This window comes from Endozoicomonas sp. Z74, from assembly GCF_057680865.1.
The window spans coordinates 115,343-159,443 of the sequence record NZ_JBLYZI010000001.1 but is presented as its reverse complement, the minus strand read 5'-3'; the positions used below and the strand labels follow the sequence as shown (position 1 = coordinate 159,443).

The 44,101-nt window shown below is 52.2% G+C and carries 36 protein-coding genes and 1 pseudogene (1 of these 37 only partly in view); 12 read left to right on the top strand and 25 right to left on the bottom strand.

The window, feature by feature from the left end:
• Positions 1 to 163 precede the first annotated feature (163 nt).
• The gene (locus tag ACNRUY_RS00600; RefSeq protein WP_488109691.1) at positions 164 to 592 is read left to right on the top strand and encodes a hypothetical protein; all 429 of its coding nucleotides are present in this window, start codon (positions 164 to 166) and stop codon (positions 590 to 592) included.
• Between the two features lie 63 nt (positions 593 to 655).
• Here the strand turns inward: ACNRUY_RS00600 and arcC are convergent, their stop codons facing one another.
• The 12 genes from arcC to ACNRUY_RS00540 all read right to left on the bottom strand — a co-directional run bounded on the left by arcC (position 656) and on the right by ACNRUY_RS00540 (position 20,485).
• On the bottom strand, positions 656 to 1,594 hold the full coding sequence (gene arcC, locus ACNRUY_RS00595; RefSeq protein WP_488109690.1) for a carbamate kinase: 939 nt from the start codon (positions 1,592 to 1,594) through the stop codon (positions 656 to 658).
• Positions 1,595 to 1,748: 154 nt separating this feature from the next.
• Positions 1,749 to 3,068: a guanine deaminase gene (guaD, locus tag ACNRUY_RS00590; RefSeq protein WP_488109689.1), complete on the bottom strand. Its 1,320-nt coding sequence runs from the start codon at positions 3,066 to 3,068 to the stop codon at positions 1,749 to 1,751.
• Between the two features lie 99 nt (positions 3,069 to 3,167).
• Complete coding sequence (locus ACNRUY_RS00585) at positions 3,168 to 4,163, bottom strand: dihydroorotate dehydrogenase-like protein (RefSeq protein WP_488109688.1); 996 nt, start codon at positions 4,161 to 4,163, stop codon at positions 3,168 to 3,170.
• Positions 4,164 to 4,287: 124 nt separating this feature from the next.
• On the bottom strand, positions 4,288 to 7,962 hold the full coding sequence (nifJ, locus tag ACNRUY_RS00580) for a pyruvate:ferredoxin (flavodoxin) oxidoreductase (protein WP_488109687.1): 3,675 nt from the start codon (positions 7,960 to 7,962) through the stop codon (positions 4,288 to 4,290).
• On the bottom strand, positions 7,962 to 9,578 hold the full coding sequence (locus tag ACNRUY_RS00575; protein ID WP_488109686.1) for an NAD(P)-binding protein: 1,617 nt from the start codon (positions 9,576 to 9,578) through the stop codon (positions 7,962 to 7,964). Before ACNRUY_RS00575 ends, nifJ begins: the two co-directional genes overlap by 1 nt.
• A 102-nt stretch (positions 9,579 to 9,680) precedes the next feature.
• Positions 9,681 to 11,003 (bottom strand): uracil-xanthine permease family protein, encoded by a 1,323-nt coding sequence (locus ACNRUY_RS00570; protein WP_488109685.1) that lies wholly within the window; start codon positions 11,001 to 11,003, stop codon positions 9,681 to 9,683.
• 74 nt (positions 11,004 to 11,077) lie between these two features.
• The gene (locus tag ACNRUY_RS00565; RefSeq protein ID WP_488109684.1) at positions 11,078 to 12,409 is read right to left on the bottom strand and encodes a uracil-xanthine permease family protein; all 1,332 of its coding nucleotides are present in this window, start codon (positions 12,407 to 12,409) and stop codon (positions 11,078 to 11,080) included.
• Between the two features lie 116 nt (positions 12,410 to 12,525).
• Positions 12,526 to 15,408 carry a molybdopterin-dependent oxidoreductase Mo/Fe-S-binding subunit gene (locus tag ACNRUY_RS00560; RefSeq protein WP_488109683.1) on the bottom strand — a complete coding sequence of 961 codons (2,883 nt, stop codon included), beginning with the start codon at positions 15,406 to 15,408 and terminating at the stop codon, positions 12,526 to 12,528.
• Between the two features lie 2 nt (positions 15,409 to 15,410).
• On the bottom strand, positions 15,411 to 16,205 hold the full coding sequence (locus ACNRUY_RS00555) for an FAD binding domain-containing protein (RefSeq protein ID WP_488109682.1): 795 nt from the start codon (positions 16,203 to 16,205) through the stop codon (positions 15,411 to 15,413).
• 69 nt (positions 16,206 to 16,274) lie between these two features.
• Entirely contained in the window at positions 16,275 to 17,633 is a 1,359-nt protein-coding gene (locus ACNRUY_RS00550; protein WP_488109681.1) for an NCS2 family permease, read from the bottom strand.
• Between the two features lie 79 nt (positions 17,634 to 17,712).
• Complete coding sequence (gene ssnA / locus ACNRUY_RS00545) at positions 17,713 to 19,050, bottom strand: putative aminohydrolase SsnA (RefSeq protein ID WP_488109680.1); 1,338 nt, start codon at positions 19,048 to 19,050, stop codon at positions 17,713 to 17,715.
• 511 nt (positions 19,051 to 19,561) lie between these two features.
• Positions 19,562 to 20,485 (bottom strand): LysR family transcriptional regulator, encoded by a 924-nt coding sequence (locus ACNRUY_RS00540; protein ID WP_488109679.1) that lies wholly within the window; start codon positions 20,483 to 20,485, stop codon positions 19,562 to 19,564.
• 105 nt (positions 20,486 to 20,590) lie between these two features.
• On the opposite strand from ACNRUY_RS00540, the gene ACNRUY_RS00535 reads away from it, so the two are divergent.
• The 5 genes from ACNRUY_RS00535 (at position 20,591) to ACNRUY_RS00515 (ending at position 24,656) form a co-directional block, all read left to right on the top strand.
• Positions 20,591 to 21,520 carry a DUF1177 domain-containing protein gene (locus ACNRUY_RS00535; RefSeq protein ID WP_488109678.1) on the top strand — a complete coding sequence of 310 codons (930 nt, stop codon included), beginning with the start codon at positions 20,591 to 20,593 and terminating at the stop codon, positions 21,518 to 21,520.
• A gap of 33 nt (positions 21,521 to 21,553) precedes the next feature.
• Positions 21,554 to 22,273, top strand: a complete 720-nt coding sequence (locus ACNRUY_RS00530) for an AroM family protein (RefSeq protein WP_488109677.1) — start codon at positions 21,554 to 21,556, stop codon at positions 22,271 to 22,273.
• A 1-nt stretch (position 22,274) separates the two neighbouring features.
• The gene (locus tag ACNRUY_RS00525; protein ID WP_488109676.1) at positions 22,275 to 23,888 is read left to right on the top strand and encodes an OPT/YSL family transporter; all 1,614 of its coding nucleotides are present in this window, start codon (positions 22,275 to 22,277) and stop codon (positions 23,886 to 23,888) included.
• Between the two features lie 74 nt (positions 23,889 to 23,962).
• The gene (locus tag ACNRUY_RS00520; RefSeq protein WP_488109675.1) at positions 23,963 to 24,166 is read left to right on the top strand and encodes a hypothetical protein; all 204 of its coding nucleotides are present in this window, start codon (positions 23,963 to 23,965) and stop codon (positions 24,164 to 24,166) included.
• Positions 24,167 to 24,269: 103 nt separating this feature from the next.
• Positions 24,270 to 24,656 carry a hypothetical protein gene (locus ACNRUY_RS00515; protein ID WP_488109674.1) on the top strand — a complete coding sequence of 129 codons (387 nt, stop codon included), beginning with the start codon at positions 24,270 to 24,272 and terminating at the stop codon, positions 24,654 to 24,656.
• A gap of 290 nt (positions 24,657 to 24,946) precedes the next feature.
• Here ACNRUY_RS00515 and ACNRUY_RS00510 read toward each other — a convergent pair whose 3' ends face one another.
• On the bottom strand, positions 24,947 to 25,321 hold the full coding sequence (locus ACNRUY_RS00510; RefSeq protein WP_488109673.1) for a type II toxin-antitoxin system PemK/MazF family toxin: 375 nt from the start codon (positions 25,319 to 25,321) through the stop codon (positions 24,947 to 24,949).
• Positions 25,321 to 25,524, bottom strand: coding sequence for a hypothetical protein (locus tag ACNRUY_RS00505; protein WP_488109672.1), 204 nt, complete (start codon positions 25,522 to 25,524; stop codon positions 25,321 to 25,323). Before ACNRUY_RS00505 ends, ACNRUY_RS00510 begins: the two co-directional genes overlap by 1 nt.
• Positions 25,525 to 25,707: 183 nt before the next feature.
• Here ACNRUY_RS00505 and ACNRUY_RS00500 point away from each other — a divergent pair, with 183 nt between their 5' ends.
• Positions 25,708 to 26,085, top strand: a complete 378-nt coding sequence (locus tag ACNRUY_RS00500; RefSeq protein WP_488109671.1) for a hypothetical protein — start codon at positions 25,708 to 25,710, stop codon at positions 26,083 to 26,085.
• A 61-nt stretch (positions 26,086 to 26,146) separates the two neighbouring features.
• On the opposite strand, the gene ACNRUY_RS00495 is transcribed toward ACNRUY_RS00500, so the two are convergent.
• The 10 genes and pseudogenes from ACNRUY_RS00495 to ACNRUY_RS00450 form a co-directional block, all read right to left on the bottom strand.
• A complete protein-coding gene (locus ACNRUY_RS00495) occupies positions 26,147 to 26,464 on the bottom strand; it encodes a type II toxin-antitoxin system RelE/ParE family toxin (RefSeq protein ID WP_488109670.1) in 318 nt (105 codons plus the stop codon).
• Complete coding sequence (locus tag ACNRUY_RS00490) at positions 26,454 to 26,699, bottom strand: CopG family ribbon-helix-helix protein (protein ID WP_488109669.1); 246 nt, start codon at positions 26,697 to 26,699, stop codon at positions 26,454 to 26,456. The genes ACNRUY_RS00495 and ACNRUY_RS00490 overlap by 11 nt, the downstream gene beginning before the upstream one ends.
• Before the next feature lie 226 nt (positions 26,700 to 26,925).
• Positions 26,926 to 27,267, bottom strand: a complete 342-nt coding sequence (locus ACNRUY_RS00485) for a hypothetical protein (protein ID WP_488109668.1) — start codon at positions 27,265 to 27,267, stop codon at positions 26,926 to 26,928.
• A 106-nt stretch (positions 27,268 to 27,373) separates the two neighbouring features.
• Positions 27,374 to 28,984 carry a hypothetical protein gene (locus tag ACNRUY_RS00480; RefSeq protein ID WP_488109667.1) on the bottom strand — a complete coding sequence of 537 codons (1,611 nt, stop codon included), beginning with the start codon at positions 28,982 to 28,984 and terminating at the stop codon, positions 27,374 to 27,376.
• A gap of 215 nt (positions 28,985 to 29,199) precedes the next feature.
• Positions 29,200 to 29,535 carry a hypothetical protein gene (locus ACNRUY_RS00475; RefSeq protein ID WP_488109666.1) on the bottom strand — a complete coding sequence of 112 codons (336 nt, stop codon included), beginning with the start codon at positions 29,533 to 29,535 and terminating at the stop codon, positions 29,200 to 29,202.
• Positions 29,536 to 29,663: 128 nt separating this feature from the next.
• Positions 29,664 to 29,890 (bottom strand): annotated as a pseudogene (locus ACNRUY_RS00470) (IS4 family transposase); the annotation flags it as partial.
• A gap of 67 nt (positions 29,891 to 29,957) precedes the next feature.
• Positions 29,958 to 30,467 (bottom strand): hypothetical protein, encoded by a 510-nt coding sequence (locus ACNRUY_RS00465; protein WP_488109665.1) that lies wholly within the window; start codon positions 30,465 to 30,467, stop codon positions 29,958 to 29,960.
• A gap of 125 nt (positions 30,468 to 30,592) precedes the next feature.
• Complete coding sequence (gene ygfK / locus ACNRUY_RS00460; protein ID WP_488109664.1) at positions 30,593 to 33,703, bottom strand: putative selenate reductase subunit YgfK; 3,111 nt, start codon at positions 33,701 to 33,703, stop codon at positions 30,593 to 30,595.
• A 427-nt stretch (positions 33,704 to 34,130) separates the two neighbouring features.
• Positions 34,131 to 35,963: a sigma 54-interacting transcriptional regulator gene (locus ACNRUY_RS00455; RefSeq protein ID WP_488109663.1), complete on the bottom strand. Its 1,833-nt coding sequence runs from the start codon at positions 35,961 to 35,963 to the stop codon at positions 34,131 to 34,133.
• Between the two features lie 605 nt (positions 35,964 to 36,568).
• Complete coding sequence (locus tag ACNRUY_RS00450) at positions 36,569 to 37,252, bottom strand: NTP transferase domain-containing protein (protein ID WP_488109662.1); 684 nt, start codon at positions 37,250 to 37,252, stop codon at positions 36,569 to 36,571.
• 96 nt (positions 37,253 to 37,348) lie between these two features.
• Here ACNRUY_RS00450 and yqeC point away from each other — a divergent pair, with 96 nt between their 5' ends.
• Together yqeC and yqeB are read left to right on the top strand one after the other, a co-directional pair.
• Positions 37,349 to 38,197 carry a selenium cofactor biosynthesis protein YqeC gene (gene yqeC, locus ACNRUY_RS00445; protein ID WP_488109661.1) on the top strand — a complete coding sequence of 283 codons (849 nt, stop codon included), beginning with the start codon at positions 37,349 to 37,351 and terminating at the stop codon, positions 38,195 to 38,197.
• A gap of 77 nt (positions 38,198 to 38,274) precedes the next feature.
• Positions 38,275 to 39,882: a selenium-dependent molybdenum cofactor biosynthesis protein YqeB gene (yqeB, locus tag ACNRUY_RS00440; RefSeq protein ID WP_488109660.1), complete on the top strand. Its 1,608-nt coding sequence runs from the start codon at positions 38,275 to 38,277 to the stop codon at positions 39,880 to 39,882.
• 139 nt (positions 39,883 to 40,021) lie between these two features.
• Here the strand turns inward: yqeB and ACNRUY_RS00435 are convergent, their stop codons facing one another.
• Positions 40,022 to 40,258 (bottom strand): hypothetical protein, encoded by a 237-nt coding sequence (locus ACNRUY_RS00435; RefSeq protein WP_488109659.1) that lies wholly within the window; start codon positions 40,256 to 40,258, stop codon positions 40,022 to 40,024.
• Between the two features lie 393 nt (positions 40,259 to 40,651).
• On the opposite strand from ACNRUY_RS00435, the gene ygeW reads away from it, so the two are divergent.
• The 3 genes from ygeW to ACNRUY_RS00420 form a co-directional block, all read left to right on the top strand.
• Positions 40,652 to 41,842: a knotted carbamoyltransferase YgeW gene (ygeW, locus tag ACNRUY_RS00430; RefSeq protein WP_488109658.1), complete on the top strand. Its 1,191-nt coding sequence runs from the start codon at positions 40,652 to 40,654 to the stop codon at positions 41,840 to 41,842.
• 85 nt (positions 41,843 to 41,927) lie between these two features.
• Positions 41,928 to 43,121, top strand: coding sequence for a diaminopropionate ammonia-lyase (gene dpaL, locus ACNRUY_RS00425; protein WP_488109657.1), 1,194 nt, complete (start codon positions 41,928 to 41,930; stop codon positions 43,119 to 43,121).
• 74 nt (positions 43,122 to 43,195) lie between these two features.
• Positions 43,196 to 44,101 carry the 5' portion of a YgeY family selenium metabolism-linked hydrolase gene (locus tag ACNRUY_RS00420; RefSeq protein WP_488109656.1) on the top strand. It continues 318 nt past the right edge of the window, so 906 of the gene's 1,224 nt are visible here — the first part of the coding sequence; it begins with the start codon at positions 43,196 to 43,198; its stop codon lies off the right edge, out of view.

The following is a 44,101-nucleotide window of genomic DNA, read 5'->3' as shown; positions in this document are numbered from 1 at the left end:
GTGGTTAAACCCTGCCACTTTCAAGTAAGTTTTTGGTGGATTATCCACCAAAAATTGCAGGGGCTAGGCTGCTTTTGCGATCCCAAAAGATGAATTTATCAAATAGCTGGGGTTGTTCGCACCTTCCTTAGTGAACCAATATAAGAACTCCCTTGGAGTTTCTATGCTGAACGAAGCATTATACGAGTGCCTGGTGGATGTGGGCGCTAATGAAGAAAAGGCTAAACGGGCCGCTTCCGAAAATGATAAGTTGAAGCAGCTGTGCCAGGATGTGATGGATCTGCGCAAAGGCCAGGCAGAGATGTATCGTCAGACCGCTCAGATGAATGAACGGCTGATCGATATTGAAGCCCTGGCGCGGGTTCTGCTTCAGCGTCAGGAGAAAACCGATAAGGAGATTGTTGGAATCAAACAGGATATCTCTGACTTGAAACAGGAAGTTACTGAAACCAAACAGGCGGTCTCCGGTTTGAAACAGGAAGTCACTGGAATCAAACAGGACATCTCCGATTTGAAACAGGAAGTCACTGGTATCAAGGGAGAGGTTTCTGAAATAAAAGGAATGCTGCAAATACTGCTGGACCGGGGTTAATCCCGGTCCTTTCGAACAGCGATGAAACAGTGGCTTCCCATGAAGGGAAGGTATTTGGGAACACTACTCGTAATAGGCGATTCCACCTTCCACATCCTGGCGGATAACCGTGCCAGAGTCTGATGTCAGTATTTCAGCAGCCTGCTCCAGTGAGCCGATAGCAGCCATTTTGCCCCCGTTACGGACAAACTGAACCACCGCTTCGACCTTCGGCCCCATGGAACCGGAGGCAAAGTCGTATTTATCCATGGCTTCAGGGGTTGCATTGCGGATGTTTCTGGAATCCGGGTGGCCAAAACGGGTCGCTACTGCTGGCACGTCGGTGAGAATCAAAAAGGCATCCGCTTCAATGCCTTCGGCCAGCAGTCGGGAAGAGCGGTCTTTATCAATCACCGCTTCTACGTTCTCCAACTGGCCCTCAGGGGTGCGGGTGACCGGCACACCGCCGCCGCCACCGCAAATCACGGTTATGTCATCGGCAGAAATCAGGTGCTTCAGGGAAGGCAACTCCAGAATCTCTTCAGGCATGGGGGACGGCACCACCCGACGGAAGTATTCACCATCGGCCTTGATCACCCAGTCCTGATGGACTTTCAGCAACTCATCGGCCTGCTCGCGGGTGTACACCGGCCCAACAAATTTATCCGGGCTGGAAAATGCCGGGTCGGCCTTATTGACCACGGTCTGGGTCGATACCGTACAGATTTTATGACCTGGCATCTGGTTGCGCAGCTCCTGCTCAAACATAAAGCCGATCATTCCCTGAGTCTGGGCACCCAGTGCATCCAGAGGATAAGGTTCCACCGCTTTATAGGCATCATTCATTAACGCCAGTAATCCCACCTGGGGACCATTGCCGTGTGTCAGAATAACCTGGTGGTGTTTGGCGATCCGGGCAATGGATTCTGCCGCTTTGCGGATATTTCTGCGCTGGGTTTCACATTCAAGGGGTTCTCCACGTTGCAGGATTGCGTTTCCACCCAGGGCAATGACAATTCTCATGACGATATTCCAGTAAAAGTCGTTTTAAATAATGAATAATCTCTTTAATAAACATGCCTTCAGAAGTGCCCGTCTGAACATTCGGTACTGCAACGAAAGCGAAAGGTTAAACACAACCGGCAAAACCCGGAATTAAACAATCAACAGATCCCTTCTATCGGGTACAGGAATAAACCAGACGTCCATCAACGTATGTCCGGTAAATATTCCGGTCATCCCCGAGCGTCATTAAGACAAACAGTTTTTCATCCAGTGTTTTCGAATTATCCCACCGCAACTGCTGCACCTGGGTAGCCACCGGATCCAAAACCACAAAATCCGCTTCCTTGCCAATATCAAAGTTGCCAATACAGTGATCCAGATAGAGGGAATGCGCTCCCCCAAGAGTTGCCCGGTAGAACCCTTCAATGGCCGGCAGTTTTGCCTTCTGCAACTGAACTACCTTGTAGGCTTCATTCAGGGTTTCAAACGTATTTAAAGAAGTTCCGGCCCCGACATCCGTACCCATCCCAACCCGTACACCGTTGTCAGCAGCTCTGCGGTAATCAAACAGACCACTGCCCAGATACATATTGGAGGTAGGGCAGAAGGCCACCGAAGACCCGGTTTCCTCCATCACCTGCCACTCCTGGTCAGTCAGGTGCACACAGTGGGCATATACCGAACGTTCACCGGTCAGACGATAGTGGTTGTATACATCCAGGTAACCATCATGATCCGGATAGAGGGATTTAACCCATTCAACCTCATTCAGGTTTTCCGACAGATGTGTCTGGACATAGGCATCCGGAAATTCTTCCCACAGCTCCATGGCCTTTTCCAGCTGTTCCGGGCTGGAGGTGGGGGCAAACCGGGGGGTAATGGCATAGAGCAGTCGATTGCGCTTGTGCCACTTCTGCAACAGTCGCCGGGAGTCCCGATAACTGCTTTCCGGGGTATCCAGCAGCCCTTCCGGGGCATTGCGGTCCATCATGACCTTGCCGGCAATCACCCGCATATGGCGGCGGTCACACTCTTCAAACAGCGCATCCACAGACTCCGGATGGACGCTGCATAACACCATGGCAGTGGTCGTGCCGTTTTTCAGCAGCTCCTTGACAAACAGGCCCGCCATTTCATCCGCATAGCGTTTATCCCCGTACTTCATTTCCGTTGGGAAGATGTAAGTGTTCAACCACTCCAGCAGCTGCTCCCCATAGGCTCCGATGATCTCCATCTGTGGGAAGTGGATATGGGTATCCACAAAGCCCGGTACCACCAGTTTCCCCCGGTAATCACAAATGCGCAGCCCTTCCGGGAGCATATCCCTGCCCTGCTCCCAGGGACCCGACCAGGCCACTTTGCCCTGATCAATAATCAGCAGGCCATCGCTGATGTAACGCAGGTTTTCCTCAAGCGCCTTCGGGTCACTGACCACCTGCTGAATATCCAGCAGTGTCCCCCGCACAGCTTTTACGGTATTGGAAAATCTCATAATGGTCTGCTCCTGCAGTTATCATTTAGTTCGTTCCGGTTTTCGCCTGGCTCCCCCGCCCCTTCGAGGGAACTTTTAATCGTTATAAATAAGCCTCAATCAGTCGTTTTTCGCGCCATCAACAGTTCGAATGTAATTGGCCCGTTCAAACGCTTCGGGGTTCGCTACCGACTTCTGGCTCATCAGCCCCCGCATTTCCTCAAGGGAACCGAAATCCCGCTGCTTCAGCCAGACTTCCAGCCCCTTTCTCAGGACCGAAACATAGTCCGCACCATTGCTGATCAGGGCTGAAGCCAGCATCACGGTGTCAGCCCCGGCCAGCAGATACTTGATGATATCTTCATGGTCATAGGCACCGGACGTCGCCGCCAGAGACGCTTTCACCTGGCCGTGCAGCACACTCACCCAGCGCAGGGGAATCCCGATATCTCCCGCTTTACTGATAGGCCATGAAGGCTCCACCATCATGGTCTTGAGGTTAAAGTCCGGCTGCAGCATGCGGTTGAACATAACCAGCCCATCGACGCCTATTTCATCGAACTGCCGGGCCATGTGCCCAAAAGCACTGAAGAACGGATCCACCTTCAGGGCCACAGGAATAGTGACACTGTTTTTTACCCGCCGGGCCACGTCCAGATAGAGCGCTTCCACTTCCCGCCCGGAAATATCCAGGGAGGGCGGGTTGTAGTAGATATGCAGCTCAATGGCGTCAGCCCCTGCCTGTTCAATCTGCCGGGCATAGTCCACCCAGCCCCCTTCCGAGCAACCGTTCAGGCTGGCAATCACCGGTATATCCACAGAGGCTTTTACCTGACGGATCGTGTCCAGATAGGTCTGGGCGCCACGCTCCAGCGTCAGGCCAGCGGGCAGAAACGTAGACGCCTCGGCAAAGGAGTCATTGCGGGACAGGGCGATCAGCTCTTCCTCTTCCTGCTCCCGGCGAATCTGCTCTTCAAACAGTGAGGGCAGCACCACTGCGCCGATACCAGCCGCTTCCAGGCGCTGAATACTGCTGCCGGTTGACGTTAATGGGCTGGCGGCCGCAATCAGCGGGTTTTTCAGGCTCAGCCCCATGTATCGGGTGGTTAAATCCATGGTCGTTATCCTCACCGGGAGCACCGCAGTGCTCCCCTCTCAGTATCTTTAAAAATGCAGCCACTGGACTTCTGTACGTGTTTTCATGTTGAGGGCCGGGGCTGCATTTTCAGCTCAGGGCTGCTTAATGAACCGCCGACGCCTTTTCCGGTACAAAGTCCATGGCGTTGTGCGTGGCCATTTCTTCGTAAACCCCCCATTTCCGCTCAATCACCTGCTGTGCCTCATCCAGGATCTGTTCCGCTTCCTCGGGGCAGGCAATCTTCAGTGCCCGGTAACGGACTTCTCCACGGATGTAGTCTCTCAGGGACACACTGGGCCTCAGGGAATCGAGCATAAAGGGGTTGTCCCGCTGATCGGATCTGGCCGGGTTATAGCGGAACAGGGGCCAGTGTCCAGAATGGACTGCCAGGCGCTGCTGTTCCATGCCGTGGGTCATGTTTATGCCATGGGCAATGCAATGAGAGTAGGCAATCACAATGGACGGCCCGGGCCAGGCCTGTGCTTCGCGAATCGCCTGAAGCGCCTGCTGGGGGTTGGCCCCCATGGCGATCCTGGCCACATAGACATTGCCATAGGCGATGGCCTGAAGGGCCACATCTTTTTTCGCTGACCGCTTGCCCGCAGCTGCAAACTTCGCCACTGCCCCCAGTGGAGTCGATTTGGAAGCCTGGCCACCGGTATTGGAATACACTTCCGTATCCATCACCAGCACATTGACATTGCGGCCACTGGCCAGTACATGATCCAGTCCTCCTGAACCGATGTCGTACGCCCAGCCATCACCGCCGACAATCCAGACGACCCTGTCCAGCAGACGATCGAGAATCACCCGCAGGTTATCTGCTTCCAGGGTATGGATACCAGACAGTTTCTCACGTACCTGTTCCAGTCGTTCGCGCTGCCGGTGAATCTCCGTATCATTGGTCTGGGCAGCCTCAAGGATACCGTCCACCAGCTCACTGCCCAGCTGCTCCCGGAACGACTCCAGCTGCAGCCTGGCCTGCCCGGCCTGGTGGTCACTGGAAAGCCGGAAGCCAAAACCAAACTCGGCGTTGTCTTCAAACAGGGAGTTCGCCCAGGCGGGTCCCCGACCTTCTGCATTCCGGGCCCAGGGGGTGGTGGGCAGGTTACCACCATAGATGGAGGAGCAACCAGTGGCATTGGCCACCAGCAGACGGTCACCGGATAACTGGGAAAGCAACTTGAGATAAGGCGTTTCCCCACAACCGCTGCAGGCACCGGAAAACTCAAACAGCGGCTCAAGAAACTGAACACCACGGACGGTGGAGAAATCCACCTGACGCCGGTCGTTCACTGGCAGGGATTCAAAGAAGGTCAGGTTCTGCTTTTCGGTTTCCAACAGCAATGGCTGCTTGCTTTCCATATTCAGGGCACGGTAACCGCTCTTTTTGGGATGACGCACAGGACAGGCTTCCACGCAGAGGCCACAGCCCGTGCAATCTTCCGGATACACCTGCAGTGTATACCGGGTTTCCGGAAAGCCCCGGGCACTGATGGGGGCACTGCGGAACGACTCCGGCGCGCCATCCAGACTGGCTTCATTATAGAACCGGGCCCGGATCGCGGCGTGGGGGCAAACTATGCTGCAGTTGCCGCATTGTATGCACTGGCTCTCATCCCACAGGGGAATCTGCAGGGCAATATTCCGCTTTTCCCAGCGGGTGGTGCCACTGGGCCAGGTGCCATCCACCGGGATCTGGCTCACCGGTATCAGATCCCCCTCACCACTGATCATTCTGGCGGTGACGTCCCTGACAAATCCGGGAGCACCTTCTGCAACCACTGAGGGTGCCTCACCGTCCATCACCCTGGATGCATCCGCTTCAGTTTCACCCGGAACCACCACCGGATGCAGGTGTTCCAGGGCATGATCCACCGCCCGGAAATTTCGCTCTACGACATCCGCACCTTTGCGGCGGTAGGTCTTTTCAATCGCGCCCTTGATCCTCTCAATGGCCTCATCCCGGGGCAGAACCCCGGAAAGCGCAAAGAAACAGGTCTGCATAATGGTATTGGTCCGATTACCCATACCCACAGCCTGGGCAACCGAAGACGCATCAATCACATGAACCTGGAGTTTTTTCTCCTGTATCTGCCTCTGAACACGTCCGGGCAGGTGTGACCAGACAGCATCCGGGCCATAGGGACTGTTCAGAAGAAAGACACCGCCCGCTTCAATATTGCCCAACACATCGGTTCGTTCCAGGAAATTGAACTGGTGACAGGCGACAAAACTGGCCGATTGAATCAAGTAAGGCGCTTCGATGGGCTGCTGACCGAAACGCAGGTGCGATACCGTCTGGGATCCGGACTTTTTGGAGTCATAGACAAAATAGGCCTGGGCATTCAGCTCAGGGTCGCTGCCAATGATCTTCACCGAGTTCTTGTTCGCTCCCACCGTGCCATCCGCACCCAGGCCATAGAAGACAGCCCGGACGCTCTGTGGGTCCTCAATCACAAAGGAGTCGTCGTACTTCAGGCTGGAGTGGGTGACATCGTCGTGAATACCCACCGTAAAATGATTCTTTGGCTGCTCCTTCAACAGCTCATCGAAAACAGCCCTGACCATACCGGGAGTAAACTCTTTACTGGACAGCCCGTAGCGACCACCAATCACTCTTGGCATCCGCTTCACCTGATCATTCAGGTAGCCTTCCGTCAGTACGGTCACCACATCCTGGTAGAGAGGCTCGCCAGTGGCCCCAGGCTCCTTGGTCCGGTCAAGCACGGCAATCCCGGTAACAGACCCGGGCAGCGTCTGGAGAAAATGCTCTGCACAGAAGGGGCGATAAAGCCGAACCTGAATCATCGCCACCAGATCCTCTTCCGGAAGCGACCGGTTCAGGGCGTCAACGGTCATTCTGACGGTTTCGGCACCGGACCCCATCACCACGATGACCCGCCTGGCGTTATCGGGGCCATACCAGCTGAAGGGGCGATAATGGCGCCCGGTCAGAGCAGCAAACTTCTCCATGGCGGCTGCCACTGCAGCCGGTGTCGCGTCATAGAATGAGTTACAGCTTTCCCGGGCCTGGAAATAAACGTCCGGGTTCTGGGCTGTTCCACGGATCACCGGTTGTTCCGGGTTCAATGCACGACGACGGTGTTCCTGTACCAGCCGGTCATCAATCATGGCCCGGATGACCGAGTCCGGCAGCAGGGAAATTTTGTTGATCTCATGGGAGGTCCGGAAACCATCAAAAAAATGGATAAACGGTATCCGTGACTCCAGGGTGGCCGCCTGGGCAATCAGCGCCAGATCATGGGCTTCCTGAACCGAGCTGGCGGACAGCATGGCAAACCCGGTGCTTCTTGCCGCCATCACATCCTGATGGTCCCCGAAAATAGAGAGCCCCTGGGTGGCCAGGGAACGGGCCGCCACATAGAACACCGCAGGCGTCAGTTCACCGGCAATTTTGTACATATTGGGCAACATCAGCAGCAGGCCCTGGGAAGCCGTAAACGTCGTGGTGAGCGCTCCGGTCTGCAGGGAACCATGAACCGCCCCGGCAGCGCCTGCTTCACTTTGCATCTGGGCCACATGGGGCTTGCCACCCCACAGATTCACTTTGCCTTCAGCAGCCCACTGTTCCGCCAGCTCCGCCATGGTAGACGACGGTGTAATCGGATAGATAGCGCAGACTTCGTTGGTGCGGTAGGCCACATAGGCAGCCGCTTCATTACCGTCTATTGTGACACGGGAGACATGGGCGGGCTTTTCAGCGCTAACCTTCTCAGTAGATAGATGGCCGTTATCTTTGTTATGTTCAGTCATTAGCGCACCTCCTGCATTTCAATGGCATGGCAGGGACACTGCCGGTAACAGGCCATACAGCCAGTACAAAGGTCATAATTGATCTGGTAACCCAGCCCTTTGCCCAGCTTGGTAATGGCACCTTCAGGACAGGCACCGAAACAGCCATCGCACTCAAAACAGTTCCCGCAGGAAAAACAGCGGCTGGCCTCAAAACGCACCTGGGCTTCAGTAAGCCCACTGACCACTTCACTGAAATCGTTGCGCTGCTCTGGGCTCAGGGCGTCATGGTGCTGACGGTCCGCCTGGGTGCGATACCAGAGATTGAGTTCCCCGGGGTCCAGTAATGGCCATTTCCGGGGAGCACGCTTTTCCCCTCTCAGCCAGGCATCCATATGCCGGGCCGCCCTTTTACCATGCCCCACAGCGATGGTGGCAGTGCGGTCGGAAGGCACCATGTCACCTCCGGCAAAAACACCTTCACAACCGGTCATCATCCGCTCATCAATGCAGAGCGCCCCCCACTTATCCAGCTCCATGCCGGGTACCTTCTGCAGCACGGCCCGCTCAACATCCTGCCCCAGCGCCAGAATCAGTGAATCCACCTCCAGAGTCTCAAACCGGCCCGTGGGCTTTGGACGCCCATCGTCGCCAATCTCCATGATTTCCACCTGGAACTCAGAACCCTCGATATTCTGGATGGTCCGGAGCCAGTGAATGTTCACCCCTTCCGCTTCAGCCTCATCGGCTTCGAAGGTATGGGCAGGCATATGGTCCCGGTCACGGCGATAGATGATCATGGCTTCATCCACGCCCATTCTTTTGGCGGTCCGGGCAGCATCCATCGCCGTATTGCCTCCACCGTAGACTGCTACACGCCGTCCCAGTAAAGGCTTCTCCCCCATACCGGTCTCTCTCAGGAAGCTCACCGCATCCAGTACCTTGCCGGCATCCCTGGCGGGAATATCCACCTGTTTGCCAATGTGGGCACCAATGGCCAGATACACCGCATCAAACTGCCCCGCCTCTCTCTCTGCCAGCAGGTCATTCACCCGGTGATTCAGGGTCAGGGTGATCCCCATGGATTCAATGCGCCGGATTTCCGCGGCCAGTACGTCCCGGGGCAAGCGGTAAGCAGGAATACCAAACTGCATCATGCCACCGGCAACCGGCGCCGCATCGCGGATTTCCACCTGATGCCCCAGCAGCCTCAGGTGATAAGCGGCCGTCAGGCCCGATGGTCCAGCCCCCACCACCAGAATTCTTTTTCCGGTGTCGGCTTTCGGCAGCGGCATTGGCCAGTCCTGCTCAATGGCCCGGTCCCCCAGAAACCGCTCGATGGAGTGAATACTAACACCGTCGTCCACCTGCACCCGACTGCATCCTCCCTCACAGGGGTGATAGCAGATCCGGCCATGGGTTGCCGGTAAGGGGTTGTTGGCCATAAACCGCAACCAGGCTTCCTGAAAACGACCCGCCTGGACCAGTGCCAGTGCCCCCTGGATATCATTCCCCGCCGGACAGGTGTGATTACACGGCGGCAACGAGTTCTGGTAAACCGGCTTTCGGGTCACCACCGGTCCTGTCCCCTGAACGGGTCGGGTACCGGGTGGTTGAGTCATATCCAGGCTATTCATGGCTACTCCTATTCTGGCCAGTGGCTGTCACAGTTTCATCAGCCTTCGGCCATCCCGTCCTGCCAGGGCATCACCCCATCCAGGACTGATTACAACTGAAAATTACGGAGCCCCCTGAAGCTGCTGCTCCACTTGCGGCTCCGGTTGCTTCTCTCTGAAAATCTGATTAAGGACCACGGCGGTCAATCCACCGGTGGTGATGCCTGACTCCATGGTCATGCGGAGGAACTCCGGCAAGGTATCGAGCATTTCCGGCCGAACCGTCACGGTCACTCCGGCAGTAACGCTGACTGCAACAATGACCGCATTGCGTTCATCCAGTCCCACCCGCGCCAGAATCCGGATACCGGCCGAGATAATCATGCCGAACATCAGCACCCCTGCCCCACCCAGCACCGGTGAGGGAATGGTGACAATCAGGGCAGACAGTTTCGGAAACAGCCCCACCCCGATCAGCAGGGCTCCGGTCAACGCCACTACAAAACGACTGGCGACGCCGGTTATGGCGACAATGCCCACATTCTGGCTGAAGGAGGCCATGGGCAGAGCACCGAAAAATGCAGAAAATGAGCTGCCCAGGCCATCACAGAGCAACCCACGGGCCAGCCGGGGGCCGGTCATTTCCGTTTTTCCCACCTCGCTCAGGGCCAGGAAGTCGCCGGTGGACTCCATCAGCACCACCAGATAGGCAATGCTCATCCCGACAATGCCGGTCACGGGAAACGTCAGGTCAAACGGCATAAACGCGGGCAGTGACACCCAGCTCGCCTCACGCACCTGGGTGAAGTCCACCATTCCCGCAGCAACAGAACCGAGATAACCAAGAATAATGCCAATCACAATGGAACCTGCTTTCACCAGCCCGGTTCCCTTACGATTCACCACCACGACCACCGCGGCCACCAGCAGCCCGGTGACCAGATGGGAAACCTCTGCATACTGCTCACTGCCGGGCCGTCCTCCAGCAAACCAGTCCGCTCCCACGGGAACCAGAGAAACACCGATCATCAAAATGACAATGCCCGACACCAGTGGTGGAAACAGACTGCGCACCTGCTTCATACAGAAACTGCCCAATATCACCACCAGGGAACCCACCAGCGCCGAGCCAAGTACCCCTGACATACCGTACTCACGGGCGATGGACATGGAGACCGCAACAAACGCAAAACTGGTGCCCATCACACATGGCAGCCGGATACCGACCGGCCCGAGCCCCATACACTGAATAATGGTGATCACCCCCGAGCAGAGCAGCGTGGCACTGATCAGGTGGACAATCATGCCCCCCTCAAGTCCTGCATAGTTCCCGACAATCAATGGCACAGCGACAATACCGCCAAAAGCGGCCAGCAGGTGCTGAGTTGCCAGGATCATTGAGGTACCCAGCGGCGGCTTCTCTTCAACGGCGTAGAATGACTTCATGGTGGCTCCCCCTGCCCTTTCTAAACCTTTTCAATGTTCTTCAGTGAGTGGTTCATCGGCGACACCCTGCATTGTCAAGACGCAGGCTCTGCCCCGGTTAAATTCGATGTCTCTGGTTCCGGCTCTGGTTCCGCTTTAAACAGTTGGTTCAGCAGCACTGCCGTCAGGGCGCCGGTGGTAATCCCTGATGAAAAGCTCACCTGAAAGAAAGAAGGCAGATAGCTGAGAATGTCCGGCCGGGTCGTGACCGCAAGGCCGGCGGTAATACTGACGGCAATAATGACGCTGTTGCGTTCGTTCAGATCCACCCGGGAGAGCATTTTGACCCCGGCGGAAATGATCATGCCGAACATAATGATGCTGGCTCCCCCCAGCACCGGTTGGGGAACGGTCACAATCAGAGCTGCCAGTTTCGGAAACAGCCCGGCCAGCATCAGCAGAACACCGGTCAAAGCCACCACAAAACGACTGGCGACGCCGGTAATGGCTACAATGCCCACGTTCTGGCTGAAAGAAGAAAAAGGGGTAGTGCCGAACAGAGCCGCCAGGGCACTGCCCAGCCCATCACAGAGAATGCCCCGGGACAGTCGTTTACCAGTCAGCTCACAGTGGCTGACTTCACTCAGGGCCAGAAAATCACCGGTGGATTCCATAATAGTAACCAGGTATGCCACTCCCATGCTGATCACACCTGTGATGGGAAACGTCAATTCAACAGGAAGCAGCGTAGGAAGACGCAGCACTGGAGCAGTGGCAATGGGGCTGAAATCCACCTGCCCCAGAAATGTGCTGAGCAGATAACCCATTGACATGCCAATCACAATGGCACCGCTTTTAAACAGCCCGGAACCTTTCCGGTTAAGGGCGATCACCACAATCGCCACCAGAATGCCAACCATCAGATGGGTCAGACGACCATAGTGCTCGCTGCCGGGCAGCCCGCCGGCAAACCAGTCAGTGCCCACTGGCACCAGGGAGACACCAATCATCAGAATGACGGTGCCAGACACCACAGGGGGAAACAGTTTGCGAACATGCCCCATAAACTGACTGCCGATGATCATCACCAGTGAGCCTCCCAGGGCAGAACCGAGAATGCCGGACAGTCCGTACTGCTGGCCGATGGCAATGGAGACCGCCACAAAGGTAAAGCTGGTCCCCATGACACAGGGCATCCGGATGCCCGCTGGCCCCAGCCCCAGGCACTGGACGATGGTGATCAGGCCTGAAACCAACAGTGCTGCGCTGACGATGCTGACCATTGTGCCCTCACCAAGACCAAGCACTCCGCCAACCACGAGTGGTACGGCAATGATGGCGCCAAAAGCGGCCAGCATGTGCTGCAGGGCCAGGATCAATGAGGTTCCAAAGGGTGGACGGTCTTCAACAGCATAAAACGATTTCACAGCAGCTCCCTTCCCGGGGGGAAACCCTCCAGGCTGATGGTTTGGCAGTGGATTCAGTTATTTCTGTGCTTCCCCTTCTCCCCGTCAGATAGAGGAGAAGGAGAAGCGATTGCGCTTTACAAAACGCCTTCTTTCAACGCGCGGAGCATTTTCTCCGGAGTGATATGCCAGTCCCTGACCCAGACACCAGTGGCGTCGTGTATGGCTGAGGCAATGGCTGGTGCCGCGGCATTGACGCTGATTTCAGAGACAGACTTGGCTCCGAAAGGTCCAACCGGGTCATCGCTGGGTACCAGGAAGGCCTTGAAGTCTTCCGGAAGGTCACCCACCATCGGCGCACCATAATCCGCAAAGTTAGCGTTCACTACCCGACCCTGGTCGTCATACTCGACGGCTTCCTGAAGGGTGTGCCCGATGGCTCGCATGCTGGCGCCGTATATCTGCCCCAGTGCCAGCTCCGGATTGATGGGCGTTCCACAATCCAGCAGGGCGTGGAATTTGCGCAGACTGACCTTGCCGGTGCGGGTATCCACGGCCACTTCCGCAAAGTTCGCCCCGTAAGGGAAAGCAAACTCACTGGTGATAAAGCTGCCCTGCCCCATCAGCTGGCCACAGCCAGTGCCACTTTCGGCATAGTGGGCAATTTCACCAAAGCCAATGCTCTTCTTGCTGCCTTTCACCTGGCCGGGATACTCAAGCGTCAATTCTGCTTCCGGTTCTTCCAGCAGGTGAGCCGCAGTCTTCAGAATCTTGCTGCGAAGATCTTCAGCGGCCAGTTTGGCGGCATTACCGGAGAAGCAGGTGCCACTGGATGCGTAGGCTCCCTTGTCAAACAGACAATGATCGGTATCGCCGGACACCACATGAATATCATCCAGCTCCGTGCAGAGCACTTCAGCGGCCAGCTTGGCAACCACCGTATCCAGCCCGGTACCGATATCCGCACCACCGGAGTGAACAATCAACGTGCCATCGGATGCCAGCTTGATCCAGGCGTTGGCCTGGTCAATGTCCGGAATACCGGACTTCTGTTGCATGGTGGCAATGCCGCGGCCAATTTTGATATGAGGATTATCCTGCTCTTCCTTGGGCGTTCCCCAACCGAAGCTGGCGGCACCCTCTTCCAGAACCCGACCCAGGGCACAACTGTGGGCCACAGGCACTGAAGTGGGCAATTTACCTTCACCCACCTTGCCCAGCAGTTCGAGACGCTGACCTTCATGCACCCGGTTTTTCTCGATCATTTCCAGATGGTCAATCCCCAGGGCATCGGCCATTTCAGCCACGATCATCTGTACGGCAAAGTTGCCTTTCGGGCCGCCGTACCCCTGGTAAGCCCCGGTGGGAACGATGTTGGAATAGTAGGTATCCACCTTGAACCGCACATTAGGGCAGGGATACAGAGGCAGGGAGATGGCCGGAGCATTACAGGGCACGGTAAGGGAATGGTTGCCGTAAGGACCGGTATTGAAACGGAAGTTCACGTCAAAGGCGGTAATGGTGCCGTCTTTCTTCGCCCCCATTTTGATGTCAATCTCAGCCACATGACGGGTGGAAGTAGCAATGAACTCTTCTTCCCGGGTATGGCGGAACAATACCGGACGGCCCGTGGCGTGGGTGGCAAAGGCACAGACTTCCTCAACCAGAATGTCCTGCTTGGAGCCGAAGCCCCCTCCCAACCGTTCCTTGATCACATGCACTTTGTGCTGTTTGATCCCCAGCACAATGGCAATCTTGCGGCGGACATGCCAGGGCACCTGAGTGGCCGCACGCACCACAATGCGATCGCCTTCCATGTAGGTGTAGCAGAGGTGTTGCTCCGGCGGTAACTGCTGAGCCTGGCGGGACTGGTAACTCCGCTCAAGCACCACATCCGCTTCTGCAAATCCCTTATCAATGTCGCCTATTTCACCATGGCCCCGGGCAGCAATGTTTTTCCGGGGATCACCACCAAATGGGAAGTTAAAGTGAATCCGGCCGTCACGGGGGTCAGCGGTTTTATTCTGCTCTTCCAGGTCCTCCGGTGCACCAACTCCATAGGAAATCACACCGTTATGGACAATCGGTGCATCCTCCGCCATGGCCTCTGCAATAGAGAGCACCGGCTTAAGCACCTCATACTCAACCTTGATCGTCTTCAGGGCTGCTTCGGCCTGGGCTTCAGTCTCAGCCACTACCGCCGCTACACGATCCCCATAGTGACGCAGCTTCTGACCGAACATACGACGGTCCAGAGGGGAAGGTTCCGGTGCGGTCTGGCCACCAGGTGTGTAATAGACATCCGGGCAATTGCGATGGTCAAACACCGCCACAACACCGGGCATGGCTTCCGCTTCAGTGGTGTCAATGGAGGTGATATAGGCATGGGCATGGGGGCTGCGCAGCATCTTCAGGATGCAGGCCTCCGGAGCCACAAAATCCTCCACAAAGCAAGGTTCTGCCTTAATGGAACGGGTGGCATCCACTTTACCACCGGGCTTGCCCACCTGGCGGTTATCACCGGCAAAGGAAGGAATACTCTGGGCGATATACGCTTCATCGGCGATGCGCTGACGGGCAATCTCCACCGCATCAAACACCTGCTGATAAGCGCTCTCCCTCAGGAAGATGGACGACAATACATCTGTAATTTCAGTCCGGGAGGGGTTGGGGCTTCGTTTCAACAGATCGGTCATCAGCAGAGCCAGTGCCGGATCGTTATAACCGGACTGGATTACACCCGCATCAATCAGGGCAGACTGCACAGGGCTGAGCTTGCCGTATTCATTCAGTGACTCCGGAGTCATGACTTCCCGGCCTTCCAGCTGGGCAGCGATCAACAGGGAGGCATTGACTGAGCAGCCATCCAGAAGAATAGAGTCCGATCCCGCAAACCCGTAACCGTCATCGCTGTTACGGACGGAACGCATTCCCAGGCGCTTGAGCAGCACCTGAACATTTTCTCCGGCTTCGGCCTGAACCCGGGTCAATTTCCCATTGAGATGAAAAACAATTTCCATGATCAAAGACCCCGACCTTTAAACTCTTCTACCAGCTGTCCAACCAGGACACCGCTGATATGACGCTTGTATTCAGAACTGCCCAGCACATCCGATTCCGGGAAAACGGCATTAACAACCGCCTGCTCAACAGACTCACGACTCATGTCTTCGGATTCCTGACCGAGCTGGACCTCAACATCATGCAGTCGCACCGGCTTTTCCGCGACCCCGGCCAGGGCAATACCAAACTGCCGCTTGCCTTCGCTGACGGTCACCGCCAGTGCAGCATTGACAATGGGCAGACTGGCACTGCTTTTCGTCACTTTGACGGTATGGCAGAAAGCCAGGTTCTCTGGAACGATCACCCGGGTAATCAGCCCTTCCGGTGCCTGCTGCCAGGCCTCCACGGTCATCAGGCCACCTTCGGCCAGTTCCACCTGAGCGTCCATGGCCAGCAGCGCTGGTACTACCTGGCACGCCTTGAGGTTGGCAGCGATTTCGCCTCCCAGGGTGATCTGGTTCCGCTGGTTCCTGCTGAAGATCAGGGCTGCGGCCTCTTTCAGGCCTTCAGGAAGCTCCTGATGATCAACCACCTGCTGAAGCGTGGTCATCGCTCCCATTTCCCAGCCCCGGGACGTTTTGCTGATTCCCCGCAGGTCCAGACCGGCCAGACTGATGGCAATCTCACACTCCGTTCGGGAAGGGGCTGCGTTAATCCGGGCACCGTTAGCCATATAAACTGCCTGGCTACCGTGCTGCTCTTTTAATGCCAGGGCCTCATGAATGGTCTCTGGTCTCAGTAATTCCCTGATCATGGTGTACTCTGCCTGTCATCCAAATCCATAAAAAACACGACAGCCCGGCAATAGCCGGGCTGATTCACATCAAATTCCAAAAAAGACAAATTTCAGTGCAAACATAATGGCCAGCACCCAGACACTGATACTGACCTCCTTAACCCTGCCCGCCATCAACTTGATGATGGGATAGGCGATAAAGCCCAGAGCAATACCGTTGGCAATGGAAAAGCTCAGGGGCATCATAATGGTGGTAATCAATACCGGACCCGCTTCGGTCAGGTCTGACCAGTCCATTGAACTCAGGCTACCGGTCATCAGCACAGCGACGTACAACAGTGCACCAGCGGTGGCATAACCCGGAACCATCCCGGCCAGAGGCGACAGAAACAGGGTTACCAGGAACAGCAGGCCAATAAACACGGCGGTCAGACCGGTGCGACCTCCAACAGCAACCCCTGAGGCACTTTCTACATAAGTGGTCACAGTGGGGGCACCAACAACCGCACCTATCCATGAAGCGCTACCGTCAGTGATCATGGCCCTGCTCATGTTTTCCATTTTGCCGTTTTCATCGGCCAGGCCTGCCTTGTCACCCACGGCGATCAATGTGCCCGTGGTATCAAAAAGGTTGACGAACATGAAGGCGACAATGACACCGATCATATCGGGCGTCAGTGCCCCCATGATGTCGAGCTTGCCAAAAATAGGCGCAATGCTGGGAGGAGTGGATATCACACCGGTGAACTGGACCTGCCCGGTCACCAGAGCGATGAGTGTAATGGCAGCAATGGACACCAGAACCGCTGATTTCATCTTCCGGTAGCTCAACGCCAGAATCAGGAACAAGGAAAGGCTGGCCATCACCTGGGAGAAACCGGTGATATCACCCAGGCCAACAATGGTGCCGGGATTGGCCACAACAATGCCGGAGGTTTTCAGACCAATCAGGGCCAGGAACAGACCGATACCTGCCGTAATACCAATGCGAAGCCCTTTGGGAATACTGTCAATAATCCACTCACGGACCTTGAACAGACTGAGCAGCATAAACCCGATACCGCCCCAGAACACGGCCCCCATGGCCTGCTCCCATGGATACCCCATTCCCATTACTACTGCATAGGCAAAAAAGGCGTTGAGTCCCATGCCCGGAGCCAGCCCAACGGGCCAATTGGCATAGAGTCCCATGATGATGCAGCTCAGGGCGGATATAAGACAGGTGGCAACAAACAGGGCGCCTCGGTCCATGCCGGCAGCCGAGAGCATTTCAGGAATAACAAACACCACATAACACATGGTGATGAAGGTGGTGCAACCGGCCAGTGCCTCCATTTTTACCGTGGTGCCGTGCTGCTTCAGATGGAATATCCGTTCCAGCAGAGAGTCCCCCCCGGACTCTCTGTTATTGTCCTGGCGCGAAAGGTCAACATCGGTATTTAGCATGATTTCCCCCGTATTCCGGTGTGGTGATGCCGCTCTTAATGAGCTAAAGGACATCACCCCGGCGTTATGATGAATAGGCTCAGTCAAGCTCGTCCATTTGCTTCCATAAACGCGCTGAAGCCTTCCGGGCTTCGTCGTATATACCTTCCACCTCAAAGGGGAACTGCCTGTCTTCCAGCACCACATCACCGTTCACGATGACGGTTCTGACCCCACTGCTGTTCATGCCAAAGGCCATATGACCAGGGAGGTTTTCAGCCTGCAGAGGGGTCGGGCTGTTGTAGTCATAGACGACCAGATCTGCCTGATAACCAGGCTCCAGCCGACCAAAACGACCTCCAAAATTTCTTTCCAGAAGGCGGTTACCGTTATTGAGGAATTTCACAAAGCTATCAGGCCAGAGAGGCCCACCGGCATCACGATGCTTGAAGAAGGCAAACTTGAGCTCTTCAAACATGTCGCTGCCAATACCATCCGTTCCCAGCGCCACATTTTTAAACGACGTCAGTTTCTCGTTGTAGCCGACATTGTTGTTCATGTTGGAACGTGGGTTATGGACCAGGAAAGCGTCTTTCTCATTAAACAGCTTAATATCGTCATCGGTGAGATAAATGCCGTGGCCCAGCAGGGTTTTTTCATTGATCAACCCAAAACTGTCCAAACGCTGAACCAGCTCCTGGCCATACTGGTGACGGCTCCAGGACGCATCGTATTTATCTTCCGCCACATGGATATGCAGCCCACGGCCCGTTTCCTTAACCGCCTCGGACAACAAACCCAGTCCATCATTGGAAACGGTGAAAGGCGCATGAGCACCAATGTGCGCCTCCACCAGATACGGCTCATCCCCCTGAGAACGGGCACTGTCAATCAACCGGGCAAACTCAATGTTTTCTTCAACACCGGCTTCTATTTCCCGGATGCCGTCATTGCGGTCTGTGGTTTCGAAACAGGTCATCCCCCTGAGGCCGGCTTTCAGGAAAGCTTTGCGAAGGGTGTTGAGAGAGCCTTTGATATAGGAGGGGGAAGCGTGGTGATCAATAACAGAAGTGCAACCGGCCTTGATGGCCTCAAGGGAACAGATCAGACCACTGTAGTAGAGAATTTCCTCATCAATGGCCCGGTCCAGACGCCACCAGAGGTTCTTGAGCGTACTGACAAAGTCCGGGCAGGGTTTGATCTCTGCCATCACCCCCCGGGAAAGTCCTGAGTAAAAGTGATTGTGACTGCAGACGATCCCGGGCATCACCAGACGACCAGCAGCGTCGATTGTGCGGGTCACCTTGGTCGGATCGACTCTATCATGAAGAGCAGTGCCCACTTCAACAATCTGTTGACCGTCAATAAGAATATCAACCCCAGCCTTTATAGAAGCAGGCTCAAACTGGACAGCCGTGGCATTTTTTATCAGCAGCATGATGCGTTTTCCCTTTACTTCATTGCAGAAGATTAAGCGTGGCCCATCTGTTTATGAAAAACGTTCAGGGCACCTGCTTTTTGACAGTTCAGGATTCCACAATACCTGTCATCCGGAACCAACTTCTCTCAGATACCATCAAGAACGCATAATCCAGGCCAGACTCCGGAAAAAATAAGAAATCCAACGCCGTTTAATGAAAAAAATTGATTCAGGACAATTAACGCTCACTTTATTGAAAATAGTTTTTCCTAATCGAATTCAGTAAAAATGACACAGATCAATTCAACCATCTGAAACAAGAAGATCTCTCAGATCATTAACATTGCAAACGATAATGATTCCCAGGACTGGTTTACAGAGGATCTTTTTTCATAATTATTGATGACAGTTTATCAATTTGATGGATCAGACTGATAACTTATTCACGCTGTCCGATTACTGAAAAATACCCTGATCTGTTATCTATTTTACGCTGCAAACGATTTCAACCAGGACAGTTTTAATTCCATCACTGGTTAAGAGTGATATTGCTTCCCTGCTCTGTCAGAACCGTAAAAATCGTATTCAAAAATTTCTCTGTGGCCGAAGACAAGGGCCTTCCCGCCAGTGTCAGTATACCGATCTGTCGAAACAGTCCGGGATTATTCAGCGGCAGTAATCTCACATTGGGGTATTTCATCATCATGGCCACAGAGGCGGGCAGAACACTGACACCGATGCCGCTGGCTACCATTCCCAGAATCGTGCTTTGAAAAGACGCCTCATAGACCGGCTTCAGTTTTGCCCCATGGGACTCAAACGCTTTTTCCGACAGTTCGCGAATACTGGTAGAGGCGTCCATGGCGATAAAAGGAAGCTCCAGAATGTCTTCCCAGTTAATGCTGTTCCGGGAAGCAATGCCCATCTCCCTGGGCAACGCCACCATGATGTTGTCTTTATACAGGGGCCGGAATGAATACCCGTCCATCTGCTGTGGCTCATTACAGATGCCAAACTGGACTTCCCCCAGGCTGACCTGTTCCGCCACTTCCGAAGAAGATGCCTCATTAAACTCAACCCTCACCTGCGGGCAGTGGGATTTATGTCTTCGGATGCTTTCCGGAACCAGGCTCGCACATACGGTCAGCAATGCTGAAAAATGGACTGTGCCACCCAGGCCCGCTTCCAGCTGCCTCAATTCCTGCTCCGTTTCCGTTACCTGATTAATCAGGGAATGGGCGGTTCGCCTGAAAACCTTTCCAGCCTCAGTTAACACCAGCTGTCGTGTTGTTCGCTCAAAAAGCACCACTCCCAACATCTCTTCCAGCAGTTTGATCTGGTTACTCAGAGAAGGCTGGGTAATATGAAGTCTTTTCGCAGCCAGGGTAAAACTGCCCGCATCGTCCAGGGTTATAAATGCCTCAAGCTGGCGAATATGAAGATTTATAGTCATGGCACTATCAATTTATAAAAAAGTAAAATTATGCCAATAAATATTTTTTTTGTAAGGTGACCGTCAATAAAAAACTTTTGGAAAACAGGACAGGTAATTCATAAAATGTTGATGCAGGTTATTGAAACCTTTGAATTGATGGATAATGCCGGCGTTAATGGAAAAATCATTGCCGACTATTTAAACAGCAACAGTGCAGAAAACATTGAAGTAGAAACCATCAGTACTGAAAAAGGCTCTACAGATTTTATCAAGATCACCCTTCCAGGCTCCGAGGGCAAATCCTCCGGCGGCAGCGCTCCCACCCTGGGTATTACCGGCCGCCTCGGTGGCCTGGGCGCGCGCCCTCAGCTTAACGGCTTTGTCTCCGACGGGGATGGAGCACTGGCAGCCATTGCCATTGCCGCCAAACTGGCCCGCATGACGGCCAGAGGCGACCAGTTAAAAGGCGATGTTATTGTAACCACCCATATCTGTCCTGATGCTCCCACCCGGGATCACAAACCCGTACCTTTCATGGACTCTCCAGTGGCCATAGAAACCATGAATGCCATGGAAGTCTGTGACGAAATGGACGGTGTTCTCTCCATTGATACCACCAAAGGCAACCAGGTGATCAATACCTGTGGTTTTGCCATATCACCAACGGTCAAGCAGGGCTACATTCTTAAGACCGCTACCGATGTTCTGGATATTATGGCCCGTACCACCGGCAAGCTGCCCCAGGTGTTTCCACTATCCCAGCAGGACATCACCCCTTACGGTAATGGCCTCTATCACCTTAACAGCATCCTCCAGCCTGCTGTGGCGACCGGTGCTCCTGTCATCGGTATCGCCATCACCACCGAAGTGCCAGTAGCCGGGTGTGCCACAGGTGCCACCCGGGAAGTGGATGTTGAGTCCGCTTCCCGTTTTGCTATTGAGGTGGCCAAGAGCTTCACCAATGGCGAGTGCCAGTTCTATGATCCGGCCGAATTTGCTCACCTGCTTGAGCTTTACGGTCCCATGGAACACTTCCAGAAAAAAAGGGCCTGACTGGCCGCTTTATGTTGAATCAGGGTGACCGATATGCAGACAGGACCCTCACTGGGAGTAGTGACCATCGGGCAGGCACCACGGGCGGACTTTGCCATGGAGTTTGCCCGCCTGGAAGAGCGGGGCATTTCTGTTATCCAGAGAGGCGCCCTGGACGGTCTGTCTCTGGCAGACATTGAACAACTCTATCCGCTGGATAAAACACAGCCAATCCTGGTGTCCCGAATGGTGAATGGTCAACAGGTGTCCATTAATGAACACCTGGTCATGCCTCTGGTTACGGCAACAGTGAATGAGCTGGCCGACTCAGGCATACAGACCATTCTGGTGCTGTGTACAGGAAACATTCCTGCCTTGCAGCACCCGGGAAAAGGTCGTGTGCTGACACCACGGCAACTCCTGGTGCCAATGATCATAACAAAGGTCGGTAGTCGTTCATTAGGGCTGCTCAGCCCTGACCCGGTCCAGTGCCAACAGAGCCGCTCTCGATGGGAGCAGGCGGGCTTGCATATTGGGGCTACTTTTTTCGCCTCACCTTACGCCGATAGGCAGCAGATCCGGAAAACAGCCCGGCTGATCACCGAAAGCACTTGTGATTACATCCTGCTGGACTGCATGGGCTATGACCCTGCCATGCAACAGCTGCTGACGGATGTGACGGATAAAACCGTCCTGTTGCCTCGCACAATGGTTCTGGACGCTACGGCAGCGGTTATCGACATCGAACACAAAGCCTGTATCGATAAGGGATAATATGAATACCTCCATAACAAGCAAGGCAGATCCCCAGGCCAGTAAGGACACGGCCATCCCACATCCAAAATTTTTTCACCCGGCCCGCATGATTATCAACGTCATGGTCTGTGTATTGGGAGCGATTATTGGCCTGGAACTCCAGACCCGCCTTGGTACCACCCCCAATACCTCAATCATTGGCGCGCTCATTGCCATTATTTTTTCCTACCTGCCTTTCAAGCTGTTCCGGGCCTACCGGGATCTGAACAACCAGACCCTGTTGCAGACCTGTATATCCGGCTCAACCTTCTCGGCAGCCAACGGCATTCTGATGCCCCTGGCCATCCCTTTTCTGATGGGCAAACCGGAAATGATTCCTCCCATGTTGCTCGGAGCCTCTCTGGCTGTCATCACCGATGCCTCTATTTTGTATTTCTCCTTTGATTCAAAGATCTTTCCTGCCAAGGGCACCTGGCCTGCCGGTGTGGCCACGGCAGAAGCCCTTAAAGCGGCTGCCGACAAGGGAAAAAGTGCCCTTATGCTGGTTGCCGGTATGGTAGGGGGAATGACCGGAAAGGCTCTGGGCTATGCCACCGACTTGCTGGGTATTTCCTGGGTAGCCAATGTCTTTGCCATTTCCGCCCTGGCCGTCGGTTTCCTGACCCGGGGCTACAGCCAGTCAATCACTGGCGTAGACATCAATGCCGTCTACTTTCCCCATGGCGTGATGATCGGCGCCGGTCTGGTGGCCCTGATACAGATCACCCGGCTGATCATGAACCAGCGGAAGAAACCTGAGGAAGAGCAGCCCGTCAGCCGAAGCAACCTGGAAATGAAGCGCGTGCTGATATCCGGGTTCTCCGCCTATCTGGCAATTGCACTGATTCTGGCAGTCACTACCGGCATTTATACCGGTATGACCGCCGGCCAGCTGATCCTCTGGATCGTTTTTGCCGGTCTGGCCGCCATTGTCTCGGAACTGGTGGTGGGCATCGCCGCCATGTATTCAGGCTGGTTTCCCAGCTTTGCCACGGCCCTGATTTTCCTGATGCTGGGCATGCTGATGGGCTTCCCACCGGAAGCCCTGGCCATTCTGGTGGGATTCACTGTGGCCACCGGCCCTGCCTTTTCGGATATGGCCTATGACCTTAAGTCCGGCTGGATCATCCGTGGTGAGGGAAAAGACCCGGTTCTGGAAAAGGCAGGAAGACGACAGCAGTATTTTGCTGAGATGTTCAGCTTCTGTGTTGCCATTGCCACAGTAGCCCTTGTTTATCGCTTCTATTTTGATCAGGGGCTGATGCCCCCGGTTGCCAAAGTCTATATCGCCACCATTGAAGCAGGCACCAGCAGCGAGGTAGCCCTCTGGTTGCTGAAATGGGCCGTGGTTGGCGCCCTTATTCAGTGGGTCGGTGGTGAATCGAAGCAGCTCGGGATTCTGTTTGCCACCGGCCTGCTGATCAATAACCCCATGGCAGGGATTGCGATCTTCATCGGCCTCCTGATCCGCTGGGCTGTCACAGTCTGTTATGGCGATGAGGGCAAGAAGAAACTCTACGTCATCGGGGCCGGATTTATAGCTGGCTCGGCCCTCTACAGCTTCTTTTCTTCCACCTTGAAGCTGGGTAAATGAGCCGCGTTACTTAATTAACATCGCCACCAACCCCATTAATGGCAGCCGTCCGAAGGGACCGCTGCCGAACTTGTTTGAACCCAGTCACCATTTACCAGTATGTCTCAGGTTCTACAGGCGCCAATCTCCAGGAGCGTAATGCCTGCAAGCGCCTGCTCAGCGGCATTAAGGACTCCGACCTGGTGGTTATGTTCTGCCAGAATCTGGCGGAAACCCGGATGTCCGGCGGTGGCCAGATTGCTGCAATTCTGGATGCCCTGAAACAGAGCCATTCCTGATTAAAAGCGCGATTAATGGACATTTTCACTCTATATCCATTGATTCTCTTGCCTCCTGAGCAAAGTGGCATACAGTTAAGCGACTCACATAAAGGAGATCCAGATGGTCAACGAGAAAATGGTCAACCTGCTGGTTGAACTCGGAGCAGACCGACAACGCGCCGAAGCCGCCTGTGATGAAAGTGAACTACTCAAGGAGATCAGGCAGGAAGTAAAACAACTTCGCCAGGGACAATTTGAAATCCTGCGTGGCCAGGGGCAACTCAACGAACGGGTCTGTGCCCTCGAAGCCGATATGGACACCCTGAAATCGGACGTAGGTACCCTGAAATCGGACGTAGGTACCCTGAAATCCGACGTGGGTACCCTGAAAGCAGATATGATTGAGGTCAAAGCTGAGGTAGGCCAGACCAGAAAAGACATGGAGACACTCAAGGAAAGCGACCAGGAAATTCTGAATCTTCTGAAAAGCCTCATGGCCGAACGGTGAAGTCCTTCTGAACTAAATCATTTTCGGCAGTGACTGGATTTGTAAAAAGCAACCAACGGTCGGTCTGGCCAAAGCCCTGAGAGGCTCAGGGACTTTGGACAAGTTGAGACTTATTCGTAAAAATCAGCTGTTTTTAGAAGCTGATCATTATAATTGAAAATATCATCTATTGACTCAATTGGGTGTCGGGTTTCTTTCTTGTTCTCATCAATAATGCCAATATATTTCTGCTTCGCATTGAAGTGAAGGCGGCACATCAGTTGGTGTATGGAATGCGAGTTAAACCCTGATTAATGACTTTCCTGTTCAAGCCATTGTTCAAGAACCTTATCGGCGCCAATCAACGGGATTAATTTAAAAATCACTTCCTCAAAAACGCCTTTTTCCGCTGTTGCAACAAACTTTGCCTTTCGGTCTTTCCAGGACAGGGTTTGTATCAAGCTGGATGCAACCACCGATGGATGATCCAGATTATTCACTGTAATTTCAGTTGCAGCCCCCCTGATACTGGTACTGATCGGACAGCAGATCAGCAACCCTGTTTTCTGGTTATACACTTTACTGGAAAGCACAAGAGCAGGGCGGTACTTGCCAATTTCTTTACCTTTAGTGGGTTCAAAATCAAGCCAGATAATATCGTTTCTTTCAGGCACATATGTTGGCATTACTCACCTTGCTCCCGATCAGATGGTATAGCGAGTTCGTCAGCGTGAGCTGTTTCTGGATTCAAATCAGTCAGTAACTCATCTTCGGTATAGGGCAGTTTTAATTTACGTTTAGTTGGCTGAATCCGCTTGACCAACAAGCCATCTTCAGAGATATCTATAACCACTTTGGTTCCATCGGTGAAGTTGGTCATCTTTGCCATAGGGCCCGATAGTCTGAGAGCAAGGCTATTGCCCCACTTTTTGATTTCAGATTCTATTCTCATAGCTTTTGTATCTACATTGTTTATACATTAATAGAGTATATACGATGTAGATACAACATCAAGAAATCCAGACTATGTCTTTTCATACTCTCCATACCCGCCATTTATCAACTGGAAACAGTGACGACCTGGAACTCCGGCCACACGACTCTCCAGATGGTGCTGACGGCCATGATCACTGGAGGCGCGGTGGCCTCAGTGTTTGGTGCAAGGTTGTTTGGTGGGGGAGGCTCTGTGCTGGTGATTGCCCTGCTGCTGGTGACCCGGCCGGAGTATTTCAGCTTCCTTTACCAGATGGATGCCAGCCTGGCTTCAGCCCAGAATGCATTCTGGCTGTTCCAGTCCATACTACTGGTAACCGGCCTGTTAATGCTCCTGCTAGCAGTCAGAAGTCGTATTAAACCGATACCATGGATGCCCCTGTGTGCCACACTTCTGCTGGCTGCAGAATTGTCAGGCCGGATTGCTTTTTACAATCTATGGGTGGTTCCGATGTAATGGCCTGATGGACAGAGTCACTGGTACGAAAGATGGACAGTGATCTCTGGGAAGTGCGTTGTCATTTGCCAGGAAGCAGGATTAGCCGAATTCTGTTTTCTGGGAGGTTTTCGAGAGCAATGAACACTCTGAGAATTTCTATTCGTTGTAATTTTGGCCTGACCCGATAAGGCACAAGGTAGCAGGTATCCGTCACCACCAGCTCCCGGATTCCGGCAACTCTGCCAGGCTGCCCCAGGGCGGGATAACTGGCAAGCTGTATAACAGACTGGTTGATGTTTTTTACGACATGACAGGCCGCCTGAGGGTTTCCCCTGGCAATGTAATCCGCTTCGTTTACCAGGTTTTCCAGGGCCCTTTTCAGCCATTTAATTTCCACTGTCTACGCCCCAGCGGGAAAATACGTCATTCACCTCCTGGTTACTAGCAAATTCCTCATCGTCAGCCTCTTTAACGGCTTGCTTTAATTCTTCAACCTGCCACTCATTCAACTCAACAAACTCCCGAATGGCTTCCGCCGCCAGAAATGACTTGGAACGCTGTGTCGTCTCAGACAGTTTGTCCAGCCGCTCTTTCAGACCCTGCTCCAACCTGACCGTCATGGTTGTGCTCATGGACTTATACCCAATGTGTTGTTATGTACACAACGTAGCACAACCTGAAAACCCTCACCAACGCTGCCGAGGCAATTGGCAGGCGGGTGGAGCTCAGGCTTGTTTAAACAGAGGCTATTGATTAACCTCTTCAGGAAAAAATCGGACTGCTTCACTCAGATCATCAGCTCACATTTTTTTGAGTTTGCACGAAGGATACCCCGCGCCTTGGGGCGGAGTGATTCATTTAACCTTCCTTTATTAACGTGATTTGATCAAAATAATGGCAGTTAGCATTTGACTCACGATGATCATAAAGGCGAACTGGCGTAGCTGTAATGTATGCCGTCATTAAAACAGAGGCAAATACTTTACCAGCAGGACTATTTAAACGCATATCATATGAAACTTTATAAGACTTACCATTTGCAATCACTTCTATCAAATTTGGATCATCACGACCATTACCAATATCAACGTTACCTAAATTCAACGTTTCAATTATAACCGTCTCAGAACATAAAGCCATGCTGGAACTACTCATTGATAGACCAAACACAATAGCAAAAATAGCAAAAATACTCTTCATAGGTACCACCCACCTCACAGGTATATACTACTTATTTTTTAGAAAAATAACTTATCTTAATTAAAGTTGAATCATTACATTCCACCTTTAATATTTATTTCCTGGCTCATGGGACAGCTATTGAGTTAAGCGCTCCAGCCATTACAGCTATCTCTCGCTCTCCAATGTAGCTCGATAATACTTCTATAGCAAAAAGGCCTTTATCCCTATACCCTTCATCTAATTCGGCAGCAAGTATTGAAGGGAACGTTAAATCATATAGGTAATCGCTCGCCCCTCCAATATCGACATAACCGAGTTGAAATATATCGTAATTTGGCACTTGCTCATAATTAGATTCTATATAGTCATACCCATAATCCATAAATGCAACATCATAATGAGCTGCGCCGTTATTTAAGCCCGCAATTATCGAATACCCTGTTTGTTTTTTTAAACTATTTTTATGTGTAAAGCTCAGTTTCTCCTTATAGTAAGGAACAATTTTGGGGTAAATACTTTCTTGATCAAAGTTGATTCTATAATATGTAGTGTGAGCAGTCCCGGCAGTATCATTATACTCCGTCTCATAAATAAGTGATCGAGTGTAAAAATAATTCGGGATAGGATCTTTAATTCCAACGGGGGGGTTACAAGAAGTTGAACAGTCAACATCCATGTAATAGGTGGTTATTCTATATACTATTGAGGAGTGACCTACGTAATCTAATTTATATGCTCCTAAAGGATTATCAAATTGATCGTAGTCATAGTTCACATTGTCAAACGGATCACGTCCGGCAACAACATTATCATACATTCGTGCGTGCAATTTAGTACCATTAAGTGCATATTTATTCATTACTCGCGGTCTATATAAATCATCCCACTCTGTTATAACTATTACCCACTTTGGTGACATATAGCCCTTAATTCTTTTTTCCATTGAGTAATGCTTAGAAAGATACTCATCACTTATATCATCAAGAAGGTCTGCCCCCTGCTGGTATAATACAATGGCCTTTGGCACTTTCTTAAATCCAGACTCTTCACCCATATATCTATTTTCATAGTCATAATATTGACTTCCAATAATTCGAGCTTCTTGATCATCTGGTGTATTTTTCCATAACATGTGAGCAGCGCTCATCGAATTATCTTCATTGTACAGGATTCTGTAATTCGCAACATCGTCAATAGAACTCCCGCCTAAACTGTACGAGCTAGTTTGTACAGTGGCATTCTTTAGTAGCTCCCTTGTTGAAACTGTAAAACTTTTGATAAAGTTTTTGATATTTTTATGATCTCCACTGGAATCTATGGTAATCTTATCTCCTTGTAAATCAGTCTTATCATAGATTTCAGCAATACTACCTTTACTTAAATAGACTGATGAAGTGTTTAGCAAACCCACTCTATCTATATTTTTTATATACCTAGATTCATCAACGCAAATAGGCGTTCCCTGAAAATCTGAATACTCATAAATACAAGCAAAACGGTCATACATTCTTCTTTTCACTTTAATAAAACGTATCTGATTATGTTTTGACCCAAACCATTTAACATCATGCATTACTCTCTGACCGTAACCACTTGAATCTTCAGTGGTATACATTTTGATAAAAAATTCACCTTTGAACTTGATGGATCTTACAAAAAAATCCTCATCAAAATTAAAGCTCCCAGATCTGTTAAAACAAGCGTGTTTACCTGTAAAATTTTCCCCATCATACACGCAGACCGCATCCTTGTAGTGGTCTATCCCCGCCCCATACGAGAAGCTTGAAAACATCCCCCCCCAAAAAACAAAAAAACAAAAAAACAAAAAAACAAAAAAACAAAAATTTCATATTCAAAAGAATCCACAATAAATTTAATTATTAAATAATGATTGCGAATATAGCTGAATCAGCTCAACCAATAAGCAACTACCAAGGCTTCTTATTTGTTTCACTTTCTAACTAAAGTCACTTGATCAAAAGTTTTGCAATTCCTACCGTAATGATCATAAAGAGTTACATCCGCTCCAACGATATATGCTGACGTGAGAACTGAAGAAAAAACTCTTCCTGCATCATCATTTAAATTTATCTTTACGTCAGCTGAACTTATAGAATGACCTTCTATAGTTACTGCTATTGCATTTCCATCATCATGACCATTGGTTAAATTATGAACTTGCCCAAAATCAAGCCGATCAATCTTACCAGAAATGCTGCAAGCTGCATTAGCACTACTCATAAACACACTTAATACGGAGAAAACAATAATGGCTCTTTTTTTCATATTTACATCCTTATTTCATTTAATTACTTTTTATTAAATAGATACGGACAAGAGCATACATTATGAGGCAAAGACTGAAAATTGATTTAAATCAATAGAGTGATTCCTTCAGAGATTGCCTCAAACCCCTATGTACGGGACAAAACATGAAGCAGCTGTAAAAAATCAATCTGGTCATTTTTTCCCCCACGATTCTTCAGCACCCGCCGTAAGATATCCAAGTCCAGTCTGAATAGGCTTTTCGCAGGCCTTCCATGCTTGGTCAAGGGAAGCATTCTGGCCCCTCCATATTTCCAGTGCCCAACACGACCAAACACCAGGCAAAGGCCAGAGCAAGAATGCCCATCAGCTTATCTGTAGTAACAAAGCTGTCAGTTACGCTTTCAGCTGTGGAGTAGAGAGTAATCTGCCCATCAACCTAATTACCTATCGACAGCTTGTTCTTCACAAACGATATCGTTTGCCCGGCTGTGGATGACCTGCAGTGCGTGCTCTAAGTCCTCTGTATTGTTTGCAATGTCATTGGCCCACTGTGCAAAACCATCATCGTCACTTGCCAACAACGCCTGTAAAATCAGGCTTGCCTCCTCTTGGTGGGTCTCATACAGACGCTCGATAAGGTTAGAAAGTTGTGGATTCTCTGCTCTGATTGCAGCTAACTCATATTCGAGGCAACCGCACTCTTCCTCATTGCAATTCGGACAAAGGTCATCTTCCTTACAGATACAGTTCTGCTCATGGCACTCCGGACAGCTGGGATGCTCCTCATCTCCGGGCTCTGTAGAAGAAAAAGAAAAAACCCCTTCACCATAAAGGATGGCTGAAAGAAAAAAAGCATAAATGAAAAGCGAAAACCAGACAGACTTAAACCTTGCGTTTAAGAAGAGACACGCTCTCCCAGCGTTCTCTGTTTCAATTATTTTTGCACGCATCAATCCCGGAACCTGTATTCTCCCCCAAACCCGGTTCAGGATAGTCAGAAATGCGGATCATTGCCTTTTGAAAAACAGGAACGGGTAGCAAAAGCTACCCGTTGTCAGTCCAGCCAGTTTAAGTATCAGTGTTCGACGGTTCCCAGCAAGTAAGGATGCTGAAGGTAGACGTAACTGACGATTCGGCCAAGCGCTTCCTGCTCTTCTGCCATGCCTGAAATTTCACCCATGACATTGATGGACAGTTTGCTGATTTCACCCTCACTGCGCAGCCAGACATTGTCGTTTTCGATATAGAACCCACTATTGGTGCTGTTCTCGAAATCTTCCATCAGGCTGAAAATGGTGAACTTCTCCTTGTAAGGGCGGCTTTCCCAGTTACAGAACTGGGCGCAGTTACCGCATTCATTACAATAAGCGTCCAGATGCAGAACCTGATATTTGTCCTGGAAGCCGGGGATTTCCAATGCCACGTTGGCCCGGTTGGGGCAAACATCCACACACTTGCTGCAGACATGGTTGCACTCCAGGCAACGCTCACCTTCCTGGCGGGCAAAAGCCTCGGTTTCATCGGCAGACACACTGCTCAGGGGGATCAATCCCCGACGCTGGCGAATACTGGCTTCATCGCTTCCAGGTACCGGAGTATTGCTGTGTACCAGTGCCTGTTCCCGATGAATCGCAGTATCTGTAGCCTGCCGTGCTTCATCAATACAACGGACAACCGTGGATGGGCCGGTATGGGCATCGCCGATCAGAAATACATTGCTGACTGCGGTTTCACGGGTCTGACGATCTACTGCTGCCCAGCCATCGGTTCCCAGAGGCACACCCATTTTGTTGAGCAGCTCAGAGTCGGCCTGCTCGCCAATGGCGGTAATAACCGTATCCACCTGCAGGCTGAACGTTTCATCTGTGGCAACCGGACGACGACGGCCACTGGCATCCGGTTCACCAAGTTCCATGACCCGGCAGGTCAGCTGTCCTTCTTCGGTCATGCTTTCCGGGTTGGTCAGGAACTGGAAGGTGGCTCCGTCCGTAAGGGCATTACCATACTCTTCCCGATCCGCAGGCATTTCTTTTTCAGTCCGGCGATAGAACACTTTCACCTGTTCAACCCCGGGCACTTTCAGGGCTGCACGGGCACTGTCCATGGCGGTGTTACCCCCACCGACCACGACCACGCTTTTGCCCAGGCTGATGGTTTCCGGCGCTTCATTAAACTGGCGCAGGAATTTCAGTGAAGGCAACAGGCGACTGCGATCCCCTTCCAGAGGCATCCGGTTGCCTTTTTCTGCACCGATCCCCAGGAATACATAGTCAAAACCACTGGCCTTAAGGCTCACTACATCCAGCTTGGGATCGCAGCCAAATTCAAACTGAACCCCATGGGCACGGACAAAATCGATGTCCTGCTGAATCACTTCCGCGGGAATCCGGAAGTTGGGCAGTACATTACGAATAATACCACCGGCGTCTTTTTCCTTTTCAAACACCACCACCGGGAAACCCGCCCGGGCCATGAAGTAAGCTGCAGAGAGCCCTGCAGGGCCAGCACCAATCACTGCACAGCGGGCCTTCTGTACCTGCTCGGGTTGCTGCCAGCTGGCTTTGTATTCATCCCAGCCTTTTTCCATGGCAATGCGCTTCATATCCCTTATCCGCACAGCGCCTTCATAATCTTTCCGGGAACAGCTGAACATGCACTGATGGTCACAGATGTGCCCGGTAATGCCCGGCAATGGGTTTTTGTCGTAAATCAAGCTCAACGCTTGCTGATACTGGCCTTTTGCCACCAACTGAATGTACTCAGGAGCATCCTGGCCAATGGGACATGCAGTTTTGCAGGGCGCAATGGTGCAATCTGTCAGGGGAGAAACCGCCTTTTCACGATTAGGCGACTCATGCCAGCTCTTGCGGGTGTACTCATCATCGGTCAGCGCTTTTTCCGCAAGCACCTCCAGTGCAGCTACATCCACCACTTCCCGTCCCCAGCTGTCGCTCTCCTCAAGGGCAAGGGCGCAGTCACGCAGACGCATATAACCGCCTGGCTTCAGCATTTCCGTGGCCATGGTGATAGGACGGATACCGGTATTGAAAATATCCGCAATATTGCCTTTCCATGCACCACCGGAATAGGACATGGGCATCTGCCCGTCAAATTCACGGGCAATGAGTGCTGCCAGGTTAATGGTCAGAGGGTAGAGCGAGCGGCCGGACATATACATCTCATCGCCAGGCAGACGACCACGATTGTTTATACAGCCCAGCGTATTAGACAGTTTGACACCAAAGTTCACGTCCAGGTCTGCACCGGTCTTGCGCAGCCGGTGCAGCATAGGCAGGGCATCTTTCATCTGCAGGTCATGGCTAAAGGATTCTTCCTTCAAACCAATATAATCAAAGCCCCTGTCGTCGAGAATCTGGCGGACCCGAGGGAAGCCCAGCAGGGTTGGGTTCAGCTTCACATAAGTATCAATATGCTTTTCGGTCAGCATATAGTGGCAGATCGCCTCAATCTCATGGGGAGGGCAACCGTGCATGGTTGACAGCGTGACCGAACGGGCCATTTTTCCAGAGATTCGATCAAGCACAGCCAAAAGGGAGTCCACACGATCAGCACACTGGAAGGTCTGCTGAACCTCATCACTCCTCAGCCATTCCCGGGCAATCTGCTGGTAGTGGGCAAATTTCTCATGACCGGTGCTGTCCATCATATTGTCGATGAACGTCTGCATGGGGGGAGTCTGGATGCCCTTAAGGTCATAACCCACACTCATATTGAAGATAAAGCTCTTTTCCCGGTTACTTCCCTGAAGCGCCGGATCAAACATCTCCTCCAGAACATGAAGGATGACCCAGGCCTTCAGGTATTCATCGTGCGCCTTCAGCAGGGTAAATTCCGTGGACCATTCCGTGTTGTAGCATTCATCTTCAGGGTCAATACAGGGCTTCTCAAGCTCCAGGGTGTCCATAATCTGGACCGTTTTCAGCTCAATAAACCGGCCACCTGCAGCCCAGGAAGCAATGATGTTCTGTGCCAGCTGGGTATGCGGCCCTGCAGCTGGACCTACCGCAGTACTGGCGGTTTCGGAACAGACCCGGATGCTCTGGTCATTCTTTTTCCTGAAGAGCAGGTCTGCCCGGACACCAAACAGTGACTGTCTGGTTTTGAACTCCCCATGAATCCGGTCCAGCATTTCCCGAAAAGGTACGGGACGCATGATGTCACCCATTCTTGACAACTCCTCAACAATTCTGCGGCTGCCACCCAATCAAAAACCTTTGTCTTTGATAAGCCGGTCCCCATGGATAGGTTCCAGCCATTGCCCAGGGCTTCGTTTGTCCGCTTATACTGGTCAGTCACCTCAATAACGCACATTTCAGGCCAGAATTTCTGGGAAGTTCTGGAAGAAGAAGGTGTTTCAAGAAAAAAATGATCTATGGCAAATCGTCTGCGGGTATTTTGCCCGGCTCTTTTATTTTTGCGGATGGAGAGCGGAAAATCCTGTGGAATTAAAAACCAGGAGGTGCCGGGAGACCAATGGGATGAGAATCATTATCGGCTACAGATTCAGTGACGCTTCATGCTTTCTGAATTGATAGCTCCTTTATCAATTTGATGCATCATCCTGATAGCGACACTTCATAAAATGAGTTCTGTCATTGAGAAAGCCCCTCCACCGCCTTCTCCAATCCAAACTTCTTGATTTTCCGATACAGGGTGGCAATGCCGATACCCAATTCATCGGCCACCCGTTGCTTCCCACAGCTGACCCCATAACATTCCAGTGCTCTTACAATCAGCTGCTTTTCCATATCTTCCAGCTTTAATGAGGGCTCTTCATGGGCTGAAGGCTCCTTCTCTACGGAACCAGAATGATCACCCGGTTCATGATCAGCCTTTGCACCAGAACTATGGCTATCTGAGCTTCTGTCGGTTTCCGGTTTTTTCAGAAAATGATCCGGCAACCAATGGGGCGTAATCACTTCTCCGGGGTCCACCATATTCACCAGATACTCCATGGTGTTGGCCAGTTCACGGACATTGCCGGGCCAATGCCAGCGGCCCAGGTAGTCCATGGCCTCCTTGTCCAAAGAAGGCTGTGGTATCCCCAGCGCCTTTGCGTGCCTCTCGAGAAAGTGGTTAACCAGCAACTCTACATCCCCCTCTCGCTCTCTCAGGGGCGCCAGCTCAAGGGGAATCACATTCAACCGGTAAAAAAGATCTTCACGAAAACGACGCTCGTCTAGTAACCGGGAAAAATCCTGATGTGTAGCAGAAATAACCCGGATATCCACAGAAATCACATTTGAGGCACCTACCGGGACAATCTCCCTTCGATCCAGAACCCTCAACAGCTTTGCCTGAAGGTGAAGGGGCATATCACCGATCTCATCCAGAAACAGAGTGCCACCGTCGGCTTTTTTCACCAACCCGTCCCGTCCCTGGGCAGACGCTCCGGTAAAGGCTCCACGGGCGTATCCGAATAATTCACTTTCCAGTAACTGCTCGGGTATGGCGGCACAGTTGATCGCCACAAAGGGCTGATTACAGCGGTCTCCTGCTTCATGCACCATGCGGGCAACCACTTCCTTACCGGAACCGCTTTCTCCACGAATCAGCACACTGGAAGGACTGCTGGCGATTTTCTCAATCTGCTGCTGTAACCGGACAACGGGCTTCGACTGGCCAATCATTTCGGTTTTATTGCCAGGAGCACCCATGGCTCCCTGGGGTTTCTGGACAGCCCGGAGGATCAGAATCCGCTGATCGTCCAGCATCAGCATCTTGCCAGGGAGGATCTTTTCTTTGCCCGCCACCATGATGATAAAGTCATCAATGCCGTGGTCACTCTCGCGCTTGCGGCCAAAAGGCCTCACCTGAACCCCACTGATACGGCTGCTCTCGCTGATACCCAGCTGAGCCCTGGCGGCACTGTTCATACTCTGGCAAAACCCCTTGCTGTCGAGCTCCAATAAGCCCTCCACCAGATCCTCACCCAGCACCTTCATAACCTGTTCGCTGCTTTTGACCTTGTCGTGATATATGCTTTCCATGGTCTTGGCAATAAACAATTGAGCCGCGTTTTCAATGGACTCCATGTACAGGTCAATATTGCCCAGCAACCTTTCCCGCTGTTCTTCATTGAAACAAACCAGGCTGACGACTCCGATACAATCGCCATGAAACATCACCGGAACACCCAGAAACGCTTTTTCCCGACAGCCCACCCGACGACTGCACATCAGACATTCGGGGTCCTTGCCTGACCGCTCAATCACTTTATGTTTCCGGGAACTGATCACGCTTTTAAAAGCATTGGTGCCCGTGGTCAGAGGCCTGCCCAGATCGCTGGAATAGGGGCCTGTGCCCGCAATTCGAACCAGGTTATCATCGACCACTTCCACATCCAGATTGAGCATTCGGGAAAGCACCTGTACAAACCGGAGTACAGTGGATTGAATGGACATCAGACGGGAAGCAGACTTCATGTACAAAACCTGTTCAAAGCAGTAGTAACTAGGGAGCGTTGACAATTAGACGTCAGACTCAGTGGCTCACAGAGCAGCCAAGTTCAAGGAAGGTGTGTGAAAATCGTAGTTCCTCTACATCGAACACACCTGACACCGAGATTGGCTGCTCTGTGAGCCACCCAAAGGGCATCCCCGAGCGCTTCCATGCCAGCGTTGCAGCCCCTTGAAAGGCAAAAAGCATTCCTGCGGCACTGCGCCTTGCCCTGAAAGCGCTCGGGAATGCTGAGATCAACGTATAATTGTCAACGCTCCCTTACATTGTCCACTAACTGTTCTTTTTTTTGTTTTGAGCTGGGACAGTATTTGAGATTTTTCTATACCCATTTCCGTCAAAATAATTGTCAGGGCCTTTTAAAAACACTCGTCCTTTTCAATAAATCAATATAACTGAACGGGCAATTTAAATAATTCACAATTATTCCCACATGCAGCTCTGAAATGAAAACCACCTCAGGGCTTTGTTTTTTCAAACAGTTATTTAAACCATCAAAAGTCCGTTGTTAAATTCGATGTGCTCAGGTATTGATCTAAGTCACGGACAAATACCTCCCAAGATTGCAATGCTATTTATCAGCGAATAACTGATGATAACGTTCAGGGGTATCAACATCCTGATAAATGCTGTTGGTATCCACAGGTACCAGCCGGCAGGGTCTGGACAGCAGCAGTTTTTTCATTCGGGTGTCAGAAGGTGCCTCCAGAATGGCATCATAGCTGGATCGATGCAGCAGCACTGGGTGCCCCGGCCGGAGGCTTTCTGCCGGTAAAGAGCCATCAGCAGAAATCGGGTTCACCAGAGTCTGGTCTTCCACAAACACGGGAAACAGGGTGTCTCTTTCTCTGCATTGCCAGAGCCTCTCGAAAACCCTGGGTGGTATGAAGGGCATATCGCCATGGGTGATAAACAGATAGTCGGTCTGACAATGGGCGACACCGGCCTGAATCGAGCTGAATAATCCTTGATGAAAGCCGGAGTGATGGACAAGAGTGATTCTTGGGTGTTTCTGATAACGCTGAAACAGCTCATCGCCCCGAAAGCCGGTTACCAGGATGACTCGCCTGCAGAAACGGAGTGCATTTTCAATACTGCAATCCAGTAAAGTCCGGTCGTTACTGCCCGCTGGCAGCATCATTTTCCAGCGCCCCATTCGAGACGACAGGCCAGCCGCAGGCATCAGGCAGTCTACCGGCTTATGGCTTTTTATCGGCTCAAGGCTGTCCACCGGCTCAATAGAGCAGTTATTCATAGCAGTACCCTTTTTTACTACAGCTGTTCAGGGACAGGGAAAGCCTGGCGCTTGTAAAACCAGACACATTGAACCAGAACGTTCGAGGAGTTGTTGATGTTTCACTTTCCAGGCATTCACCCTGCTCGGGATCGCATTATTGCGGCAACCGGAGCGGGAGGGAAGAGCAGTTGCCTGGAATACCTTGCCCGACAACTGCAACAGCAGGGTCAGAGGGTGCTTCTGACCACCACCACCAAAATATATCGACCCGATCCCGACGGTTTTGGACGGTTCATTCACCGGCTCATAGACCATGATCTGCCAGAGTCACTGTGGCACTCGCCTCCTCCGGGGACCATTACCGTAACAGGCAAAATGGACAGCAACCCTGAAAAACTATCAGGCATCGAACCAGGCCTGCCCGGGCAGCTGATTGAACACAACGTATACGACAACATACTGATTGAAGCGGATGGGTCCAGACAACTCCCATTGAAAGCGCCCTCAGAAAAAGAGCCTGTCATACCCGGAAACTGCCAGGTCGTGATTGGTGTCACAGGCTGGCAGGGTATTCGTCGGAATGCCGATCCGGCCCATATCCATCGATGGCCACATTTTTCCAGGGTCACCGGACTTCAATCCGGTGACCCTGTCACCGCTGAAGCACTGTACCGGCTGATTAATTCTGGCAATGGGCTGTTTAAAAACACCGATGAACATTGCCGGAAAATCTGGTTGATCAACCAGCTTGACCACCAGGAGGAGCGGTCCCAGGCCTGTTGTCTGGCCCACCACGTACAGTCGCTCTCACCTTCCCTTCCACAATGCCTTCTGGCCAGACTCGGGAGTTCCCGTCCCTGGCTGGAAAGCGCAGACACTTACTTTGCAACGCTTAACGACTCAAACGCCCGTAGCGAAGGAAAAAGATTTTGCCCCGCCCCTACCCATGAGCCTCACCCATGACAAAAGAGGATGCAAAATATTTTTCACGACCGTTTTTACGAGAAAGAACAAGCAGTGATCATCCAAGGGGGATGTCCATGAATATTTTTGCGGAAGCCGCCCGCCTCTACGAACAGAATACGCCTTTTGCCCTGGCCTCCATCATTGAGACCAAAGGTTCCGCCCCTCGCCATGATGCCATGTTACTGGTTCAGGAAGATGGACGAACCCTCGGTACCATCGGCGGGGGCATGATTGAACGACATGTGATTAATGAAGCCACAGAAGCCCTGAAGGAAGGCAAATCCAGAACGGTAAAAGGCAGTATGGCCCGCTCTGGCAAGCATGCCATGGGAATGGATTGCGGCGGCGCCATGACCGTGCATATTGATGTCCAGGGAATCCGCCCGGATATGCTGCTGGTAGGGGGTGGCCATGTGAACCGTGCCGTAGCCAGCCTTGCTGCAGTGCTGGGTTACCGCATTACCGTTGCCGACTCCTGGGAACCCAACCTGAACCCGAAAGTTTACCCCCCCCAGACCCAGTTTATCCTTGGGGAAAACATTGTGGATGCCATCGCCCAGGCCTCTATTCGTGACAACACTCAGGTGATTATTGCCACCAACCATGAAGATGGTGATGCCCTGCCCGCCATTCTGAACAGTGAGGCCCGCCATATTGGTCAGCTGGCCAGCCGTAAAAAAATCACCACCCTGAGACAAAAATGCCTGGAGATGGGCATCTCCACCGAACGCTTTGAGCAGGTACGAACCCCGGTTGGCCTGGATATCGGAGCAGAGAGCCCGGAAGAGATTGCCCTGAGTATTATGGCTGAAATCCTCGCTCTCTCTCGTCAGAAAGCGCTCCCAGGCACCGGCGGACTGAGCCTGGCTGATCAACAGAGTAAACCCATCGTTATCCGTGGAGCCGGAGACCTAGCCTCAGGTACTGCAGTCAAACTCCATAACTCTGGGTATAAAGTGGTGATGCTGGACCTTCCCCGTCCAACAGTCATCCGCACCAATGTCTCCTTTGCCGGTGCCCTGCTCAACGACGATGGCCAGGTGACCGTAGAAAACATTACGGCCAGAAAAGCCCGCTCCGTCAGTGAAGCGTGTAAGATTCTGGATAATCGTGAAATTGCAGTGATAGCAGACCCTGAATGCCGCACCCTTCGCCAGTTCAAACCCAAAGTTCTGATCGACGCCATTCTGGCAAAAAGGAATACCGGAACCGATCGCTCCATGGCCAGCACCACCATCGGTCTTGGCCCCGGTTTTACCGCTGGAGAGGATGTGGATGCAGTGATTGAAACCTGCCGGGGCCATAACCTGGCCAGGGTCATCTATCAGGGACAGGCCAAAGCCAACACCGGCAAGCCCGGAACCATTATGGGCTATGGTGAAGAGCGGGTAATTCGTTCTCCAGGAAAAGGCCACATTGTGCCCAGAGCCCCTATTGGTGAACTGGTCAGTGAAGGGCAGGTAGTCGCCATCCTTGAGCACGAAGGACAACAGACGGAGATCACTGCAAGAATCAGCGGCAAGGTCCGCGGCATGATCAGCGAGGGCTCTGAAGTGACGGAAGGCTTCAAGATTGGAGATATCGATCCAAGGGGCGACCAGGTGGATCACACGACCGTCTCCGATAAGGCCAGGGCCATTGCCGGAGGGGTTTTGGAGGCTGTGCTGAGACTTTCACAATAATGAGTTTCTTCTTATTGAGAAACTCTGAAAAGTTCTCAATATTGTGACACAGGGGAAACTGAATTTAAAAAACCGGTTTGAAATCAAGTATTCAAACCGGTTTAATTTTCATACCCACTTAGAAAGAGTGGTGAAATTATTAGATTGCCTTTATTATTTCCACCAGTTCTTTGTATGCTTTGTGGACCTCAGTATGATCCCCTCCACTTGGTTGCAGCTGAAGTAATTCTTTTAATTCATTACGACTTCTACGACTCATTTTGGAAACATTCAAAAGCTCCAGTTGCTTTTCAAAATCCCCTTTTGGTATTTCCCCATAAGACTCAGTAATAAAATCAGATAGAACATCGGCTCTGTCTCTCACTGCACTTTTCATTTTGATTTTTCTCACCGCTTCTCTATCAAACTGATAGATCAAAAAGAATAAAAGGCCGCTATTTATCTCCGGTAAGCCCTGCCAGCCTCACCCCTAATCCAATCCTGCTCACAAATTCTCATACCTGAAAACAAAACAACACAGCTGTACCCCGCTCTTATCAAGGGCTGCAGCGCAGTGTTTAAAATCTAAGCACTTCCATTTTCCCTCACCGAAGTTTTAAAACTAAAAGTTGGCACGTTTGTTGGCTCTTAAAACACAGAAACCATCCACCTGGCGAAAATTTCAGGACGACCTCAGTCATCAACGTCCGTTTCCGCCAGCCAGTAAAAGACCGATCTCAGCCGCATTCTCAAAGGGGCAAGAGATCTCAAGTTAAGAAAAGGAAATAACGTGAGCCAATTCAACGACCTTATTCAGCAGATCAGCGCCCTCAACACCCAACTGCACACCAAGGACTTTCTGCTGACCTGGGAGCAGTCCACCGATGAACTGAAGCAGGTGCTCAAGGTCGCTGAAGGCTTGAGAATGCTGCGTAACGAAAACATCTCCACCAAGGTATTCGACAGTGGTCTGGGTGTTTCCCTGTTCCGTGATAACTCCACCCGTACCCGCTTCTCCTTCTCCTCCGCCTGTAACATGCTGGGACTGGCTGTTCAGGACCTGGATGAAGGCAAATCCCAGATCGCCCACGGTGAAACCGTTCGTGAAACCGCCAACATGATCTCTTTCTGTGCCGATGTCATCGGTATCCGCGACGACATGTACCTGGGCTATGGCAACCAGTACATGCGTGAAGTGGGCAGCGCCCTGGACTTTGGTAAGGAAAACGGTGTTCTGGCCCAGCGTCCGGGCATGGTCAACCTGCAGTGCGACATTGACCATCCCACCCAGAGCATGGCTGACCTGGCCTGGCTCACCGAACACTTTGGCAGCCTGGAAAACCTCAAGGGCAAGAAAATTGCCATGACCTGGGCTTACTCTCCCAGCTACGGTAAGCCTCTGTCCGTTCCCCAGGGCATCATCGGCCTGATGACCCGCTTTGGCATGGACGTCACTCTGGCTCACCCCGAAGGCTACGACCTGATTCCAGACGTGGTTGAAACAGCTGGCCGCCAGGCTGCAGAAAGCGGTGGCAGCTTCACCCAGGTGAGTACCATGGAAGAAGCCTTCAAGGATGCCGATATCGTCTATCCCAAGTCCTGGGCTCCTTATCATGTGATGGGCCGTCGTACAGAGTTGCTGAAAGCCGGTGACCAGGCTGGTCTGAAGAGCCTTGAGCAGGAATGTCTGGCCCAGAACGCCCAGCACAAAGAGTGGCACTGCACCGAAGAGATGATGAAGCAGACCCGCAATGGCGAAGCGCTTTACATGCACTGCCTGCCCGCCGACATCACTGGCGTTTCCTGCAAGGAAGGTGAAGTCACAGAAGGCGTATTCAACAAGTACCTGATTGACACTTACAAAGAGGCAGGCTGGAAGCCATTCATCATCGCCTCCATGATCCTCAACCGTCGCTTTGCCAACCCGGACGTTGTCCTTGAAAACCTGATGAAAAAGGGCGCTCGTCGTATTGACGCCTGATCCATCCAATAAGTCGTCCCTGGCTGCTTAATTCGCAGCAGGGACGCAGCCAGATCTTCTTTTTTACATCAGGGATGTGAAAGCCATGTCACAATTTGCTCTATCTATCCAACAGGAGGACAACCGCTTTTTCAGTGGTGAGTCTTCCCCACTGTTCAGTACCGAAACCGCCCGGATAGCCCGGGACTTTCATCGCCGGATACCCGGTTATGAACCTACTCCACTGAGATCCCTGGATCACCTGGCACAACAGCTTGGCCTGGGAAAAATACTGGTCAAGGATGAATCCTATCGCTTTGGCCTCAACGCCTTCAAAGTACTGGGAGGCTCTTACGCCATCGGCCAGTGTGTCAGCCGGAAGCTGGGGATTGCCCTGGAAGACTTCACCTTTGACAGCCTCAAAGGACAGGAACCCATCACTTTTGCCACCGCAACCGATGGCAACCATGGCCGGGGAATTGCCTGGGCCGCCCAACAGCTCGGCCAGAATGCCGTTGTTTATATGCCGAAAGGCGCAGCAGCCGAGCGGGTAGAAAACATCCGTCGCCTGGGTGCTGAGTGCATCGTTACTGACCTGAATTACGACGATGCGGTTCGTCTGGCCTGCAAAAATGCCGATGAAAATGGCTGGCTGATGGTGCAGGACACCGCCTGGGAAGGGTATACCGAGATTCCCACCTGGATCATGCAGGGATACATGACCATGGCCGACGAAGCGGCTGAACAGATCCAGGCTCTGGGCATAGACCTGCCTTCCCACGTCATTCTCCAGGCCGGCGTTGGTGCCATGGCCGGTGGCGTACTGGGCTACCTTGCCAACCGCTATGGTGCTGAAAACTTTACTGGCATCACCGCCGAACCTCATCAGGCGGACTGCATCTACCGTTCCGGCTGCAGCAAAGACGGCTCTGCCATCAATGTCACCGGTGACCTGGACACCATCATGGTCGGCCTCGCCTGTGGTGAACCTAACCCTCTGGGCTGGGAAGTTCTCAGAAACTGCAGCCGCCACTTCCTGTCCGTTGAAGACCGGACTGCGTCTCTGGGTATGCGCATTCAGGCCAGCCCTCTGCCCGGGGATGAACGGATTATTTCCGGCGAGTCCGGAGCCATTGGTGTGGGCACACTTTATGCCATTGCCAATCACCCACACGCCAAAGACATCATGCAGAAACTTGGCCTAAACCAGAACTCGGTAGTGCTGTTGTTCAATACCGAAGGCGACACTGACCCGGTCAACTACCAGAACGTGGTCTGGGAAGGCAAGTACAGCATTTGATTGTCAGCTCGATCCCTGAGCTGACCAGAAAGACTAAGGCCCCTGAGGGGGCCCTTAAACAAGGATACAAAACCATGACCAAAGAATTGAAACTCCCTTTTTCCGAGATCCTGAAAAAAGCGGAAGAATACAAGCCGGAAATGACTAAATTTCTCCGGGACATGATCGCTATTCCCAGCGAGTCCTGCGATGAAGAAAAAGTGGTCCTGCGCATTAAAGAAGAGATGGAAAAAGTCGGATTCGACAAAGTCGACATCGACCCCCAGGGTAACGTGCTCGGCTACATCGGCCATGGCAAGCACATCATTGCCATGGACGCCCACATTGACACCGTCGGTGTAGGCAACCTGGATAACTGGACCTTTGATCCTTACCAGGGCTACGAAGATGAAGAAACCATCGGTGGCCGTGGCGCGTCTGACCAGGAAGGGGGTATGGCCTCCATGGTATACGCCGGCAAGATCATCAAGGACCTTGGCCTGGAAGACGACTACACACTGGTCGTTACCGGTACCGTTCAGGAAGAAGACTGTGACGGCCTGTGCTGGCAGTACATTATTAATGAAACCGGCCTCAAGCCCGAGTTTGTGGTCAGCACCGAGCCAACGGACTGCAACATCTACCGTGGTCAGCGTGGCCGCATGGAAATCCGGGTAGAAGTCAGTGGTGTCAGCTGCCATGGCTCAGCTCCGGAGCGTGGTGACAACGCCATCTTCAAGATGGGCCCGATTCTTAACGAAATCAATGAACTCTCCCAGAACCTGGGCGACGATGAGTTCCTGGGCAAGGGAACCCTGACCGTTTCTGAAATCTTCTTTACCTCTCCAAGCCGCTGTGCGGTTGCCGACAGCTGCGCCATTTCTATCGACCGTCGTCTGACCTGGGGTGAAACCTGGGAAGGTGCTCTGGACGAGATCCGTGCCCTGCCTGCAGTCAAGGCCGCTGACGCCAAAGTCACTATGTACAACTATGACCGTCCT

What these genes read in the sequence shown, in the direction of transcription:
- ACNRUY_RS00600 (WP_488109691.1), top strand. Translation starts at nt 164, where the DNA reads ATGCTGAACGAAGCATTATACGAGTGCCTGGTGGATGTGGGCGCTAAT.
- arcC (WP_488109690.1), bottom strand. Translation starts at nt 1,594, where the DNA reads ATGAGAATTGTCATTGCCCTGGGTGGAAACGCAATCCTGCAACGTGGA.
- guaD (WP_488109689.1), bottom strand. Translation starts at nt 3,068, where the DNA reads ATGAGATTTTCCAATACCGTAAAAGCTGTGCGGGGGACACTGCTGGAT.
- ACNRUY_RS00585 (WP_488109688.1), bottom strand. Translation starts at nt 4,163, where the DNA reads ATGGATTTAACCACCCGATACATGGGGCTGAGCCTGAAAAACCCGCTG.
- nifJ (WP_488109687.1), bottom strand. Translation starts at nt 7,962, where the DNA reads ATGACTGAACATAACAAAGATAACGGCCATCTATCTACTGAGAAGGTT.
- ACNRUY_RS00575 (WP_488109686.1), bottom strand. Translation starts at nt 9,578, where the DNA reads ATGAATAGCCTGGATATGACTCAACCACCCGGTACCCGACCCGTTCAG.
- ACNRUY_RS00570 (WP_488109685.1), bottom strand. Translation starts at nt 11,003, where the DNA reads ATGAAGTCATTCTACGCCGTTGAAGAGAAGCCGCCGCTGGGTACCTCA.
- ACNRUY_RS00560 (WP_488109683.1), bottom strand. Translation starts at nt 15,408, where the DNA reads ATGGAAATTGTTTTTCATCTCAATGGGAAATTGACCCGGGTTCAGGCC.
- ACNRUY_RS00555 (WP_488109682.1), bottom strand. Translation starts at nt 16,205, where the DNA reads ATGATCAGGGAATTACTGAGACCAGAGACCATTCATGAGGCCCTGGCA.
- ACNRUY_RS00550 (WP_488109681.1), bottom strand. Translation starts at nt 17,633, where the DNA reads ATGCTAAATACCGATGTTGACCTTTCGCGCCAGGACAATAACAGAGAG.
- ssnA (WP_488109680.1), bottom strand. Translation starts at nt 19,050, where the DNA reads ATGCTGCTGATAAAAAATGCCACGGCTGTCCAGTTTGAGCCTGCTTCT.
- ACNRUY_RS00540 (WP_488109679.1), bottom strand. Translation starts at nt 20,485, where the DNA reads ATGACTATAAATCTTCATATTCGCCAGCTTGAGGCATTTATAACCCTG.
- ACNRUY_RS00535 (WP_488109678.1), top strand. Translation starts at nt 20,591, where the DNA reads ATGTTGATGCAGGTTATTGAAACCTTTGAATTGATGGATAATGCCGGC.
- ACNRUY_RS00530 (WP_488109677.1), top strand. Translation starts at nt 21,554, where the DNA reads ATGCAGACAGGACCCTCACTGGGAGTAGTGACCATCGGGCAGGCACCA.
- ACNRUY_RS00525 (WP_488109676.1), top strand. Translation starts at nt 22,275, where the DNA reads ATGAATACCTCCATAACAAGCAAGGCAGATCCCCAGGCCAGTAAGGAC.
- ACNRUY_RS00515 (WP_488109674.1), top strand. Translation starts at nt 24,270, where the DNA reads ATGGTCAACGAGAAAATGGTCAACCTGCTGGTTGAACTCGGAGCAGAC.
- ACNRUY_RS00510 (WP_488109673.1), bottom strand. Translation starts at nt 25,321, where the DNA reads ATGCCAACATATGTGCCTGAAAGAAACGATATTATCTGGCTTGATTTT.
- ACNRUY_RS00505 (WP_488109672.1), bottom strand. Translation starts at nt 25,524, where the DNA reads ATGGCAAAGATGACCAACTTCACCGATGGAACCAAAGTGGTTATAGAT.
- ACNRUY_RS00490 (WP_488109669.1), bottom strand. Translation starts at nt 26,699, where the DNA reads ATGAGCACAACCATGACGGTCAGGTTGGAGCAGGGTCTGAAAGAGCGG.
- ACNRUY_RS00485 (WP_488109668.1), bottom strand. Translation starts at nt 27,267, where the DNA reads ATGAAGAGTATTTTTGCTATTTTTGCTATTGTGTTTGGTCTATCAATG.
- ACNRUY_RS00475 (WP_488109666.1), bottom strand. Translation starts at nt 29,535, where the DNA reads ATGAAAAAAAGAGCCATTATTGTTTTCTCCGTATTAAGTGTGTTTATG.
- ACNRUY_RS00465 (WP_488109665.1), bottom strand. Translation starts at nt 30,467, where the DNA reads ATGCGTGCAAAAATAATTGAAACAGAGAACGCTGGGAGAGCGTGTCTC.
- ygfK (WP_488109664.1), bottom strand. Translation starts at nt 33,703, where the DNA reads ATGGGTGACATCATGCGTCCCGTACCTTTTCGGGAAATGCTGGACCGG.
- ACNRUY_RS00455 (WP_488109663.1), bottom strand. Translation starts at nt 35,963, where the DNA reads ATGAAGTCTGCTTCCCGTCTGATGTCCATTCAATCCACTGTACTCCGG.
- ACNRUY_RS00450 (WP_488109662.1), bottom strand. Translation starts at nt 37,252, where the DNA reads ATGAATAACTGCTCTATTGAGCCGGTGGACAGCCTTGAGCCGATAAAA.
- yqeC (WP_488109661.1), top strand. Translation starts at nt 37,349, where the DNA reads ATGTTTCACTTTCCAGGCATTCACCCTGCTCGGGATCGCATTATTGCG.
- yqeB (WP_488109660.1), top strand. Translation starts at nt 38,275, where the DNA reads ATGAATATTTTTGCGGAAGCCGCCCGCCTCTACGAACAGAATACGCCT.
- ACNRUY_RS00435 (WP_488109659.1), bottom strand. Translation starts at nt 40,258, where the DNA reads ATGAAAAGTGCAGTGAGAGACAGAGCCGATGTTCTATCTGATTTTATT.
- dpaL (WP_488109657.1), top strand. Translation starts at nt 41,928, where the DNA reads ATGTCACAATTTGCTCTATCTATCCAACAGGAGGACAACCGCTTTTTC.